We start from the raw sequence: 57,671 nt of genomic DNA, 5'->3' as shown, positions 1-57,671 counted from the left end.
CCGGCGCGCCGGCGGCGAACGACCAGGCCCTTGCTGACCAGGCCGGCGAGCGCTTTGCTGACCGTCATGCGTGAGCAGTCGAACGATTCCATCAGTTCGTGTTCGAACGGAATCCTGTCACCGGGTTTCAACGCGCCCGTCAGAATCTTGCGCTCGATCGATGCCCGAATTTGCTCGTGCAAGGGGTGGTTTGTTGCTTTGGCGCTTTGCAGGGGCGGGGGGCTGGACATCAGACAAGCCGCTCCATGGCGCGTGTGAACCGGGCCTCGATGCCTTCACGATCGATGTGCCGGCCGTCCTGCACCACGCGGACGCCGCGTCGCCAGACCTCGGATAACTTCGAACGCGCCTGGCCGAAGACCCAGTGGTCAAGAATGCGGTCTGGATCTGCAGCGCAGTCAATATCGCGGAAGTGGTCGAGCACAATGAAATCTGCAGACAATCCGGGCCGCAGTCCGCTCTGGACGCCGACTGCTTGATCCCCACCCCGGGATGCCCGCTCGAACAGCGCTCGGCCGGTCGAGTGAGAATGCGGAGAGGTAACGACGTTTCGCCGGCGGACGTTGAGACGCTGCGAATACTCGAGCATGCGCAACTCGTCCGCCGCCGAGATTGACACGTTGGAATCGGACCCGACCCCGAAGCGGCCACCTGAGTCGATGAAATCGCTGAGTTCAAAAATCCCGTCGCCAAGATTGGCTTCGGTGATGGGGCAAAGGCCGGCGACCGCCCCTGACGCCGCGATGGCGCGTCGCTCGGCGGGCGTCGTGTGCGTCGCGTGGATGAGGCACCAGCGCTCGTCGACGTTTGCATTCGCCAGCAACCATTCGACGGGCCGTGCGCCCGACCAGGCGATCGAGGCCTCCACTTCCTTCACCTGTTCAGCGACATGGATATGGACGGGGCCGCCGGGCAGGCGCCGGCACAACGCTGTGAGTTGCTCCGGAGTTGTCGCGCGCAGGCTGTGGGGCGCGAATCCGACCACGGCGTCCGGCAGGGTCCGGCAATGGTCGGCGGCGGATGCGGCGAGTGCACAAAATCCGTCCACCGTATTCGTAAAGCGGCGTTGGCCGTCCAGGGGCGCGGCGCCTCCAAAATCTGAATGGGCGTAGAACACTGGCAGCAAAGTGAGGCCGATCCCGGATGTCCGCGCAGCGGCAACGATGCGGGCAGACATTTCAGCCGGATCGGAAAACGGCGCACCGTCCGCACCATGATGAAGGTAGTGAAATTCCGCGACGCGGGTGAAGCCGCCCTCCAGCATTTCGCAGAACGCCATGGCGCTGATGGCCTCGATGTCGGCGGGATCGCCCGATCGGACGAACTTGTAGAGCAAGTCCCGCCAGGACCAGAAGCTGTCCTCGGTCGAACTCCGGAACTCGGTCAGTCCGGACATGCCGCGCTGGAAAGCATGCGAGTGCAGGTTTGCCATGCCGGGAAGCACGATCTTTTGGCGGTCCGCAGCCGTGAGCGTGGCAACGTCCGCTTCGACATCGGTGATGACGCCGCCCGCCATCGAAATGCGGACGTTGCGCGCCCAGCCTGACGGCAAGAGGGCCAGTCCGAAGCAGGCGTCACTCGACCGGACAGATTTCTGATTCGACTGCCCGATGCCCACTGGACGCTTCTCCGGTATCACTGTTATGTATATACATAAGTGGACTGCGAGACAATCGTGCCGGTCGTGAACAGACTTTGGAAAAACGCAAGGCTGGTCACGTTCGCGGGGCGGGACGCGGGCATCGGGATTATCGAGCACGGCGTTGTCGTCGCCCGCGGCGAGACGATCGTGTTCGCGGGCCCGGCGGCCGAAGCGCCCGAAATGCCGGATGCGGAGGAGATTGATTGCGCAGGGCGATTGGTCACGCCGGGTCTGATCGATTGCCACACGCATCTGGTCTACGCCGGCAGCCGCGCCGCGGAGTTCGAACGACGCCTCGCCGGCGCCACCTACGAGGACATCGCCCGCGCAGGCGGCGGGATATCATCGACCATGCAGGCGACACGGCATGCAGATGCAGCGCGGCTGAAAGCCGAATCGCGCACGCGCCTTCAGCGCCTGATCAACGAAGGGGTCACCACGGTCGAGATCAAATCCGGATATGGCCTCGACCTCGCCAACGAGCTGAAACAACTGCGTGTCGCGCGTGCGCTCGGGGCCGAATGTGGGGTGACAGTGCGAACCACGCTCCTGTCAGCACATGCGCTTCCTCCGGAATTCAACGGCAGGCCCGACGCCTATATTGACTTCGTCTGCGACCAGATCATTCCGCAAGTGGCAGCAGAAGGCCTGGCCGATTCTGTCGATGCGTTCTGCGAGACGATAGGGTTTTCGCGCGAACAGACAGAGCGTGTGTTCAAGGCAGCCCGGGCCCACCAACTGCCAGTCCGTTTGCATGCAGAGCAATTGTCAAACATGCAGGGCGCCGCGCTGGCGGCGCAGTATGGTGCTCAGTCAGCAGATCACCTTGAATATCTGGACGAGGCAGGGGCCAAGGCGATGGCGCGCGCAGGAACGGTGGCTGTCATGTTGCCGGGTGCCTATTACTTCCTGCGCGACATGCGGCCGCCGCCGATCGACCTGCTGCGCCGACTGGGAGTGCCGATGGCCGTGGCGACGGATTGCAATCCGGGTTCCTCACCCATGACCTCGATCCTGCTCGCCATGAACATGGCGGCGACCTTGTTCAGGATGACCGTGGAAGAATGCCTGTATGGCGTGACGGTCCATGCGGCAAAAGCCCTTGGGCTCGCGAAATCTGTTGGGCGGCTCGAGCCGGGACTACGCTGCGACCTTGCGATTTGGGACGCAGATGTGCCGGCTGAACTGGTCTACGGCATCGGAGTCAACCCGCTGCATGCGCGCGTATGGGGCGGGCAATGAGCGGCATAACACTGCGGCCAGGGTCCGTGACGCTAGCAGACTGGCGATCAATCTGGCGAGGCGCGCCAGTCACTCTGCATGCGGATTGCTTTGCAGGCGTGCAGCGCTCCGCCGATTCTGTTGCCAGGATCATTGCGCGCGGCGAGCCCGTCTACGGCGTCAACACGGGCTTCGGAAAGCTTGCGTCTGTCCGCATTCCCAATGAACAGCTGCAAGAACTGCAACGCAACATTGTTGTTTCGCACGCCGCGGGTGTGGGGCAGCCACTCCGCGCCGATGTTGTGCGTCTGATGATGGCGCTCAAGCTGGCAAGTTTGGGGCGCGGCGCTTCAGGTGTGCGTACCGAGACTCTGGCGCTGCTTTCGAGCATGCTGGAGCGGGACATCCTTCCGGTGGTGCCGGAAAAAGGATCTGTCGGCGCGTCGGGTGACCTCGCGCCGCTGGCGCATGTCGCGTGTGCCATGATCGGGGTGGGTGACGTGTTCGCCCGTGGCCAGCGAATGCCGGCGGCAACAGGCCTGCAATCGGCAGGGCTGGCGCCGCTCGCTTCCCTGGCTCCGAAAGAGGGGCTTGCACTTCTGAACGGAACCCAATTTTCTACGGCGTGTGCGCTGGCTGGCCTCTTCGAAGCCGAGCGCTTGCTGCAAGCGTCGTTGGTGATCGGCGTACTCTCGACGGAAGCGGCCCGTGGGTCCGATAGCCCGTTCGATGAACGTATCCATGTCTTGAGAGGTCATCCTTCGCAGACCGAGTGTGCCGCGGTGCTGCGTACACTGATGAACGGATCGGGCATTCGTGCTTCGCACAAGCAGAACGACGCCCGCGTTCAAGACCCATATTGCCTGCGCTGCCAACCGCAAGTCGCGGGGGCGGCGCTCGGTATTTTGAGGCAGGCGGCTGCAACGCTCGAGATCGAATCCAATGGTGTGTCGGACAATCCGCTGATATTTCCGGAAACGGACGAAGCCGTGTCCGGCGGAAACTTTCATGCGGAGCCTGTCGCCTTTGCGGCAGACATGATCGCGATGGCATTGTGCGAGCTCGGATCAATATCCGAGCGCCGGACAGCCATGCTCGTTGACCCGGCTCTTTCCGGACTGCCGGCGTTCCTCACGCCGAAACCCGGGTTGAATTCGGGTTTCATGATCCCGCAGGTGACGGCCGCGGCGCTCGTTTCGGAAAACAAGCAAATGGCCTTTCCGGCGAGCGTGGATTCGATCCCGACGTCAGCGAACCAGGAAGACCATGTCTCGATGGCGGCGCATGGCGCGCGGCGCACCTTGGCGATGGCCGCAAATGTCGATCATGTTCTCGCCATCGAATTGCTCGCCGCCTGTCAGGGGTGCGACTTCCATGCCCCGTTGCGATCGAGCGTGCGCATGGAGCGCGTTCGAACTCTTGTGCGTGACGCAATTCCGCCGCTCGATCACGATCGCTTCTTCCATCCGGACATCGAAGCTGCCGCCGAGCTCGTCCGCTCGGGAAGTGTGGCGCGTGCCTGTGACATGAGCTTGCCCGGTGTGGCGGTCACATGACACCCGGTTGGCTGACGATCCGGCAGGGGACGCGGCCGCTTGTCGTGACCTTTCCTCATACGGGATGGGAAATTCCGGCGGAAATCGAAGACGCCTTCACGTCCATTCCCCTGGCCCGAAAGGATACTGATTGGTGGGTAGATCAATTGTACGGCTTTGTGAACGACATGGGCGCGACGACCATCCGTACAGCCTTGTCGCGGTCGGTAATCGATGCAAATCGCGACCCTTCGGGGGCGTCCCTGTATCCGGGGCAGGCCACAACCGAACTCTGTCCCACGACCACGTTCGACGGCGAGCCGCTTTACAAGGTTGGACGACAACCCGACGCGAACGAGATCGAACGCCGGCGCCGAGAATACTTCCAGCCCTACCATGACGCTGTCCAGGCCGAGCTTGATCGTCTGAGGGCTGAGCATGGCCGTGTCGTGCTGTACGATGCGCATTCCATCAGATCCGAGGTGCCGCGATTGTTCGACGGCCTGTTGCCGGTTTTCAATATCGGATCGAACCGGGGCGAAACCTGCGCGCCATCGCTCGCCGCGCAGATCGAAGCCATTTGCGCGTCCTCCAGTTATCCCACGGTGAGGGACGGGCGCTTTCGTGGTGGCTGGACTGTGCGTCACTACGGACAGCCTCGTGCCTCAGTTCATGCCGTACAGATGGAGCTGGCCTGCAGGGGCTACATGGACGAACCGCATGACGGCAACTTCAATGAAGGCTGGCCGCCGCCCTGGAATCCGGTGCGGGCCGAACAATTGATAGGGGTGCTGCGCGACGTCTGCGGCGCATGCCTGCATTTTGCCGAGGAGATCTGAGGTCATGGTCACGACACACCTTTCGAATGAACGCGTCGTTCGAGCGCCGCATGGCGCCGAATTGACCGCGCAGAACTGGCAAAGCGAAGCCGCGCTCCGTATGCTGATGAACAATCTTGATCCGGATGTGGCTGAGCGGCCGGGCGACCTCGTCGTCTATGGGGGTATCGGACGGGCGGCGCGCAACTGGCCAGCATTCGACAAGATCGTGGAAACCCTGAGGCGCCTGCGGGAGGACGAAACGCTTCTCGTGCAATCCGGCAAGCCTGTGGGTGTCTTCCGTACCCACAAGGATGCGCCGCGCGTCCTGCTGGCGAACTCGAACCTTGTTCCGAAATGGGCAAACTGGGACCATTTCCATGAGCTCGATCGCAAAGGGCTGATGATGTACGGCCAGATGACGGCCGGCAGCTGGATCTATATCGGCGCGCAGGGCATTGTGCAGGGCACGTACGAGACTTTCGTCGAGATGGGCCGTCAGCATTTTGGCGGAGATCTGAAAGGACGGTGGCTTCTGACTGCCGGTCTGGGCGGCATGGGCGGCGCACAGCCATTGGCGGCCGTCATGGCAGGCGCCAGTTGCCTCGCCGTCGAGTGCCAGCCTTCGCGGATCGAAATGCGCATGCGTACGGGCTATCTCGATGCGTGGACAGACGATCTCGACAAGGCGCTCGACATGATCGACGAGGCTTGCGCGAGCGGAACGGCGAAGTCGGTCGGGCTGCTGGGCAATGCCTGTGAAGTCCTGCCGCAGATCCTGGCGCGCGGGCGCTTGCCGGACCTGTTGACCGACCAGACGTCGGCGCACGACCCGGTAAATGGCTACCTGCCCAAAGGCTGGACCATAGAGAAATGGGAAGAACTTCGCCGCACGGACCCAAAGCGTGTGGAAGGTGAAGCTCGAGCATCGATGGCCGAGCATGTCCGCGCGATGCTCGAGTTCCGCGCACGCGGCGTTGCGACGGTCGACTATGGGAACAACATCCGGCAGGTAGCTTTCGACGAGGGCGTGGCGAATGCGTTCGACTTCCCCGGTTTCGTGCCGGCTTACATCCGTCCACTGTTCTGTCGCGGCATTGGTCCTTTTCGGTGGGCTGCCTTGTCAGGCGATCCCGAGGACATCTACCGCACCGATGAAAAGGTGAAGGAGCTGATGCCGGATGACGCCCACCTCCACAACTGGCTCGACATGGCGCGCAAGCGCATCCACTTTCAGGGTCTTCCCGCCCGCATCTGCTGGGTTGGTCTGGGCGACCGCCACCGACTCGGCCTCGCTTTCAACGAGATGGTAGCCAGGGGTGAATTGAAAGCGCCGGTGGTGATCGGCCGTGACCACCTCGACAGCGGTTCTGTCGCTTCGCCCAATCGCGAAACCGAAGCGATGAAGGACGGATCGGATGCGGTGTCTGACTGGCCACTGCTTAACGCCTTGCTCAACACGGCGTCAGGCGCGACCTGGGTATCGTTGCACCATGGCGGCGGGGTCGGCATGGGATATTCGCAACACGCCGGCATGGTGATCTGCTGCGACGGAACCGAAGATGCCGCTCGCCGCATCGAGCGCGTGCTCTGGAATGATCCGGCCAGCGGCGTGATGCGGCATGCAGATGCTGGATACGACATCGCCATTGAAGCTGCCCGCGCGCATCGACTCGACTTGCCCAGTCTGGGCTAGTTTCTGAACGTCAGGCGAGCATGTGGGGATACAGCGGGCTCTGCGCGGGCACGAAAGTTTCCTTGATCGTGCGAGGTGATGTCCAACGCAGCAGGTTGAAGATGCTACCGGCCTTGTCGTTGGTGCCGCTGCGCCGGGCACCGCCGAAGGGCTGGCGGCCGACCACCGCACCTGTCGGCTTGTCGTTGATATAAAAGTTGCCGGCAGCATCTCGCAGCGCTTCTGCGGCGAGGTTGAGTGCTGCCTGGTCGCTGGCGAAAACGGCGCCAGTCAGGGCGTAGGGCGTCGATGAATCAATCAGTTTCAGCACCTCAGCAAAGCGATGGTCCGGGTACGCATAAATGCCAAGCACGGGGCCGAACAATTCTTCGGTCATCAGCGGCGACTTTGGATCATCACATGCGAACACGTGAGGCGGAACAAACCAACCTTCCGTCTTTGAAGGCGCGCCACCTGCAATCTTGCGATGGCCGGAGGTAGCCTCTGCTCGGGCAATGGCGCGGCCTAGCCCATCAAACGCGCGCTCGTCGATCACGGCGCCCATGAAATGCCCATAATCCGTCACATCGCCGATCTTGAGCCGCTCTATGGCGGCAACCATCCGTTCGCAGACTTCGGCGAATAGGCTTTCAGGAATATAGGCGCGGCTCGCCGCCGAACATTTCTGGCCCTGGTAGTCGAAGGCCCCGCGCACCAATGCCGTCACAAGCGCGCCAACATCGGCCGATGCGTGCGCAACGACAAAATCCTTTCCGCCGGTTTCGCCTACGAGTCGCGGATAGTTGCGATAGCTCGAGACGCTTGATCCGACGGAACGCCAGATCCTGTCGAATGCTGCAGACGAGCCTGTAAAGTGCACGCCTGCGAGATCGGTATGTTTGAGAACCACGTCGCCAATGACGGCCGGCTCGGCACTCGGCAGCATGTTGATGACGCCCGGCGGCATGCCGGCAGTCTCGAACAGGTCCATCAGGAAAGCCGCGCTGTATACGGATCGTTCCGACGGCTTCCACACAACCGTGTTTCCCATCAGAGCCGGCGCGAGGCTGAGGTTTCCGGCAATGGCAGTGAAGTTGAAGGGGGAAGCTGCAAACACAAAACCATCGAGCCCGCGCTGCTCCAGCCGATTGCGCTCCGCAAGCGTAGATACGGGCTGGATCTCGTCAATCTGCTCAGCGAAAGCCACATTGAACCGCAGGAAGTCGATCAGTTCGCAGGACGCATCGATCTCAGCCTGGAAAGCCGTCTTGCTTTGCTGCAGCATCGTCGCCGCGAGCAAACGGGCATTGAATGGACCGGCCAGCAATTCCGCCGCCCTGAGGAAAACAGCGCGCCGCGCTGATGCGGACATGCGCGACCAGTCCGTCCGGGCGGCCATCGCCGCCTTGATCGCCGACTCGGCCTCTACAGCGCCGGCGGACTCATAGCTGCCGAGCGAAAGTCTATGGGCATGCGGCTCGTGGAGCGCGACGCTGCGGCCGGTCTCAACGTCGCGTCCACCTATCCGCGGCAGGATCCGCCGCGGCATCGATCGCTGGCGATGGATTTCTTCGGTGAGCGATGCGCGCTCCGCCGAGCCGGGCGCAAAGTCACGTACAGGATGGTTGGGAGGAGGGGGCACGTGAACCTCATGCGGGAGCGGGACAGGTTCACCAATTTATCAATGCGCAGATCGGCGTGCCCTCGCGTGCGGGACTTTCGCTTTCGGCATCGGGCCAGACCGCGCTTTCAGTGGTCCATCCAGCGCGCCAGCGGATGATCCGACAGTCCGTGTCGGATCTCATTCGCAGACTGAACAGTTTCGTCCTGTCCCACCTTGAATCGCGGGACGAGTGTGTCGATCCGTGCACGGAAACCGATGATCCCCTTCGTCAACATGTGGAACCGGTCTCCCATCTCATCGACCGTCCAGGCGCCTGCGTCATTTCCCTCCATATGCTCGACGAGCCGCGTCACCGCGAAGTCGGTCAGGCTTTCGTCCAATTCCAGCAGTCCTGCAACTTTCAGCGACACGAAGTTCCAGGTTGGCGCCCAGCCTGGTTTCGAAATCCATCCCGGCGGGATGTAGGCATGCGGACCGAGGAACAGGAAATGCGCGCGCGGCGAGCCGGTGAGCGCCTCACATACCGGCGCTTTGCGAGGCAGGTGGCCGAGAAGAGAATCAGGTGCGCCGTCCGCGCCGACTTCCATCAACAGCGGCATCAACACGGCGTCGGCGGGCGACCGCGACGGTACGATCCACGCAAGCGGGTTCTCGCCGACAAAACGCACGATGTCGGCGGGTTCAACGCGTTCGAACGCGGAACTCATGCTTCAAGCTGCTTCGCGAGCCACGTCGCGGCATCGCCGATCGCGCGGTCGGCCAGCTTGGAGCTGCGCGCTGCTTCGAGAAAGCTGTGCGTGGCGCCCGGGTAAATCTTGCAGGAGACTTCGCTGCCGGCGCGCTGGAGCCGGTCGCGCAATTCAATGTTTTCATCCAGAAGGATGTCGCATTCGGCGACACAAAGATGCGCGGCCGGCAGACCGGCGAGATCGGCCAGCAGCGGCCGCGCATACGGATCATCGGTCGTCGCAGTGCCGAGATAGCCCCGCCAGAAATCCTGCATTTCGGCCGCACCCAGCATATAGGGATCGCCGTCATACCGGTGCCATGAGGCTCGCGGCTTGAGATCCAGCGCCGCATAGTTCAGCAGCAGGGCACAGGGCAGGGTTTGCCCGCGGTCCCGCCTGCGCAAGGTCGCGCACAAGGCGAGATTGGCACCTGCCGAGTCGCCGCCCAGCGCGACCTGTGCCGTGTTGAGCCCGTAAGCGCGCCCGTGCTCAGCCAACCAGTCAAGACAGGCGTCAACGTCGTCCAGCGGCGTGGGGAAGCGATGTTCCGGCGCCAGCGAATAGTCGAGACCGATCACGGCGCACCCGGCGCGCTCTGCGTATTCGCGCATCAACCGGTCGTGTGTGTCGATGCTGAAGATCATCCATCCGCCACCGTGCAGATAGATCAACGTGCCGCGCTGCGCCCCGGCGCTCGGTATGTGGATTCGCGCCCGGACGCTGCGGGGGCCGACATTGACCATATGGGTCGCGGTCATGTCGGGGCCGCCCCGCGCCCAGGGTGTACGCACCTGTTCGGCGATCTCGCGGCGCCGGGAAATCGATACCGGCTCCTTGCCGGCCAGCGCTGCGGAGTCTGCCGACGTGCGGTTCACGAAGGCCAGAACGTCAGGATCGATGTCGGTCTGCTTCGAGGCGGGAATTGCTGTCATGTGTCAACGCTTTGTGTTGGTCGTGGATTGGAAACGCGTCGAGCCCTACCGTTCAGGCGAGCGAGGCACGGGAAGCTTTCTTCGCGGCCATTCTCGGGCCGCGCTTCTTGAGCCACACCCAGATGCCGGTGATGCACTGCTGAGCCGTGGCGATGCCCAGGACCGCAACAACAAACACGCCGAACGGTCCGGCGGTCTCGCCGCTATGGATGGGATAGATCATGCGGATCATGACAAGGCCGGCGCTGTCTGTGTACGGATTGACCTCGTGCACAAAGGCGCCGTTTGCGCCGCTGAAGTAGTAGTAGATCGGACCGAGGGCCTTGTAGTTCAAAGTGCCATTGTCACTGAACGTGACGCCGTAAAGATCCCAGTTCGGGTAATACAGCATCGTCGCGGGTTGCCACGTCATGCCGGCCTGCGATGCCTGGTGCTGCGCGAGCGCGAGCGCATCGCCGTAGGAGAGTTGCGGCACGGCCCCTTCAGGAAAAGGCGCATCCAGATTGAACAAAGTCCGTTTCAGCGGCGAAACCCAGGTCGAGAACGGGTCCCAGAACTCGCTGAAAAAATTGATGGCAACGGAGGTGAATGCCAACGCGATGAGCAGCGGATACAACCAAAGGGCGCTTGCGCGGTGCAGGTCCAGCATCTGCCGCGCGAACGACCGCTTCGGGCTATAAGTCCAGACCGGTGCCCAGTTCTTCAGGAACGGACCCTTTCGGGGCAAGGTGAGGTAGAGGCCTACAAACGCGCTCACGAGCCAGCCGAGCGCCATGAAACCCATGAATATCCGCCCGGCATCTCCGGTCAGCAGGTTAAAGTGAAACTCCAGGAGGAGGGGCACGATCTGCCGGCCCGTGAAACCTGGTTCAGTGCTCCGCGCACCGACAACGTCGCCGGTTGCAGGGTCGAGAAACATTTCTCGCTCGGTGACCTCAGCTCCGCCGGGTTTGGGCGCAACAGAAACCGCAAGGTTATCGTCCGTGCCCGGATTCAGCGGAAAGCCGACGAGTTGGAGTTCGGGATGGGCTGCCTCGAAACGGGAAACCAGTTCGATCACGGGCAGGCGGTCTTCAGCGTCCCCCTGATATACTAGAAGGTCGCCGTTGACCCAGCGGTCGAGACTCGCCCGGAAGGTTAGCACCGTGCCGGTTATCGCCGCCAGGAACAGGAATGCAGCAGTTACGATCCCGAACCACCGGTGAATGAAGAGCCAGCTGTTTTTGGTTGCGGCTGCTGCCATGTTCAGATTCCGATGCCAAATTTGAGGTCACGATAGCCGCACTCGCCCGGCATCGCCAGAAGGCGGCGGGCCGAAGATTGCCTTCATCGGGTCAGGGGCCAGCGGCGCCTGCATGGGACTTCCCGAGTTTGGCCATTTAGGAACAGTTCGAGACCCGAAGCCGAAATACAGGACTGTGCAGGCCTGTTAACTTCTGCTTGAGTTCGCGATAGGCGAACAGGAAAGCAGCAGGGGTTCGAATCATGGCGCAGTTCAATCGCCAATCGGCACATTTCTTCAAGGCAACGCTGCTGGGGGCAGCGGCAGGTCTCACCTTCCTGGCGCCGTCCGCAGTGGCACAAGAGGCCGCCGATGATGCCGTCAGCGTACAGGAAACGGTCATCGTTATCGCGCCGGACTATGTTCCGCAGGACGGGGCAACCGCGAACAAGTCCAACATTCCGCTGATCGAGACTCCGCAGTCGGTGTCGGTCATCACGCGCGACCAGATTGACCTCCTCGCCTTCATCGATGCCCAGCAGGCGGTCCGCTACACGTCTGGCGCATTCGGCGAAAACTACGGTCCCGATCTCCGCTACGACTTCGTCACGGTCCGCGGCTTCACGCCGAAACAATATATCGACGGCCTCGCCGCGCCGGTTTCGACTTCGATCCAGAGTGTGGGCGTCGATCTCTACGCGTTTGAATCGTTCGATGTCCTGAAAGGGCCCGCTTCGGCGCTCTATGGAAGCTCGCCTCCCGGCGGTCTTTACAATCAGGTTTCGCGCCGTCCCGATCAGGAATTCGGCGGCGAGATCCAGGCGAAATACGGCACCGACGACTACAAGCAGATCGCTGGCACCGTCCACGGTCCGCTCAGCGACACGCTCAGCTATTCACTGACTGGCCTCTACCTCGACCGCGAAGCAGAGCGCGACCTGGTGTCGGCCGAGCGCACGCTGTTTGCGCCGGCTTTGACCTGGGACATCACGCCTGACACGAAGCTCACCGGCCTTGCATACTACCAGACGGACGAAGTGCTGGGCGATACCAATGGCTTCCTGCCGGTATTCGGAACGCTGCTGCCGAACCCGCTCGGCAGCATTGATCCGTCCACCAACCTTGGTGACCCGAACAACCGCTACGAACGCGACCAATGGTCGTTCGGCTACGAGCTCGTCCACGACTTCTCGGACACGGTCTCCTTCGTCTCCAACACCAAGTTCAATGACTATGAGGAAGACACGCCGACCGGAATCTATGGCGGCGGCGGTCTGGTCGATGCCGATTTCAATGGCGTGCCGGATGACTATCGCACGGTCCAGCAGTACAACTTCTCCTATCGCGAGGCCGTCGAAAGCCTGACGTCGGACAACCGGTTCGATTTCGATCTCGATGCCGGCGGCATGTCGCATCAGATCATCGCCGGGGTGGATTACCGCCGGGTGGAGAACAAGGCGGACTTCGGCTTCATCTTCGCCAACCAGATTGACCTGTTCAATCCCGTCTACGCCCCGCAGGCGATACTGGAGCCTGGTTACCCGTCGGCTTTCAATGACCAGACGCTGAAGCAGACCGGCCTCTACGTTCAGGACCATATCGGACTGGGCAAACTGTTCCTGACGCTCAGCGCGCGGCAGGACTGGGTGACGATCGAAAACAATGCGGCCAGCACCGAAACCGATCAGGAGAAGTTCACCTATCGTGTCGGCGGCAACTATGTGTTCGACAACGGATTTGCGCCTTACGTCAGCTACGCCACGTCGTTCGAACCGGTGCTTGGCACGGACTCGGTGACGCTGAAGGAGTTCGATCCGAGCGAAGGCGAGCAAGTCGAGGCCGGCATCAAGTATGACGCGCGTGGCCTGCCGGATGGCTATGAGCTGCTGCTCACCGCGGCCGCCTACCAGATCAAGCAGTCGAATCTCGTGTCCACGTCCCCGTCGATCACGCCGGTGTTCGGCACGCAGCTGGGCGAAGTCGAAGTGAACGGCATCGAGTTCGAAGCCGTCAGCCGTATCAACGACAGTCTCTCGATCAACGCCTCGTTCAGCGTCACGGACAGCGAAGTGACCAAGAGCCAGACGCCAGCTGAAGTCGGCGCTGAGCTCCCTGTCACGCCGGAGAACAAGGCATCCTTGTTCGTCGACTACACGGTGCGCGGCGGCTTGCTGTCCGGCTTCGGTTTCGGCGGCGGCGTGCGCTACACCAGCGAAAGCCAGGGTGCATTGCCGGGCCCGTTCAACCCGGTCGTCTATGCTGGCGAGGAATCGACCCTGTTCGATGCCATCATTCGCTACGACACCGAAAGCTGGCGCTTCGCGCTCAACGGTTCGAACATCTTTGACGAACAATACGTTGCGCGCTGCTCGGGCCCCGCGGGCTGTACCTACGGCGCCGGCCGCCAGATCATCGCGACGGTCACGCGCAAGTTCTGAGGAATGCACTGAATGAACTGGAAGACCGGCTCGAACGGACGGCATGCCGCAACGTTCAGGGCCGGTCTTCTGGTTTTGACCATCGCGCTCGTGCTGGCAGCTTGCCGCTCCTGGATACACGACGACGCGCCGCCGCCTGCCTGGCCGGAAGGCACTTCTGAGGGGATATCAGGCCGTCCATCGACGCCATACGCTGCGCCCGGCCAGACGCTGCCCTTTGAGGGAAGCCGCACCGTATCCTTTGACACCACTGAAGGCACCGAGCTTTCAATCGACGTAGCGCCAGACGGTTCACGGATCGTTTTCGACCTGCTGGGCGACATCTATGCCTTGCCGATCAACGGCGGCGATGCGCGCCGCCTCACCAGCGGCATTGCGCTGGACACCCAGCCGGTCTTCTCGCCGGACGGGCATTCCATCCTTTTCCTGAGCGATCGTTCAGGGGCAGAAAACCTCTGGCTGATGGACGCCGATGGTAGCCACCCCCGCCAGATCAGTCCGTATAATGATGATCCGACATTCGTATCGCCAGAATGGTCGCCGGACGGGCGTTCGATACTGGTGTCCCGCTACTGGCCAGGCCGGAACGTCTATGAATTGTGGCAGTTTGAACCTGTGCAGGGCAGCGTCGGCAACGTCGTCGAGATCGTGGACAATCAGGCTGAATCCGGCACGAGCGTATTGGGCGCCCGGTTTAGTCCCGATGGTACCTTCGCTGTCGCCGCAACCTTGCGCGAAGACACAGCTTCCTTCGATTCAATTTCGGCATGGGGCATCGACCGGATCGACCTCACAACCGGCGCCGCGACGACGCTGGTGCCCTCCCAGACCGAAGAAGGCCTGGGGGTTCCGAAGGTGCGCCCCGCCATATCACCCGATGGCACGCGCCTCGTGTTTGCCGAGCGCCGCGGCGGCGTGACCGTCTTGCGCTCGAGGGATCTGCGCTCCGGCGAGACAACGACGCTTGGTGCGACCGATCCGGATTCCGTCCTTGCCGCGCTGACGCACGATGCGATCCCCCGCTACGATTTCCTGCCCGACAGCAGCGCAATCGTGATCAATCGCGGGGGCGGCATCGAAAGGGTCTCGCTCGCGACAGGTGATGCGCAGAAGATTCCGTTCACTGCCCGGGTCGAGCAGAAGCTCGGCGCATTGGCGCGGCACGGCGCGGCCTTCGAGGACGGCCCCGTCAAGGCGAGATTGATCATGGCGCCGGACCTTTCGCCAGACAATTCAATGATCGCGTTTTCCGCGATCGGGCAGATCTACACCGCCGGCATTTCCGAAGGCGCGCCGCGCCTGCTTCGCACGGACGGCCTCAAGGGCTACCAGCCGGATTGGTCGCCGGACGGCAAGTCGCTCGCCTATGTCAGCTGGTCGTCGGAGCAGGGTGGTGCCGTCTGGGTGTCGCAGTCGGACGGCAACGCGCACGTGCGCGTGGCGGACGGAGATTTTTTCTACTCGCACCCGTCTTTCACGCCGGATGGCACGTCGCTCGTCGTCGTCCGCTCGCCGGCCGAGGCGCGGCGCACGACCTATATGGAATACGGCCAACTGCGCGACGCCGAGCTGGTTGTCATCTCTCTGGACGGCGCGCCCGCGCGCGTGATCGCCAGCGGTCGGATCGGCGGAAAGCCGCACTTCGGCGCCGGCGAGACGGACGTGCTGTTCAACACGGACAAGGGCGTTGAAGCGGTACCGTTTGCAGGCGGAGACCGCAGGCTCGTGACGCAGGCTAACGGTCCGAACTGGTATTTCGCGGATGGACCTGCAGCGGCCGATGATCTCCGCGTGTCGCCGGATGGCAAATGGGCCCTGGCGCAGATCGCGCATCAGCTTCACCTCTACGCGCCGGTCGCTTCAGGCGGCGATCCCTTCGACTTGTCCGAGCCTGCAGGACTTCACGTCCAGCTCACTGACGGGGGCGCCGACTATTTCGGATGGTCCGATGACGGGCAGTCGATTTTCTGGACAGCGGGTTCGCGCCTCTACACGCTTGCGATGTCGGACGTCGTGTTTTCAGATCGCCGCGGAGGACAAGCAACATCGGGCCGGGACGTGCCGGTCGAAGTGCCGCGCGACCAGCCTGCCGGACTTGTATTGGTCGCCGGCGGACGTGTACTGACGATGTCGGACCGCGCTGATCCCGGTGCTTGGCAGGATCTCGACCTATTGCTGGACGGGAACCGGATCGCCGCGCTGGCGCCTCGCGGGGCGCTGTCAGTGCCGGCAGGAACGCCGACACTCGACGCAAGCGGCAAATTCATTGTCCCGGGTCTCATTGATGCCCACTACCACGTGGCCGACATCCGCCGTGAAGTTCTCGACACGTCGGCCTGGGGACTGCGGACCGGTCTGGCATACGGTGTCACCACATTGTTCGATCCGTCTTCGCTGACCATCGACATGCTGACCTATCAGGATTTCGTGGAAGCCGGCGAAGTGACCGGCTCCCGGCTGTTCACAACCGGACCGGCGATCTTCGACTACAATGACTTCCGGTCGAAGGAACAGGTCCGGGCCGTACTCGCGCATTACCGCGACGACTACCGCCTGTCGAACATCAAGCAGTACCGGTCCGGCAACCGGCGCGTCCGGCAGTGGATCGTCGAGACTGCGAACGAGCTCGGCATGACGGTCACGACTGAAGGCGCCTTGTCCTTCAAACTGGACCTCACCCAAATTCTCGACGGCTACGGCGGGGTCGAGCACGCCATGCCGCCTCCATTCCTCCACGGCGATGTCACGCGTCTGTTCGCCGAAAGCGGAACGTCGTCCGTCCTTACGCTGATGATCACGCACGGCGGCTTGCCGGCGGACAAGGTATTCATCTCGAAGCGCCATCCATTGGGAGACGCGAAATACGCGCGCTTTGCGCCGCAATGGTACCGGGAAGGCAAGTTCAAGTCCGACCCGGCCCTGCCGGCATGCCAGTATCACTACCCGGTGTCGGCAGAGAGTGCGGCCAGGATGTTCCGCGAGGGCGGCCTCGTCGGCGTTGGTGCACATGGCGACATTCCCGGCTTTGGCACGCATTGGGAGATGCAGGCTTATGTTGAAGGCGGGTGGACCCCAGCGGAGACCCTCTGGGCCGCCACCATGGGCAGTGCCACCGTGATCGGCCGCGACCACCAGCTTGGCAGCCTTGAGCCCGGAAAACTTGCCGACCTGCTGATACTGAATTCCGATCCGGTCGAAGACATCCGCGCCACGCTCGATATCTTTCGCGTGGTGAAGAATGGCCGGATCTATGATGATGACGACCTGACCGAGTTAGTGCGAGCACGCTGACTGCGCCAATCTGCGTCCAGACGGATGAACGCAGATTTCGAGGTCAGACAACAGCCATGCGTACGATCATCGCAGCCATTGCGGCCTTCACCTGCCTTGCATCCGAAGCCAGCGCACGCGAGCACCGTTTCTTTGCGGACATCGCCGTGTCGTCCGCTCTCAATGATCGCGGAGAGCAGATTGCCGCCGGTGTTGCGGAGGCGACCTTTGGGCTTGAAGCGGAAATCGGAGAAGTGATGGTCTATGGCGCCGTGTACCGGCTCGCGCCGCTCGGTCCCCATCAATCGGCGTTCGACGACGAAGTGGACTACACAATGGGCGCCGTCTGGGCCGGCGAAGGTTACGAACTCGACATCGCCGCCAATTGGCTGACCTTTCCCGGCGCGGACACCAAGTCTGGCCTCGAACTGGCAGCCGCCGTGACGTTCGACCGGGCGCTGGAGCCTGCAATTTCCGGCTTCTACGACACCGAACACGAATGCTGGGGGCTCGAGCTGGTGGCCGGGCCTGAATGGGTGAACGACGACTGGACAATTTATGCTCTGGCGCGGGGCGGGTTCGTGAACAATCGCGGTGAGGACGCTGATCGCTCCTATGGCGGCGCTGAGGTCGGCTTCGCGAAAGCCGTCTCGCCAAATGCAAGTGTGGCCGTCTATGGGCGCGTGGACGTGGCTGATGAGGAAGCATTCGTGCGCCATCTTGCCGGCGGCGGCATCCAGGCATCGAAGTCCGCCGGTGGGGCAATGGGCGTCGTCTTGTCCGTCGCCTACTAGGTCTTCCGCGCCTGCCTGCGGCTTGGCCCGGCAGGGCGTGACTGCGTGATTTCTGGCCACATTTGCCGCTTTTATTGGCCATTCAGGCGAAATCAGGTCATCTTGTTGCTCAATCGGGCCAGTCCGGACTACACTATCTTGTAGCCGGAAAACTGCGTGGCATCCTTTCGAGGTCTGGCCCGATTTCCACGAGGACGACATGAAGGGCACCCACGAACTCGACCTGAACCTGCGCCCGGTTGTCGGGCTCGCCGACGAATATCCGGCTGGCTTCGTCGACAGTGCGCACTCTCACGAACGCATCCAGCTGCTCTATGCGTCCAGCGGTGTGATGTCTGTCGTCACGGACAAGACCACGTTTGTCATTCCGCCGCAGCGCGCTGTGTGGATCCCCAGCCAGGTGCGCCATGAAGTGTCGTGCCGCGGACCGGTTTCACTGCGAACGCTGTATATTGATCCGAGGTATGAGCGCGAAGATCCTGATTGCCACATCGTCGAGGTCGGCACGCTTCTGAAGGCTCTGATCCTGGAAGTGACGCACTTTGATCCCTGCTACGATATCGATGGACGCGAAGGACAGATCGTCAGTTTGCTGATCAGCGAGCTGCTCGCCTCTCCGAAGGTTCCGTACGCTGCCCCCATGCCGACCGATCCCCGCCTCGTCCGGGTCTGCCGTGAAATCATTGATCATCCCTCCGACCGCCGGGACATTGACGACTGGGCCGATCTGGCGGGCATGAGCCGTCGCAGCTTCACCCGGGCGTTCAAGCGCGAAACGGGCATGGGCGTCGCCCTGTGGCGTCAGCAGGTCCGGCTGCTCGAAGCGCTCTCGCTTTTGTCGACCGGTACCAGCGTCACCGCGGTCGCGATGGATGTCGGCTATGACAGCGCCAGCGCATTCTGCGCGATGTTCCAGCGCGCATTTGGAATTTCACCGAGCCGTTTTTCGTTCTGAACAGCCGCTGCGGTAGTCGCAAACGGGCAGCCTGACCTCAGGCCGTCACGCCCTTTGGCGCGAGCCGGTCACGCAGTTCGCGCTTCAGGAATTTTCCGCTGGCGTTGCGCGGCAGGGCTTCGTCGAGGAACCAGATGTAACGCGGAATCTTGTGCTTCGCCATGATCCCCGCACAATGCGCGCGCAGTTCGTCTTCGGTCAGCGTATCGCCCGGCTTCAGCACGACTGCGACACCCACCTCTTCGCCAAGCCGGTCGTCAGGCACACCGAACACGCAGCACTCCGCCACCGCGTTCTGGCGGTAGATCACCCCTTCCACTTCCGCGCAGTAGACGTTCTCGCCGCCGCGCAGCACCATGTCCTTCTTGCGGTCCACGATGAAGATGAAGCCGTTCTCGTCGATGCGCGCGATGTCGCCGGTGTGCAGCCAGCCATCGGTGATCGAGGCGGCGGTCGCTTCCGGGCGGTTGATGTAGCCCTTGATCACCGGTGCGCCGCGAACCCATAGCTCGCCAACTTCACCTTGCGCGACCGTATCGCCATTATCGTCAACGCACTTGGCTTCGAATGTCGGCATCCAGGGGCCGGCGCTGTCCGGCTTGTCGACAAAGAAGTCGCCGGAAATCGACGTGATGATGCCGCAGGTCTCCGTCATGCCGTATCCGGTGCCCGGCCGCGCCGTCGCGACTTTAGATTCAATCTTCGCCACCAGATCGGGCGGAACCTGCGCGCCGCCGCCGGCGAGGGCCAGAAGGCTGGATGTGTCGGTCGTCGCGAAATCCGGATGGTTGATCAGTTCGCGGGCCATCACCGGCACGCCGCTCATGCCGGTCACCCGCTCGCGCGCGATCAGGCGTAGGGCTTCGCCGGCTTCCCAGCGGTACATCAGCACCAGCGCGCCGCCGGCCGCCGTCGCAGCATAGGCGCCGCAATTGTTGGCGGTCACATGGAACAGCGGCGTCGTGATCAGTGTCACCGGCACCGGCGGCGTCGCCGGCGGCGCGACCCCGGTCGCCCGCTCCACGGCGAGCGCCGACGAGGCAGCCGCAAACATCATGTTGAACAGGTTCGACACGCAGCCGCGATGCGTCAGCTGGGCACCCTTGGGAAAGCCGGTCGTGCCCGAGGTGTAGAAGATGCAGGCATCCGAGTCCGGATCGACCGTCACGTCCGGCATCGCGCCGCCGCCGGACACGACATCTGCCCACGGCGTCACATCGCTCGCCGGCTGGCCGAGGCGCACGCCGACCAGCTTGAACTTGCCCGCAAGGTCCGGACGTTCACGCAACCGCTCCAGTCGCTCGGAATCCAAGAACAGCACCTTCGGCGCCGAATCTTCCAGCGCGTAGGCCATTTCTTCCGGCGTCCACCACGCGTTCATGCCGACGACGGCGATGCCGGTCGACACGCAGGCCCAATAGATCAGCATCCATTCCGGATAGTTGCGCATCGCGATCGCGACCCGGTCGCCGGCCTTCACGCCTTGCGCCGCGAGCCAAGCCGCCACCGCGTTCACCTGCGCGTGGGCGCCGGCATAGGTCAGGCGCTCGCCCTCGTACACCAGGTAGGTCCGCTCGGCGAACTGCATCGTCGACAGCCAGACTTCGCGCACGCTCGGCGGCGCATTCTTGAATGTCAGCAGGCTGTTGCCGAGCACGTCAGCCTTCACGACTTCGAAGGCCCCGCCGGGACCTGTGAGTTCGGCGCGTGCCTGTTTGAGCTCGGCGTAATGCATGTGTCTCCCCTGATCATTTTGCGGTGTTTTGGCCGATCATGCACATAACCTTGCGCAGGGGAACAGTTTGCCCGAGGGCAAGCACTGCAAGTTGGCCGGCTTTCGGGCTTTTCAGGTAGGGGATTCCGGGCCGCGCCACAGGTGGTCCGCGGTGATATCCGCCAGCCGGGCGCAGCCCGTCAGCGCCATGGTGATTTCCAGCTCCTCCCGGAGGGTCCTCAACAGGTGCGCCACGCCGAGCGCGCCCGCCACCGCCAGCGCGTGAATGTACGGCCGGCCGACCATCACGGCCGTCGCGCCAAGGGCGATGGCCTTGAACGCGTCGGCGCCGCGCCGGATGCCGCTGTCGAGCAGGATGGGAACCGCCCCGTTCAGCCTCGCCGCCACCGCCGGCAGCGCGTGCAGGGCGGCCGGCGCCGTATCGAGCACCCGGCCGCCATGGTTCGACACCACGACGCCCGCGGCGCCCGTTTCTACCGCCCGCGCGGCGTCGTCCGGGTGCAGGATGCCTTTCACGAAGACGGGAAGCCTGGTCTGGCGAACGAGCCAGTCGACATCTTTCCAGGTCGGGGCCGTGTGCATCGCCTGGTCAAACACCCGGCTCACGCCAGCGCCTTCGCCCGCCGCCGGGATCGGTTGCACCTCCGGCATGTTTTCGGCCTCCAGGTGCGCCGGCAGTGCGAACCCCGCGCGTTGTTCGCGGTTGCGCAGTCCGGCGAGCGGCGCATCGACCGTGACGATCAGGGCGCGGCAACCGGATGCCTCGGCGAGGCGCACTACACCGGCTGTCGCTTCGCGTGAGGCCTGCATGTAGATCTGGAACCAGACCGGCGCACCACCGGGGACCACCAACGCTTCGATTGCGGTGGTCGCTACAGCAGAGACAGCGAACACCGTATCCATCGCCTGCGCGGCCCGCGCGACCTCCAGTTCGCCGCCGGGATGGAAAAGCTTCTGCCAGCCGACGGGCGCCAGCAGGAACGGGTGTGCGAGCTGCTCGCCCGCGAGCGATAGGCGCGTGTGCCCGCCTTTCACGTCCACAAGCTGCCGGGGCGCGAGTTTCAGGGCGCTGAACGCCGCCGTGTTTTCACGCAGCGTGATCTCGTCGCCCGCCCCGCCTTCGAGATAAGCCAGAGTGGCCGGCGGGAGATGGTCCTGCGCGCGTCGTGCATAGTCGCCGGCGCTCACGAGGTCGCGGGGAATGGAGGTCAGGGGCGGCAGCGGGCCTGTCATGCTTCAGGCATCTGCCCACTGTCGCAGCAGGTTGTGATAATGCCCCGTCAATGCAACCACTTCCGGCGCATCTTCCAGCCGTGCGCGAAGTGACTGGATCGCCGTGTCCAGCTGGAACAGCATGTTTCGCTGCGCATCATCCCGCACCATGCTTTGCACCCACAGGAAGGAGGCGAGGCGCGTGCCCTGCGTGACCGGCTCGACGCGGTGAAGGCTGGTGGAGGGGTAGAGGACAGCGTCGCCTGCCGCCAGCTTCACCTCGTGCTCGCCGTAAGTGTCGTCGACGATCAATTCGCCGCCGGTGTAATCGGACGGCTCATTCAGGAACACGGTGACCGAAACATCTGTTCGCACCATTGCGCCGGTTTCCGGATCTGCGTGTAGTGCGCTGTCGACATGGGCGCCGTACTTTCCGCCGCCTTCATAGCGGTTGAAGCGCGGCGCAAGGATCGTGCGGGGCAGGGCAGCCGACACGAACAGCGGATTGCGAAGCAGCGCTGTCTTGATCGTTTGGCTCATCGCGGCCGCCTCCGGCGCATCCGCCGGCAATTGCAGGTTCTGCTTGACGCGCTTGGCCTGGTTGCCCGCCGTAGAGGACCCGTCCTGCCAGCGGGCGTTGCCGAGCCTGCAGCGCAAATCCGCCAGCTCCTGCGCATTCAATACGGAGGGAATGTGCAGGAGCATGGCGGTGTTTTCCGTTCAGAAGCGCACGTTGAGCGACAAGTAGCCCGACAGCGGGCGTCCGGGCGTAAGGCGCGCGCCCGAATTGTTCAGCGTCGCGATATAGGTCTCGTCCAGCAGGTTGTACACGTTCAGCTGGAGCGACACGCGCTCGGTGAGATCGTAGCGCGCCATCGCGTCAACCACCCAGTTCTCGGGAATGACGGGCACGTTCTGCGTGGACAGGTCTGCTCCCGGCACAACAACGCGCTTCTGCTCGCCAGTGTACCGGGCGCCGCCGCCGACGGTGACGGAAGGCGTGATCGTGTACGAGGTCCAGAACGTTGCTGCGAGTTCCGGCGACCAGCGCGCGCTTGAGCCTTGCGTATTGTTGCCCGTGGTGCCTTCCGTGATTTCCGTATCGGTCGTGGTCAGCCCGGCTGACACTTGCCAGTCGGGCGTGATCTGTCCGATCGCCGAAACCTCGATGCCGGAAACGGTTCGCTCGCCCAGCTGCTCGTAAGTCAGGGTGCCGGGGTCGAGGATCGCGAGTTCATCCTTGTTGGTCGTCTCGTAGTAGGCGGCGGCGAGGGCAAGGCGGTTGTCGAATACGTCCCATTTCGTGCCGACTTCGAAATTGTCGGTCTCTTGCGGATCGAACGCCGGATTGTTGATGTTCGACTCGGTCGCAGACAGCTGGAAGTTGGCGCCGCCGGGCGGCGTCGATGCGGTTGCGAAGCTGACATAGACGCTTCCGTTGCTGGCCGGCTTGTAAAGCGCTGCAAGCTTCCAGCTGACGAGATTGCCGTCCGAAGAGAGGGAATTCGGCACCAATGTGCCGACCGGCAGCGCCGGATGGCTGGTCGCCGTCGACAGGACGATGGAGTCGATGTCGGTGCTGTAATTCTCGGCACGAAGCCCGGCGGTCAGGAACCACTTTTCGTCGAACTTGATCGTGTCGAAGAAGAAGGCCGCCAGCGTTGTCGTGTTGCCGTCCGATACGGCGCCCGTCGGGGCCGGAATGGGCAGGTCGATATTTGAAACCGGTTCGTAAAGCGGCGCAGGCGGAATGGTCAGGCCGGTGGTGCTGAAGGAGGCGCTTTCCTGCGACTCGTAGAGCGCCTCGAGGCCAGCCGAGAAATCATGCGTGAGTACGCCGGTATCGAAGCTGCCCGTGAGGATGGTCTGGTTCGCGAGGATTTCGTTGACCTGGTCTACCCGTTGGCGTGAACGCGAGACCGTCCATGTGTCCGGATCGGCAGACGGTGCTGCAAGGGTGTTGATACCCGTCAGTACACGGTCCATTTCGGTGCGCCCCCAGCGCGCCGTGTTGGTGAGCTCCAGGCCCCGGCCGAAGTCGTGCAGGATCTTGGCGGTGATCATGTTGGCTTCGATGTCTTCAAAATCTTGGTTGCTGCCATAGTAGTTTTCCGGATCGACGGTTTCTCCGTTCCGCAGCAGGGGATCGGCATTGTAGAAGCCTTCAAGTCCGATCGACGGAATGCCGCCGTCCGGCACGTTCTCCTGCACCACATGCTGGCCGAACAACTGGAACTGCGTGGGCGTTCCGATGCCAAACGCGATCGACGGCGCGAGTCCGTAGCCGGTGTTGGTAACCTCATCCCGGCCCGTCACCGGGATGTCCTGCACCATCAGGTTCAGGCGTCCGGCAATTCCATTGCCGAGGTTTTCGTTGGCATCTGCGGTGAAGCGGGTCCCACCTTCTGACGTCACGCCGGCGGTCAGAGACGCAAAGGAGTCCCCCTTGGGCGTCTTTGAGATCTGGTTGATGTAACCGGACGAGGCGGCCCGGCCAATGTCGGAACCTGCCGGTCCTTTCGCCACTTCCACCTGCTCGAGATTGAAGCTGTCGCGCGTCACGGCGCCGAGGTCGCGGATGCCGTCCTGGAAGATCGAAGACTGCGACGAGAATCCGCGCATCGTGAACGCATCGCCAGACGACGTGTTGCCATTCTCGCCGAGTTGCAGGGTAATGCCCGGCGTATTGCGCAGCGCATCGACGAGCGTCAGCGCGCCCTGGTCGGCGATCAGCTGATTGCTGATCACCGTCAGCGTCTGAGGCGTATCGACCAGCGCCTGCGTCAGCTTCGCAGAGGAGGATTCGTCCACCTTGTACTTCGTCTCGTGTCCGTCGACGTAGATCGTCTCTTCGCGCCGCTCGGCATCGCCGCGGCCCTCATCGTCTGCATGCGCCATCACCGGGAACGTGCTCGTGATCGCCGCGGCGAGGAGAAGGCGGGATGCGGCGGTATGTTTGCGATTGCGTATCATTGTCGGTTTCCTGAGTCTGGGAGGGACGTCCGCGCGGCGCGGTAAAAGATGGTCGAGTGAACGGTGGACGAAATGCGGTGAGGGAAGAGGGCGGTCGAACCGGCTAGGCCAGCTCGCCGGGAACGCACGTTTAGGGGTTGGTTTTGTTTACGAAATTTCCCCGCATCTGATTGGCAAGCGATCCGGCGCTCACCGGACCCGAGACCTGCGCCTATCGAGTTTGAGAATCATTTGCAACAAGATTCTTGCGACTGGTTCTCAAAAAGAAGGCGCTGATCGCCAGTCGTGGAGCAAGCGGAGCTGTCTGCGGGGAGTTCAAAATCCGTTTGGACTGTCCACACGACTTTTGGAGTACTTGTGGAGCACGAAACCGGGCGCCTGCGCATTCGCGCATGCCTTTCGAAAGCTTGCGCCGAGCCGCTTTGAACCGTTGACATTTCTGCGAATGAGTTGCAATTGCGATCCATGACGGGCGCTTCGCGGTGCTCACTTCAGCCGGAAAAGCCCACCTTGGATCCCCGATCAGACACCCTCGAGCGCGACATCGCACAAGTCGATCCGCCGCGCCCCGGACCGCGCCTGAAGTGGCCGGGAATGCTCTTCTGGAAGCGCCAGGCCCGCACATGGCACTGGATGTCCGGGGCAATCTGCCTCGTCGGCATGCTGCTCTTTGCGGCCACCGGAATCACACTGAACCATGCGCAGGACATCCCCGCGCGCCCCCGCGTCGTCGAGCACCAACTCGTCCTCTCGGCCGCCGCCCTTGAGGCCATTTCACCGGAAGCCTTGCCCGGAAACGACAGCGAGGCGCCGCCCGTCCTGCAACGCGAACTGCGCCGCGAGCTTGGCGTAGACCTCTCCCGCGCCGAAGCCGAACTCACCGACGTCGACGTTTACTTCAACTTGCCCCGCCCGGGCGGCGACGCGTGGCTGAGCATTGATCGGTACACGGGCGAAGTGCTGTACGAAGTCACTTCACGCGGCGGGATTGCTTACGTCAACGACCTGCACAAGGGGCGCAATACCGGCGCGGCCTGGTCATGGTTCATCGATGTGTTCGCGGTTGCGTGCATCGTCTTTTGCGCGACGGGACTGTGGTTGCTGCAGATGCATGCCGGGCGGCGGGGCTCAACCTGGTTTCTCGTCGGCGGAGGGCTTGCGGTGCCTGTCCTGCTTCTTGTCCTGTTTGTTCACTTGTGAGGTATTCTGTATGCGTGCAATCCTGACGGTCGCCGGTTTGTCGTTGTTGGCGGCGCCGGCTCTGGCTGAAGACGTGCAGATCGAACTGACGATTCCGCGGCTCGACGTCGCGGAATATCACAGGCCCTACGTCGCCGTCTGGATCGCGGCACCGGACCAGACTGTAGTTGCCAACCTCGCCGTCTGGTACCAGCAGGCGCGCAGCAATGGCGGCGAAAAAGGCGAGACGTGGTTGAAGGAATTGCGCCAATGGTGGCGCCGGTCGGGCCGCGAACTCGACATGCCGGTCGACGGGGTTTCAGGCCCCACGAAGGCGCCGGGCGTTCAGGAAATTTCATTGCCGACTGATGCCGGCCCGCTGAGCAAGCTGAAGCCGGGTGACTACATCCTCGTGGCTGAGGCGGTTCGCGAAGTCGGCGGACGCGAAATGGTCAGCGTGCCTTTCAGCTGGCCGCTGAAGGCCGCCGTCACCGGCGCGGGCTCGGAAGAGCTCGGCAAGGTAAGCCTTCGCATCTCGAACTAGAAATCCACAGCGCTTCCTGCGCTTCACAAAGGAGCAAGATATGAAAACCGGTATGATCAGAATCTGCGCGGCCGTTGCCGCTGCAATGACTCTGGCGGGGAGCGCAAGTGCCCATAGGGCCTGGATGCTGCCGTCAACCTTCACCCTGTCAGGCGAGGAACAATGGGTCTCTGTGGAAGGTGCTGTCTCGAACAATCTCTTCTTCGCAAACCACAATGCGCTGCGGCTGGAGTCCGTCACGGTCACGGCGCCGGATGGATCCGGCGTCGCGATCGAGAACGCCGCCAGCGGCAAGCTGCGGTCGATGTTCGATGTGAAGCTGGACCGTCAGGGGACGTACAAGATCTCTTCAGCCAGCTCGGGCTATTCGGCAAGTTGGAAGGAAGGCGAGGAAACCAAGCGCTGGCGCGGAACCGCCGAAGAGCTGGAATCCAGCGGCGCGGCCTCGAAGCCGGGCGCTGAAATCTCGCGCAACTCGCGCCGCAATGAAACCTTTGTTACGCTGGGCACGCTGACCGGGTCGGTCTTCGCATCTGATGGGGCTGGACTTGAACTCAAGCCGGTGACCCACCCCAACGATATCTTCACCGGCGAGGACGTCTCGTTCCAGTTCCTCGTCGACGGCAAGCCTGCGGCGGGTGTTGCCGCGCAGATCGTCCGCGGCGGCGACCGCTACCGCGACAACGAGGACGCCGTCACCGTAACCAGCGACGCATCGGGCATGATCACGTTTGCGCTGGATGAGGCGGGCGCCTACTGGCTTGAGGCCGACCATGAAGGCCAGGGACTCTTCAGGGGAAAGCCGATCACGGAGCGGATGACGTATGTCATGACGTTTGAAGCACTCCCGAATTGAGCAACGTCCAGCTCCTCATACCGGACGATTTCGAGCGCGGCGATGTTGTGCCGCCGCCCGAGACGTTCGTTCCCGGATCGATGTCGGGGGAGACGATGGGCACGGTCTGGTCCGCGCGCTGGTTTGCGCCGCCGGATGTCGGGCGGGAGTTGGTTGCGACCGCTTTCGACGAAGTTTTCACGTCCACGATCCGTGACTTCAGTTCCTGGGAGCCGGATTCGGCGGTGTCGCGGTTCAATCGCCTTCGGGCTGGAGAGTCGCTCGAAATGAGCGAGGATTTTGCTCGCCTGCTGGACCTTGCCCTGGAAATTGCGCGGGCAAGTCACGGCGCATTCGACCCGTGCCTGGGCGGGGATGTCGTTGCGCGGGGATTTGGCCCGGTGGATTTCCAGCCAGTCGGGCAGGGCGAGCGCCCCGGGCCGGAGATATGGAACGCGTTGATCGACGCGACGGCGCGGCTTCGACAGCCGGGAGGGGTCGTTCTCGACTTCTCGGGCATCGCAAAGGGGCATGCGGTCGACCGATTGGCGCAGGCGCTGCGCCACGCCGGCGTGAACCATTTCCTGGTCGAGATCGGCGGCGAATGCATTGCGCGCGCCGTGAAGCCAGGCTCGATGCCGTGGTGGGTCGAGCTGGAAAATCCTGTGCCTGCTGGAGCGGCTTGGCGGGTCGCTGCCTGCGGTCACGCCATAGCGACTTCCGGGGATTACCGTCAGATGCGTGTCGTTGACGGCAAGGCGGCCTCGCACATCGTTCCCGTCAAGGCGCGCCGCACCGAATTCGGAGATCTGGCCAGCGTCACCATTGTGCACGAAAACTGCGCCGCTGCCGACGCCTGGGCCACGGCACTTTTTGCGTCGGGCGACGCCGGACTTGAAATCGCCAATGCGCGCGGACTGGCCGCGTTGTTCCAGTACCGGGACGCGCCGCCCCGGATGTCTGATCGTCTGGGCCGCTGGCTCGACTGAAGCGCGGCGAAACTCCCGCGATACGGCGCTCGCCTCTGCGACGCCTGGCTTGGACAGTGCGATTGACAATCCCATCAGAATGCATAAATCTAACGTTCTTAGATTTATATGAATGCGCGAGCATGGGGCGAGGAGTCAGGCATGAATCTCATCGATACACGGGACAACGACATTGTCGGTAGCGAAACTTCGCCCACCACGGGTCTCAAGCGCGTCCAGACGATCAATGACCTGAGCGCGAGCCAGATTGCCGCGATCCGGAAGATCCCTTCGCATGACAAGGCGGCGCCGAAGGCGATCGATGAATCGCGCCTTGCGTCGATCTTTCTCGATCAGGAGCATTTTGACCGCGAGCAGAAGAACATCTTCCGGCGGTTCGGTGTGCCGGTGACGTTGTCGAGCCTTATTGCGAAGCCCGGTAGCGCCATCGCACACGAAGGCTACGGCGTTCCGCTGCTCGTCACGCGCGACCGGGACGGCAAGGTGCGGGCGTTCCTGAACGCCTGCATGCACAAGGGCTCGAAGCTGATCGAGGACTGCGAGCCCCACAAGACGAACAAATTGACTTGTCCCTACCATGCATGGACCTTTGCGCTGGATGGCCGCCTGGTCGCGGTGCCGCGCGAAGAGACGCTCAAGAATTTTGACAAGTCCAAGCGCGGACTCGCTGAGCTCGCCTGCCATGAAGCCGGCGGCATCATCTGGGTGATGCTCGACCAGAACGCAAAGCCAGATTTTTCCGGCGCTGACGACGAACTTGTGAGCGATCTGGAGGCTTTCGACATCCCCAGAATGCACGTCTACGGACGAAAGACGTTTGACCTGAAGGCGAACTGGAAACTGGTTCAGGAGCCGTTCCTGGAAGGCTATCACGTGCAGCGCCTGCATGCGCGTACAGTGGGGCCGCTGTTCGCAGACGTGCCCAACGTGACCCACGCGCTGGGCCTGAACATTCGCCAGATTTCCGGCAAGATGGATTTCACCCCGGAATGCCTCGATCTCGCCGGCGAGAATATCCACAAGTCGGTGACGCATGCTTACCTCGTGTTCCCCAACACGGTGATCGTCACCAGCCCTTATTATATCAGCGTGATGTTCATCATGCCGAGCGCGCCGGACCGCACCATCGTTGACTATGTGATGCTGACGCGCGGCGGAACGGACAACGAGAAGGCCGCCGAGGTCTACAAGCGGTCTTACGACATGATCCTGAATGTGTTCGGAAACGAGGATTTCCGGGCCGCCGAGATTTCCCAGTCGGGCCTTGCCACGGGTGCGCTTAAGGAAGTCGTTTATTGCGGACTCGAAGAGACAATCCCGATGTATTACGAGATTCTCGAACGATACCTTTGATCCGCGCGCCGGACCTGGACTGACATCATTCGAAATTACGATGGACGCAGCCACATGAAGCTGCGCCGCTAGGGGAGGCGAGCATGCAGACAATCAGCAGCGCGATCAATTGGTGGGCGGAGGATACACCCGACCAGCTGGCACTTGCATTCGGATCCGACCGGATCAATTACCGCGAACTTCGCGACTGGTCAGAGCGCATCGCACAAATGCTGATCGACCGCGGCGTGGAACGCGGAGACCGGGTCGGCATTTGTGCCGCAAACTCAATTGAATACTGCGCGCTGATCCACGGCGTGTTGCGAGCCGGCGCGATCGTGTCGCCGCTCAACATGCGCTACACGCGCCACGAACTCGCCGAACTGGTCGAAGACACTTCGCCGCGCCTGATGTTTGCGGACGCGGACCGCGCTGGCCTTGTGCGCGACCTGGGTATTCCACTACTCGCGCTAGAGCAGGTGCGCGACCTCGCCAAGGGGCCGCGGGTCAAGGTGGATCGTCTGCCGCTGCCGGACGACCCGGTCGTAATCATCGCGACCAGCGGATCGACGGCCAAACCAGAGGGCGTCGTCTTCTCGAACCGGACGATGACGAGCTATGTGTCCGGATGGGCGTTCGAAACGCCCGAGATCACGCGCGGCGCGCGGGTGATCGTGCCGGCGCCTCTGAACACGTCTGCCGGCTTTGTCCAGCTCATCCACTATTCGACGCTTGGCTGCGGCCTGTTCTTCGAATCGGCGTTCGATCCTGCGGTGTTTCTCGACATTCTCGTGCGGGAAAAGATCAACGGCTTTGGTGCCGTTCCGCTTTTCTTCGAGCGCATTGCCGATAGCCCGAAATTTGAAGAGGCGGACCTGTCGGCCATCCGCGTCGCGACGACTGGCGGATCCTCCGTGAGCCGGGCCTTGCAGGACCGCTGGGCCCGGAAGGGAATTATCCTTCGCCAGATCTACGGACAGACCGAATGTGGCGGCAACGCAACCATCATGCCTGCAAAGCTTGCCGCGAAGTTTCCGGAGAAGTGTGGGCGCGGCGGAATCTTCACGGAGCTCGCCATCGCGGGAAGCGACGGCAAGTTCCTGCCGCCCGGCGAGGTCGGCGAAATCCTGATGCGGGGGCCGGGCACAATGATCGGCTATTGGAACAATCCCGAAGCCACGGCTCAGACCCTGAAAGATGGCTGGCTGCACTCAGGCGATCTCGGGGTGCTGGATGAAAACGGCCTGCTGACATTCGTGGACCGGATGAAAGATCTGATCATCTCCGGCGGGCTCAACATCTCGGCCGCCGAAGTCGAGCGCGCGGTACTGGCTTTCGACGGAGTCGAGGAGGTCATGGTGATTGCGGCGAAAGACAAGAAGTTTGGCGAGACGCCGATGGCGGTGGTCTATGCGCGTCGCCCCATCGACGTGCCGGCGCTGATTGCGCACTGCAACGAGCGGCTCGCAGACTACAAGGTGCCGCGCTACGTCGTGGTCGAAAACGAGCCGATGCCGCGCACGGCGACCGGAAAGCTGTCGAAGCCGACGATGCGCGAAAGATACAAGGACGCGGCTGAAACGCTCCCGCGCGTCCGTTAGGTCGCTGCCGGTTCGGTCATTCGTGCGGCAGTCGCACGGATGACGTCGGCTGCCCGCCAGGCCAATGCCATGGTGGGCCCGTTCGTATTGCCGGATGGAATGGCCGGCATGATCGATGTGTCGATGATGCGCAAACCGTCCACGCCGCGCACGCGCAGGGCAGGGTCGACTACGGACGTCGCCGGGTCCTTGCCCATCCGGCAACTGCCGACCGCATGGTACCCGCAGGTGCCGAACTTGTCGTAGGCTTCAAGAATCTTCTCGTCCGTGTCGTAAGCCGGGCCCGGCATCGTTTCAGCTTCGATGTATTGGGCGAGCGGGGCCTGTTTCACATACGCGCGGGCGACCCGCACCGCGCCGATCATCGCGCGCCGGTCTTCTTCGGTATCGCGGTAGTTTGTCTGGAGTTGCGGCGGGGCATCGGGATCGACTGAACGGATGTGGACATGCCCGCGTGACGAGGGACGCAGCGGGTAGGCCGTAATGTGCATGCCCGGAAAGCGTTCGACATCCTGGCGGTGCTTGTCGAAGTCAAAGCTGAACGGCGCGAACAGGAATTGCGCGTCGGGCCGGTTCAGTCCGGGCTGCGTCTTGAACCAGGCGACCTGTTCATAGGCGGCTGCCGAGAGCGGGCCTTTGCGCGTGAGGTAGTATTGCAGGCCGGACTGAAGGACGCGCCAGCCGAAGTATTTCTTGTTGTGCGAAATATCCGCGTTGAGCTTCCACTGGATGATGATGGCGCGGTGCTCGATCAGGTTTTCACCGACATTGCTGTTGGCGACCAGCACGGGGATACCCAGCTGCGCCAGGCGATCGGCGTCGCCAATTCCGGAACGCTCGAGAATGCCGGGCGAGGCCATAGCGCCGCCGCATAGAATGACTTCCCGCGTTGCCCTGATCGCCTTCGACTGGCCGCCTTGGACAGCGTGGACGCCGACCGCGCGCTTGCCGTCGAACATCACCTTGTCGACCGTCGTGTCGGTGAGGATGGTCAGGTTTGCGCGGCTGCGGACCGGATCGATGAATGCGGTCGACGCGCTGACCCTGCGGCCCTTGTACACCGTGCGCGGCGCGTAGCCGATGCCTTCGATATCGTTGGGCGCATTGGTGTCGGGCTTTTCCTCCCAACCCATTGATTTGCCGGCCTCGAGAATGGCTTCGGTGAGCGTGTCCTTCGTGTCCGGCACGGTTATCTTCAACGGGCCTGCGCCGCCTCGGGTTTCAGCGGCGCCGAGTTCGTGCGCTTCCAGCGCGGCATACGCCTTGCCGATGTGTAACCAGTTCCAGTCGTCGCTAGAAGATTCCGCGATGGCGTCGAAGTCGGCGGGTTGGCCGCGCACGTACATCATGCCGTTGATCGAGCTGGAGCCTCCGAGCACGCGGCCCCGTACCCACACTTCGGGCGTGTTCGCGTTGGTCTCTTCTGGCTCGCTCGCGTACGCCCAGATGTGGCTGGGGTCGGCCATGACCTTGGCCAGGCCTTTGGGCATATGAATGAACGGGTGGGCGTCACGCGGACCCGCTTCAAGGAGCGCCACGCGCACTTTGGGATCCTCGGACAGACGATACGCCAGAACGCAGCCTGCAGCGCCGGCGCCAACGATGACGTAGTCAAACTCGGCCATGGAAATCTCCCGCAAGGACGCCGGGATGCTCCCGGACTCATTAAATCTATTTGGCATAGATTTAGATCGGGGCGCAATCGCAACTATCGTCTGGCGTTCGCCATCCATGTATCCGGGCAGCGCATTTTTTCTGTCGGCCCCCATTGATCTCGTGCTGGATTCGACGAATAACTAACGACAATAGATTTATAGCGCCGCTCAGCGGCCGGGAGGAACTTGTGGCAGACGACATGCAAAGTCTTCCGGTGCCGGAACATGTTCCGGCCGACCGGGTCTTCGACTTCGACATTTATGGCGATCCCCGGCTGACGGAGGACTTGCACGCATCCTACGCGACGCTGCATGGCGATGCGCCGGACATCTTCTACACGCCGCGCAATGGCGGACACTGGATATTCACACGCTTCGACGACATCTTCCGGGTGGTCCAGGACTACGAGCACTTCTCCGTGCGGGAAATGCAGATCCCGCGCGTCGAGAATCCGCCGGTGTTCATCCCGCTGAGTCTCGATCCGCCCCGCAGCACACCCTACCGGCACGCTTTGATGCCCTATTTCACGCAGCGGGCCGTCGACGAACTCGAACCCAAAGTGCGGGAGTTCGCGATCGAGATTGTCGAAAGCGTGAAGGCAAAAGGCGCCTGCGAGTTTGTCGACGAAGTCTCGTCGCAGTTTCCGGTTTCGGTCTTCATGGAACTGATGGGTATGCCGCTTGAGCGGCTGCGCGATTTCCGTGCGATTGCCGACGAGTATTTCAATGCGAGGACCAACGAGGAATTGGGCGCGATGTCGGTCAAGATCGTCGGCCTGATGACCGAGCTGGTCGAGATGCGCCGTACCGCGCCGCAGGACGACCTGATCTCGAAGATGGTCGACTTCCAGGTCGAAGGCCGCCAGATCACGCTCGGCGAACTCCAGTCCATGCTCTTCGTCATGTTCCTCGGCGGCATGGATACGGTCACCAACGTGGCCAGCTATGCCTACCGCTACCTCGCCTCTGACAAAAAACTGCAAGCCCGTCTCGCGTCCGATCCGGCGATCATTCCGAATTTCGTAGAAGAAGCCATTCGCAGCTTTGGCGTGGTGAACACGCCGCGCATCGTGACGAAAGACTGCGAGCGGTTTGGCATCCGGTTCCGCGAGGGCGACATGGTGCTGTGCATCCTGCCGCTTGGCAGCCGCGACGAGCGCCGTTTCGACAAGCCGAACGACTTCGACGTCGACCGCAAGGCGTTGACGCACCTCACGTTCTCGTCCGGCCCTCATCTCTGTCTGGGGCACAATCTTGCGCGGCTCGAACTGCGCGTCCTGACAGAAGAATGGATCAAGCGCGTGCCGGCGTTCTCGTTGAAGCCGGGCTCACATCACAAGAGCCGCGCGGGCACCGTGATGGCGCTTGAGTCGCTTCCGCTGATCTGGGATCGCTGAGCATGCCATCGGCAACTGCGACTGCGCTCGCCGTCGGGGCGGAGGCCGAGTATTGGGATGGCCTGATGGCTGGCGAGCTGCGCCTGCAACGGTGCGCGCGCTGCGCGGCCTGGCATTGGCCGGCTGTTTTCCGGTGCAAGGATTGCGGCAGCTGGGACCATGTCTGGGAGCCCGTCGACCTGGCAGGCAGCGTTTACAGCTGGACTCGCAGCTGGCATCCGTTCGGCGGTCTGGAAGCCCTCGACAAGCCTTTCGTGATAGCCGTGGTGCAGCTGAAAGGCGGCGGCGGTGCACGCCTCGTCGGCATCATGGACGATCCGGGTGAAGTGCGCATCGGACAGTCCGTAACCGGACGAACGACGACGACAATCCATGCCGGCGAGCCGGTGCCCGCCATTCGGTGGTCCGCATGAAGGGTGTCGCTGCGATTGCGGGGGTAGGCCTGCGCCAATTCAAGCGCGGCACTTCGCCATTGCCTGAGCGCGGCGTGCTGACGCGCGCGATCATCGACGCCTGTGACGATGCCGGGTTCGATCCGGCCGATATCGATGGCTTTGCGACTTACGGCGATGACCATAACGAACCGGTCCGCTTGATGCAGGATCTCGGCACGAAAGAGCTGCGCTGGTCGAGCCAGGTGTTCGGCGGCGGCGGCGGCGGCATCGCGGCGGCGTTCGGCCAGGCTGTTGGCGCAATAGCCACCGGGCAGGCGAGCGCAGTCATTGTGTTCCGGGCGCTGGTGCAGGGCAACAGCGGACGGCTCTCCGCCGCTGTCATGGCCCACCATCTGAACGCGCATATGGTTGGGGCAGGGCTCGTCGCGCCCGCACAGGTGTGCGCCATCCGTGCGCAGCGCATGTTCGAACATTTTGGCGTCCCGAAGTCAGCCGTCGAGAATTTCGTCCGGGCGGCTGCCTTCCACGGCGAGCGCAATCCGGAGGCGGTCGCGTTCGGGCAACCCTTCGATCCGGAAGCGTACCATGGGTCGCGTTGGATCAGCGAGCCGTTCCGGTTGTTTGACTGTTCGCGCGAGAATGACGGCGCCGGTGCCTTGCTGGTCGTCTCGGCGGAGCGCGCGCGCGATCTGAAGCGCATGCCCATCCACATTGCCGGTGTGGCGCAAGGTGCCGCCGCCGGTTGGGGCGACCTGCTCGAAAACGATGACGACGACCAGTATGCCACTGCCGGGTTCAAGTCCGTCGCGCGGCGGCTCTGGGAACAGACCGGACTTTCGCCGGCGGATATCGACGTGGCGCAGGTTTACGAGAATTTCAGTGCGCAAGGCGTCGCCTCGCTGATTGATCATGGCTTCTGTACTTACGAGTCCGTGGGCGAGTTCTGCACGTTTGAAAACCTGACGGCACCTCGCGGAAAGCTGCCGATCAACACGTCTGGCGGCAACCTCGCGCAGGGCTTCATCCACGGTATCGGGATGCCCATCGAAGCCGTGCGTGTGCTGCGCGGCGACTCGGCCAACCCTGTTCCGGGCGCCAAGGTGTGCCTTCTGGCGGGTGGCCCTGGTGCGCCGATCGTCAGTTCGGCGATCTTTTCGTCGCAATTGGTATGAGCGCGCGGCCGGGACGGCTTGAGTCGGACTACAAAGCGGGCGTAGGTTCGACCCCGGAACAGAACAAGGATCGCCGGCAAGCCTGCCGGGCCAAAGGGAGATGCGCATGGTAGACTTCATGTCCAACTACACGATGACGATCGACGGCAAGGCGGTCACCACGCCGGAGACGCTCGATGTGATCAATCCGGCAACCGGCAAGCCGTTCGCGACTTGCCCGCGCGCCAGCGCGGCGGATCTCGAAGCGGCTGTAAAGTCTTCGACCAAAGCGTTCAGCAAGTGGCGCGCGACCCCGATCGACGAGCGCCGCGCAGCGCTGCGCAAGGCGGGCGACCTGATCATGGCGAATGCCGATGCCATCGCCAGCCTGTTCACCAAAGAGCAGGGCCGTCCGGCCCACCTCGCGAAGGACGAGATTCTCGGCGCAGGTTACTGGTTCCATTCCACGGCCGAACTCGACCTGCCGGTCGACGTGACCGAAGATACGGCAGATCGCCGCGTAGAGGTTCACCATGTCCCGCTCGGGGTCATCTGCGGCATTGTTCCCTGGAATTTCCCGGTGCTGCTGGCCGCATGGAAGATTGCGCCGGCGCTGCTTACCGGCAACACGATCGTCATCAAGCCTTCGCCGTTCACACCGCTCTGTACCCTGAAGATTGCCGAGCTGCTGCGCGGCGTGTTTCCCGACGGCGTTCTCAATGTCATTACGGGCGGCGACGAGCTTGGTCCGATGATGACGGCGCATAAGGGCTTCGCGAAGATCTCGTTCACCGGCTCCACGGCGACCGGCAAGCGCGTAATGGAATCGGCGGCGCGGGATCTGAAACGGATCACGCTGGAACTTGGCGGGAACGATGCCGCCATCGTGCTCGGCGATGTGGACCCGGCGAAAGTCGCGGCGCCGCTGTTTGCCGGTGCGTTCAGCAACACGTCCCAGATCTGCGTGGCGACCAAGCGTCTCTATGTGCACGATGACATCTACGACGATGTCCGTGACCGGCTGGTCGCGATGGCGAAAGCCGCCGAAGTGGGCGACGGAAGCGAGCAGGGCATCCAGTATGGCCCGATCCAGAACAAGGCGCAGTTTGATCGCGTGAGGGATTTGCTCAAGAGCGCGGTCGATGCGGGCCTGACGCTTCACCAGGCCGACCCGATCGAGAGCGACGGCTATTTCGTGCCATTCACGATCGTTGACAATCCGCCGGAAGATTCGCGTGTCGTGCAGGAAGAAGCCTTCGGGCCGATCCTGCCGATGATGCGGTTCAAGGATCTCGATGAGGTGATCGGGCGGGCGAACGATACTGAGTACGGCCTGGCCGGTGCAGTCTGGTCCGGTGACATCGACAAGGCGCGCGAAGTCGCGTCGCGTCTCGACACGGGCACGGTCTGGATCAACCAGAACCTCCAGATGACGCCCCGCACGCCGCTCGCGGGTGCCAAGCAATCCGGTTTCGGCGCAGAGAACGGTCTCTACGGCCTGAAGGAATTCACGCAGCTGAAAGCTGTCTACATCCCGAAATCAGCTGCCAGCGTGAGCTGACCGCTACTTCGCTTTCGCGGAAGCCGACGTTGAGCCGGCTTCCGCGCGCTCGCGCACGCCGATCAGGAATGTCTGCAGGGTTTCGACGAACAGTGCTTCGTCGTCGAACGGATTGGCCCGCACGGCCTTGGCCAGCGCAACGAACTCATTGCGATCGAAGTCAGGCAGCGGCGCAATGGCGCGCGAACGGGCCGCCGAGGCAAACAGGGCAGATCCAAACGTCAGCTTTTCGCATCCTTCGAGGATCATCAGCTGCATGTCTTCCGGATAGGGACAGATCGCTGTCCAGAAGTCGTATGCCTTCAGGAATATGTGCTTCGGGAAGAATTCCAGCAGCAGCGGCGCGGCGTTGGGATGCAGCAGAATCGTTCGCCGGGTTGCAAGGCACAGGGCAACCAGCGTCTCCTGCCAGCGCGACGGGTCAACAAAGGGTGCCTTGACGTCACGCAGGATGCAGAGGGCGACTTCTGAGAGCAGCTCGTTCTTGTGCTTGAAGTGGTAGTAGAGCGACGGCGCTTTGACGCCGAGCTGGCGTGCAACGAGTTCAAGGCTCAGTGCGTTCAGCCCCTGGGTATCGATCACATCCAGCGCAGCGCGCGCGGCGCGCTCCCGGGAAATGAGGGGTTTGTCGGGACGTCCCAATGAATCCTGCCAGTACTTCTGTGCGAAATTTTCCAAGTGTTGCCCGAACGACATACGTGCCGCCGGGCCGCTATTGCAAGCCAATCCACGGTGCCGAGGCGCTTTCGGCGCCCCGCCCTTGAGCCGGCAACAAGGCTGGAACTGTAGCAGATACTGAGAAATAAACTATGAACGTTAGGCGAGAATAGTCGCCAAATAATTATGCGCTGCGCCGCACCTTATGCGCCTCATCCACTAACAACCACGCCACGTTGCCAGTTGACGACACTCCGCAAAGTCCCTTAGTAAATTCAAAACTAATGCTATTAGGCAGCAAAAGGCTGCCAGCTTCTTGGGAGGAAGTCATGAAGACCGAAACTGCTCGCCTCAGCGTGTTCGCGGGTCCGTCCGCGACGCAGGACCGCACAAGATTGCGTTCGATGCTCATGGGGGCCACCGGCTTGGCCCTGGCATCGACGTCGGGCGTCGCCTTCGCTCAAGAAGGTGATGCGGCGCCGGCCGCCGCCGAAGTCAGTGCGCCCGTAGATGACGCTGCCACGACCGCAGCCGAAGAAGAGCGCATGCGCCGGCTCGGCATCGTTACCGCGACGGCGCGGCGCAAGGAGGAGAGCCTGCAGGACGCACCGGTGGCGATCACCGCGCTGACCGGCGACGCACTCGACGAATACGCGATCAATGATTTCATGGACCTGTCGACCCAGGTGCCGACCATGGTGGCTGGCCGCGCGGCGTCGGGCTCTTCCGCCAGCATCTTCCTTCGCGGCGTCGGTTCCACGGCGCTGAGCGCCGGTTTCGACCAATCGGTCTCGTTCAACATCGACGGCCTGCCGATGAGTCGTGGCCGCGAGATTTCGATGCCGCAATACGACATCGAGCGCGTCGAAGTACTGAAAGGCCCTCAAGCGCTTTTCTACGGCAAGAACACTACCGGCGGCCTGATCTCGGTCGTGTCGAAAGATCCGACGGATGAATTCGAAGCCAGCGGCAAGGTCGGCTACGGCTTTGAAGCCAAGGAAAAGTACGGAGAGGGCGTGATTTCGGGCCCGCTGACGGACACGCTGCGCGGCCGGTTGGCGTTCCGCGTTTCTGATTCCGAAGGGGCTTTCGAAAACAGCGCTGCGGCAACGTACCTCGATCCGCTCGGCATGGAGCGCCATCGCATTTCGGATATGCGCGGCGGCGGAAAGACCGAGAGCGGACGATTGACGCTTGTCTACGAGCCGAACGACATCTTCAACCTCGAATTCAAGCTGGGCGCTTCGCAACAGGAAGACGGCGGCCCGACGGACGTTCTCGAGCGCCTGTGCGGCGGCGGCCGCACCACCCCGGCCAGCGCCAACGGTGTGCCGCCGAGCCCGAATGCCGATTGCAGCATCAACGGCGTTTCGGACTCCTCGAGCATTCCGCGCGAAGTGGCGGCGGCCAACTACCGCTATGCCCGCAACGGCGACATGTATGCCGATTTCAGCTCGATCTACTCGGTCATCACCGGAAAGCTGGACCTCGACGGCCTTGAGGTGGAATCGATCACTTCCTACTACAACTTCCTCCAGAAGGACCTGAACAATGTGGCGGGCGAACACTACCCCGCCAACTTCAGCCAGAAAGCGGACTACGACCAGATCTCGCAGGAGCTTCGCTTCTCGACCCGGAGCGATGGGCCGTTCAACTCGACCTTCGGTCTGTTCTATTCAGACTCCGAATTCGTCTTCAACACCGATGCCTATATCTTCATCGTGCCTCTGGATCCGGCCAGCGGCACATTCGTGACCTTCAAGCGCGACAACGGATTTGAAGGCACCGCACTGTCGGCCTTCTATGAAGGCACCTATGCGTTCACCGACCAGTGGGAGGTTTCCGCGGGTGCTCGCTGGAGCCGCGAAGAGCGCGACTCCTATCAGGAATCCCTGCCGGCTTCGTCGTTCTTCGCCGGTTTCTTCCCGGGCGGCATCCGCTTCGACGACAAGTTCTCGGACGAGAATATCTCGCCGCAAGTTTCGGTCAGCTACAAGCCATCGGGGAACCTGTCCTACTATGCGGCGTACAAGGAAGGTTTCAAAACCGGCGGCTTCAACATCTCGCAATCCCTGACCCCGGCTTCCACTCTGGCTGCCGGTCAGTTCGACAGTGAAACGGCCAAGGGGTTCGAGGCCGGCGTGCGGTCCATCCTGTTCGGTGAAACGCTCAGCCTGAATGCGACGGTGTTCAACTACCTCTATGAAGACCTTCAGGTGCAGGTGTTCGACCCGTCCAGCGTGAGCCTGATCGCCGACAACGCCGGCGAATTGATGACGCAGGGCATCGAGGTTGACTTCAGCTGGGTGCCGGATGCGATTGAAGGACTCACTGTTCGCGGCGCGTTTGCCTTCAACAATGTCGAGTTCGATAACTTCATCGGACAATGCTATGGCGGGCAGACGATCGCGCAAGGCTGTGACCAGGTGCCGGTGGCCGGCGTGTTCCAGAGCCAGGACTATAGTGGCCGCACCCCGCCGAAGGCGCCCGAAACGGCCGGCCGGATTGGTGCCATGTACGAGTTCCCCGTGGGAGCGTTTGAAGCGTCTCTGTCGGGCGATGTCAGCTACATGGGCGAATACTACTTCACGGACACGCTTCGTCCGGACGCCATTCAGGACGCTTATACGAAGCTGGATATGGCGGCGCGTCTGACCTCGCCGGACGACCGGTGGACGCTTTCTCTGATCGGACGCAACCTCACCGAAGAGTTTGTCGTCACGAGCGCCAACGACATTCCGTTCACCGGTGGCACCGGCACTGGCACGACGGTCGGCAACGTCGCCGACATGTCAGCCTTCGTCGAGAACCCGCGCGAAGTTTACGTGGAACTGGCCGTCCGGTTCTGATTTTCCTCCCGTGCTTTGGCCGGGCTGCACTTTGCTGCAGCCCGGCTTTTTTTGTGCGCTTTCCGGAAGGGCAGGGCTGGATTGCTGCGGCGGCGGCATGACAGGATGACGTAGCAGAACAGGGGAGGTCTTCGATGGCCAGGCAATATTCAACGGTCAGGCTCGAAACCGAGGGCGAAGTCCTTCACGTTGTGATGAACCGCCCTGAACGTCTCAATGCGCTGAATACCGTGCTCGTCTCCGAGTTGCGCGAAATTTTCCAGTGCCTCTATTTCGACCGGACTGTCCGCGTCGTCGTGATGCGCGGCGAAGGGCGTGCTTTCTGCGCCGGTCTCGACCTCAAGGAATCTGGCGGGCCGCGGGCAAGCATTGAGCAGTCGCTCGACAAGCAGCGCTCCATTGCAGAAATCTACGTGGCGATGCGCCGGTGCCCGCAGCCGATCATCAGTTGCGTGCAGGGCGCTGCGAGCGGCGGCGGATTTGCCTTCGCGCTGGCATCGGACATTCGCATCCTGTCTGAAGATGCGCGGATGAACGCCGCTTTCATCCGTATCGGCCTGAGCGCATGCGACATGGGCGTCTCATACTTCCTGCCACGGATCATCGGACAGTCATTGGCCAGCGAGTTCATGCTGACGGGCCGGTTCATCGATGCGGCGCGGGCATATCAGATCGGGCTGGCGAACCGCGTCGTGCCGGCGGGCTCGATGCTCACCGAAGCATCGGCTTTTGCACAGGACATGCTGTACGCAACTCCGCTCGGGCTGCGGCTGACCAAGGACTGCCTCAATCATTCGATCGACGCGAGCGGTCTTGAAGCCGTCATGGCCATCGAAGACCGCAATCAGATGCTGACTGCCAACGATCCGAATTTCCGCGAAGGCATCGCCGCTTTCATGGAAAAGCGGGCGCCCAAATATTCCTGATCGCCGGCAAGGACCGCGCTCAATCGCTGCGCGCAAAGGTTGCCGAAAACGTCGTTAACGCGAAACAAACCCTATTCTGCGACCAACAAGGATATCGTGGCGCCCTCGGGCGTGCAGTTCGGATTCGTTATCATGTCAGCGCCTGTCAGGCAGCCGTCCGCCGAAGTCCCGAAATATGCGGGGCAGCGCAGTTTTCGAGAAGTCTGCCAGGCGGCAGTCCGGGTTTTCAACCTCATGGACAAGTACCATACCGCGCCCTACCCAAACGCCTATGCGGTGCTGTTTGCCTATGCGACGGGTTCGGATGACGCGCTGGTGGCGGAGATCAACGATCTCCTCCAGTTGAAAGACCAGCTGAGTCCCTACGACATCGAGTCGCTTTTTCAGGAATACCTGGCCGACAACGCTCAGGCTTATGTTGCGCAGGATATCGGCCAGGCAATCGGCACTGAAATCGGGAGCGTTCTTGAGATCATCGAGAAGGGCCTTCGCCAAAGCGACGATTTCACCACGTCGCTCGATACTTTCGCCGAGCGGGTGCCGCAGGCAACGACAGAGGGCGGACTTGCCGAAGTCGTCAACGGCTTGCTCGAAGAGAACCGCCGGATGGCTTCGCTGACCCGCGAGTTGAACAGCGGACTTGCAAAATCGCAGAGCATGATCACGGTCCTGAACCAGCAGCTTGAAGAGGCGCAGGCACAGGCTGCGCGGGATCCGCTGACAGGTGCCCACAACCGGCGCGCCTTCGAAAAACGGCTGGAAGCGTCAGCGGCTCATGCGGTGAAATCGCGCGAAGGCTTTTGCGTGGTTCTGGCCGAAATTGATGACTTTGCGTCCCTAGTTTCCGCCGAAGGCGCGCCGCTTGGCGATATTGTCTTGCAGGGCTTCACTCGCCACGTGACCGCAGGCGTCTCGGACAACGACATGATCGCGCGCTACGGCGAGCAGGCCTTTGCCCTGATCCTGACTGAGCGCGACCTGATGTCGGCCTACAATCTGCTGATCAAGGTCAAACACGGGTTCAAGCTCACCAGCTTCGTTGTCCCCGAAACGCGCGCAAAAGTGACTGGCGTGACAGCGTCCTTTGGCCTCGCGAGGCTTGATCCGGGAATGAGCGCCGGCGATGTGATCAAGCAGGCGGACGTTCTGTTGCGGAGCGCACAGCAGTCGGGCCGCAACCAGGTCAAGGCACGCGGGATCGCCTGATTTCATCCGCACACGCCTGCCGTGTTGAACAGCATGGGTGTGGCCAAAAAGTCAGCCTGCGCACTGGTTGCATTCGGGAAGGAACGATCAGTTCCGACACTCGTTCATTTGTCATGAAAGCGACAGACAACCCTCCCTTCCTGACGGCGCAGCGGCGTACGATCGGGTCAAAGCTCCAGCAGGTCATGAACCTGCCGGACGCCAATGACGTGGAGAATGAGTTCATGGAGTTGCTCAAGGCCGCGGATAGCGCGAACCGGAACGCCCCGCGCTCCGGAGAAGGCGCCAACGGTTAGTCTCGAGCGACGCGCTCGAAGTTTTGATTTTCAGCGTTCAAACACTTTAACGCACTTGAACAGATAACAGATTGATTGCGCCTTCAAGCGGCTCGCTCAGAGCAGCCGCTTGAAGGCGCGTTCTCATTGTTCAGCCTATTTGCGCCGCAATGCGCCGAGCAGCCAGCCGGCGGCGAAGGAGGCGCCTATTGCGCGCATTGGCTTGTCACGCACAGTAGACTTCATCGCGTGATTGGCGTCCTCAAAGCGCGAGCCAGCGCTTTTCGCCAAGCGCTTGCCTTTGCGAAGCGCGCTTCGGCGGCCGTCATGTGCAACGACCTTGATGTCATCAAGCACAACTTTCGCATCCGCTTTGAGCACTGCAACGTCTTTGCGCAGCGCCTCAACGCCAGGGGCTTTGGCCGTCTTCTTGGCGGGTGTGGATTTCACGGCTTTCTTTGTCATGAAGGTGGCCTTTCGGGCAGGTTATAGTTGTGAATGAAACGTGCCTCGTTCCGCGCAGTTCCGGTGACAGCGCGCTGGTTTCTTCCAAAACGGAGTTCGCCCGGCCTTGTAAAAGGCCGGGCGAACAGGGTCGCTGCTGGGTGGGGGGTCAGGCGACCGCTGGGACTGTGGCAGGGTGGAAGAAGAGCGCCTGTCCGATGGCGGCCTTGACGGCCGATTCCTGGAAAGGTTTGGGAATGAGGAAGATCGGTTCCGGGCGCTCGCCGGTGAGCAGGCGCTCCGGGAACGCCGTGATGAAGATCACCGGCACGTCGAACATCTCCAGCAATTCCATGGCGGCATCGATCCCGGACGAACCGTCCGCGAGCTGAATGTCGCAAAGGATGATGCCCGGCGGGTTTTTCTTTGCCAGGTCGATCGCTTCCTTGTGGGTCGACGCGATGCCAGTCACATAATGCCCCAGTTCTTCGAGCAGCCCCTGAAGATCTGCTGCGATGATCGGCTCGTCTTCGATCACGAGAGCGCGCGTGGTCATCTGCGCCTCGATTTCGTCGTGTGCCGTCCGCTCCAGCATGCGGAACTCAAGCTCCGATACGCCGAGGATCGTGGCGGCTTCTGCCGGGGTGAAGCCTTCCAGCGAGGTCAGCAGGAATGCCTGGCGGTGGAGGGGCGCGAGTGCCTGAAGACGCTCATCCGCCTTCGAAGTCGAATGGTCGGCATTGCCGAACTTGGCGCTACCTTTTCCCCACATCGCGTGGAAGAACCGGTAGAGTGACAGGCGCGGATTGGATGTGTCTTCAATCAGGGACGGGTCTTCAGCCAGCGCCTCAAGCGACGTGCGGATGTAGGCATCGCCGCTCTTCTGGTTGCCAGTGAGTGCCCGCGCATACCGTCGCAGGAACGGAAGTTGAGGTCCGAACACCTGGAGCAAACTCATGAAATTCCTCTCGCGTTTTCAGTTTCCGTGGTCAAAACGCACGATTTCAGCGTTGGTTCCAGCCGTTGAGAAAAAATCGTATCGGTGAGGGAACCATAACCCGGCAAGGGCGTTTGGAACACGAAGTCAATGCGGGGAATCTCCAGTGAAAGATGCGAAATCTGCGCCTTTGCCAGCCGAAAAGAGCCATCTTGCGCCTGATGCTCAGAAGCGGCGCCGCGGCGAAAAGATCGGTGAAAACCTGCGCAAGCTGTATGACGATGTCACGCAGGAGCCGGTTCCGGACTCCTTTTTCCAGCTTCTGGAATCGGCCGACACGCGCAAATCGAACCCCTCCAATCCGCCGCAGGGTGAGGAGAGCGGTTCATGAGCGAAGCTGCGGGCAAAACCGGCGACGCCGAGTTCAAGCGGGCTCTGACCGAGCTGATCCCGCATTTGCGTGCGTTTGCGCGCAGCTTGTGCGGCGACCCGACGTTCGCGGATGACCTGGCGCAGGACGCCATGCTGAAAGCGTGGAATGCGCGTGGCAGTTTCGAAGCGGGTACGAACCTCAAAGCCTGGTCGTTCACGATCCTGCGCAACATCTTCTATTCCGAAAAGCGGCGTTCCTGGCGCCGCCAACCGCTTGATCCGGAAGTTGCAGAAGCGACGTTGACGTCGGATTCGAACCCCGCCGCCGGGCTTGAGCTCCTCGCGCTCAAGAATGCGCTCTGGCAACTGCCCGACGATCAGCGCGAGGCCGTGATGCTGGTCGGCGCCGGCGGCATGTCCTACGATGAGGCCGCAGAGATTTGCGGCTGCGCGGTGGGCACTGTGAAGAGCAGGGTGTCGCGTGCGCGGGCGGCGCTTGCCGCGATGCTTGAGACAAATTCTGTGGGTTATAGCGATGACAAAGCCATGAAAGCGGCAGATGCCTTCGATGCGATCCTGGATGAAGCGAATAGGATCGCGGGTGCAGCCGCAAGCTGACGGTGAGCCGGTACCCGGAGGAGTTGCGCGAGGGTCGCTCAGGTCTCGCCTTCTGATACTGCTCACGGCTGCCTTGGCGCCGATCATGCTGCTCTCGGGCGTCAGTGCGATACTTGATGCCCAGCGCAGCCTTGATGACCGGCGCGAACGGTTGCTCGTGGTCGCCGAACAATCAGTCGATGCACTCGAAAAGTCCCTGGAGCAGGCAGAAGTCCTGCTCGTTCTGTTCAAGGACGAAATCGCCAAGGGTAAATGCGCGCAGGTGATGTCTGCGCTCGATGCGGCGGTGCCTGCACTTGTGAACGTTTCGAACTTCGACCGTCAGGGAGTTTCGAGTTGCAGCGCCGCCGGCGCGACCGGCCACCGCATTTTCAATGACCTCTGGCTGGCCGAGTTGCAGTTCGAGTCGCCAGTAGTTCGCACACAGTCCTACCTCGATCCTGCAACAAAGGAGTGGATCTTCGGAATCTTCGTGCGCCTCGATGAAGCCGACGGCGCGTTCGCGGGGGCTGCGGCGTTCGGTCTTCGCGCCGACATGCTGGTCGACCTCGCGCAGAACCTCGACCTGCCAGACGACGTCGACGTCGCGCTGGCTGATAAGGACGGAAACGTGCAGTCGAGCCGCAATTTCGAGAACATCGACCCGGCCTGGATCAATGAAACGCTGGAAACCGGCAAGCCGCGCATGTTCACGGCGCGATCAGCCGATGGCAAAGCCCTCGATGTCGTGGTCCAGCCTGCGGGCAGCAATGGCATGTTCGCGGTCACCTCAGGCCGGTCGCCTGGCTTGTGGAACGAGTTGACCCTCTCGCCGATCGCTTCGCTGGCCTTGCCGGTGCTGGCATATGTTGCGGCGTTGCTGGCGGTCTGGATCGCAGTCGACCAGCTGGTCTTGCACTGGATTGGCCGGCTGCAGAGGGCAGCGCGCGTCTACGGCGCGGGGCGCTACCGTTTTCAGGCGGGTGATTCTTTTGCCAAGGCACCCACCGAGTTCGGCGAGCTCGCGCGGTCGATGGACGAAATGGCTCAGAATATCTCAGAGCGCGACAGCGAGCTGCGGGACGCAATCGCGTTGCGCGATGCAGCGGTGAAGGAGATCCACCACCGCGTGAAGAATAACCTCCAGATCGTGACGAGTTTCCTGAGCCTGCAAAGCCGGCAGATCAGCGATCCTGCGGCCCGCCAGGCCTTGTCGAAGGCACAGAACCGTATCAGTGCGCTGGCAATCGTCCACCAGACGCTTTACCAGAACGAGCGTCTGGAATCCGTCAGCCTGAAGCCTTTCCTCACATCGCTCGTCGACCATCTGAGGGAAGCGTTGGGTACGGAGGAGTTCGGAATCGAGCTGACACAGTCATACATCGATTGCGAGCGAAGCTCCGACGACGCCATTCCGGTTGCCCTTTTCCTCGTCGAAGCGGTTACCAATGCGGTGAAATTCGCCTTCGAGTCCGGCGGCCGCATTTCGATTTCGCTCACCGATCTCGGCGAGGAGCTGTTGCTGCTCATAGAGGACAACGGTCGCGGATTTGAACCCGGGGATTCTTCGTCGCGCGGGTTGGGCGGCCGGCTGATGGAAGCCTTCGCGCGGCAAATTTCGGCCAAGCTGGAAGTCGACAGCGCGCCGGGGCAGGGTTGTCGCGTTCGGCTTGTCATTCCGTTCGACTGCTGAACAAAAAATGCTCCGGATGCCTGTGACATCCGGAGCAGATTGTAAGTCAGTTGGCGCGCTCTATTCGGGCTGGCTCGGCGGCTCCGTGTCTTCTTCCATGCGCTCGCCAGCGTCATCCACAGCCTGGTCAATCTCTTCACCGGCTTCCTTGAGGGCGTCGCCTGCATCGTCGACCGTTTCATCGATCTGGTCGCCCAGAGTCGGTTCGTTTCCGAGCGCTTTGTCGATCTCTTCACCGGCTTCTTCGACCGGACCGTCCGGCGCGTCGCAAGCTGCGGCGAATGTCAGTGCGGCAAAGCTGGCCGCCAGCAGGAGTTTTCGCATGGCAATTCCCTTTCACAGAAATGTCTTTTCACCAACGCGTCATGCGTCGCCTGGTTCCGCTTGATTTAGCCTATATGACAAAGTCGGCTGTGCGACGAATACGTCGCCGCTGAGCGCGAAAGCGGTGACTGAGACCTTGTCCGGCGAAAACGACAACATGTTGAAGCCCGGCGGCGCCCGGCGAAGCCGTGTCGACAGGGTACCTGCCGAAACCGCAAGATATTTGCCGCCAGGCTCAACCACTTCCTCGACGTGCGGAGTGTGCACGTGTCCTGTGAGGACGACGCTGACCGGACTGGCGGCCACGCGTTGACTGGCGATATCGCCGCGCCGCGTCTCCGTGCGCAGCAGCGCGCCTTGCATCGATCTAAAAGGATGGTGGCACGCAAGCAAGTGTGGGTGATGTGCGCTGCCGCTCGCTTCGATGGCGGCTTCAAGGTCCGACAGCCTGACGGATCCTTCCGCCCAGTTCTTCCGCGCTTGCCAGCCGCGCGCTGTGTTCAACGGATCAATCCGTCCACTGCCAATTTTCAGGGAGCGGGTCAGGTCACCGAAATAATCCCGGTAACGCGCAAAGGGTGCGGTCGCCCGCGCGTGCACATTCAGAAGGGGCGTATCGTGATTGCCAGGCACGACAAGGCTCGGCAGGCCAATCTCGTCGACCCATTCCCGCGCCGCAGCGAATTCCACACGTTTGCCGCGCTGGCTCACGTCGCCGCTGACGATGAGCGCGTCAGGGCGGGCATTCAGGATCGCGTCTTGCGCAGCCGCCAACACATCCATCCGTGCGGCACCGAAGTGCAGGTCGGCGACATGGGCCAGCTTCATCCGCTCGCCCTGGCGCGCAGCACACGGGCCGCATTAGGTACGACATGCGCCGTCACAGCGCCGGAAAGTTCCGTCAGTTCGCCGTCAAATGTCGCAGGAATGGCCCGTCCCTTGAGTTCCGTGATGGACACTTTGCGTCCGACGTTGGTTTCGACAGCTTCCGCCTCGCGCCAGCCCTTTATCCAGCTCTCGAGGCCGATGGCCATCAGGTCCAGCACTGAGTCGGGGTTGATGACGGCAATCTCGAACCGTGGCCAACGGTTCCCGGCAACGACAAGGGCGCCCGCCGCCGCTTCGATCGGTTCGGCGTCAGTGCTGTCTTCCACCTTGAACGTAAGGCGCGTCTTCAGGTCCAGTGCTTCGGCGGATGCTAGCGCTTGGGCGGCCTCCACGACCGCGCCTCGGCGGACTGCCTCGCGAGCGTCGGTGAGCTTGGTCAGACGCCCTAGCATGGCGGCCACGTAAAAGCGGTGCTCTCCGATCACGCCCGCAGAAAAAGCTTCAGGCTCCGGGTTGGCCAGCACGTCTTCGAGGATTGATTCCCAGTCGAGATTGCCGCGGTGCAAGCGCTTGTGAACGAGGTTCATCGAGCCGCCCGGCAAGGCCAGCACGGGCGGTCCGAACTGGCCCGCTGCATTCAGCACGCAGGCCGTGGTGCCGTCGCCACCCCAGACGATCACCATGTCGGGCTTTTCAGCCAGGGCGGACGGCGTGATCTCGCAGATGTCCGCTCCGCTTGCTGCTTCAAGCCGCAGGGTATGACCTGCGTCTTCGATGATTTTCGCAATTGCAGTGTCTGCATTTGCCGGCACTGATCCGGACATCGCATTGATCAGCACAGTGATGTTCACGAAAACCCCGTGAGATTAAGTATGATGGAAAGCGCGCCGCCTCAGGCTGGCTGGGACGGCGCGCACAATGACATCGAAGAGGATCGATCAGTCCTTGATGTCGCTCTCAACTTCCTGAGCAGCATCAGTAACGGCTTCGCCGCCCGCTTCGATGTCCTTGCCGGCGCCCGCCACGGTATTGCAGGCGGTGACCATCAGAAGGGTGAGGGCAAAAGCCGAAGCTTTGAGCGCGGTCGATTGCATAGAGAGTTTCATCAGGGTGTCCTTTCCAGTTTACATCCCGGTTAGCAACGCCCGGCCAAGCTGGCGGTTCCATGCCTTGTTAACCGGAACCGCGCCGGGGCCGAGGCGTTGATCCGGCGTCGATGATGTTCGTCGATTGGTTTCTACAAGGAGAAAACACCATGCTTGGTTGGGCACTTACATTTCTCGTGCTGGCGCTGATCGCCGGTGTGTTCGGTTTCGCAGGAATCGCAGGCGCTGCAGCTGGCATCGCGCAGATCCTGTTCTTCGTCTTCCTGGCGCTCGTCGTGATCAGCTTCCTCGCCCGCGCACTGCAGGGCAGGGACGTAACCTGACGTTCCAGAAGCAACATGCTTCACCCCAAACAAGCCCGTGCCTTCCGGCGCGGGCTTTTCATTTGGGGGCAAATTTAAGCCCCTAAACAACTTACAAAATTTCTCGAAACTGCTGGAACTGAATGCGGGGTTGAGGGTTGTATCTGGCGAGCGATCGCGCAGACGCTCCTGATCCGGGCCGAAACCCCAAAAGGATCCAGCTCCAGGAGGTTTCCCCCCTCCCGCACCCCGCCTGGAGTTTGAAACCCTCCCGCTCCCCCCAGCGGTGAGGGTTTCTTGGCGTTTGGGGGCGAGACAACAATTGAACGGGATGCAACTGCTGTGCTGTGATCACGCTACCCATTGTTGTCGACTGCTTTGAGCGGCCAAAGGTGTGGCAGTGGGCTCTGAGCCGGCAGCAATGCACCGGAGGTGGGTTACCTGCTCCAAATGAAAAGGGCTGTAGCGCAAGGCTACAGCCCTTGTTACTTCGCAGCGGCACGAACGGCCGCAGCAATTAGTCTTCGTAGACGCGGCTCGTCTTCAGCGTTGCCGGATCGATGTCGAGGCGGAGGCCGCCATCGCCTTGTTCAACCACGAGGCTGCTGAACGGCACAACATAGCCGGCGCCTTCCATCGAAGCGGTCAGTCCGTCGGTCACGACGGCGTGCTTGATGGTCCCGTTCATGTCGGCGATCAGGTTCACCACGCGGGCTTCTTCGTCAGTCGAGGCCAGCGCAACCTGCGTGCCCGTGATCTCGGTTGCGAGGCTGTAGTCGTCAGCCTTCGCCTGGTCCCACTCGGCGACCGTTTCCAAAGCGGCTTCGTCCATCGAGACGATCACACGCGCGTCGCCGTCTTCATCGATAGCGAAATCGGCATCCTGGAAACCGATACGGCCGTGGTCGGTGCCGAGACCGGCGATGCCGCCGTTCGCGAAGATGATGGAATCGATCTTGCCATCATCGCCGATGAGCACGTCGGAAACCGTCGCGATCTTTTTGCCAGTGGGGTCAGCGATGTCGAGACCAACAAGGTCGTCCACTTCAAACTCGGTTGCCGCCAAAGTGTACGCGTTCGCGACATCAGCGTCGCGATCGACCTTGCCGTCATTGTAGTAGTCGGTGTCGGCCGGCTCATTGGATGCGAGTACATCCGCAGCTTCTTCCTGAGAGGAAGCCGTTTCGGTCGAAGTAATTTCCGAGCCGTCGCTGCACGCAGCGACGCCAAGGCCGAGAAGCGCAATGGCGCTGGTCGTCAGTAGGCGTTTCATGTGAGTCTCCTTTCACGAGGGTGTTGGAGGCCTAACGGTGAACCGCGGCGCGCGTTCCCTGATGGTGAACAGTCGGCAATCATGCGGGGCGCCAGATTTTTCGCGCTCAACCAGCATTTATTCCAGTCTTCTCAGCGCCGTGCACGGTCCAGGCCGATTGCACACCCGGCATTTCTGGACGTTTTTTCATGTTTTCACCCCAACCGGCTTTGTCACCTCATGATTGCCCACGCGGCATGGCTTGACCTGTCCCGGCGGCACTTCAACAGTTGCCCCAGCGAACACGAGTAATTGGGAGGCACACCGTGAATCTGGATTTTTCAGACGAACAAAAGCAACTGCGCGAACAGGTCAGGCGGTTCCTGAGCGAAAAATGCCCGCCAGCCGCCGTCCGGGCAATCCTTGAAGGGCCGGACAGCTACGACAAGGCGCTCTACAAAGGGCTCGCCGAGCTCGGCGTCCTCGGCGCGGCGATCCCGGAAGAGTACGGCGGCGCCGGCCTGTCGCACCTCGAACTCTGCGTTGTCGCCGAAGAACTTGGGCGCGCGCTGGCGCCGGTTCCGGTGTCCACCTCTATTTATCTCGCCGCTGAGTTCCTCATGTTGGCCGGGTCGGCGAAGCAAAAGGAAACCTGGCTGCCGAAGCTCGCCGCCGGTGAGGCGATCGGTACACTGGCCATGAGCGAAGGTCAGGGCCGCACCACCGCCGAAAAGATTGCGGCGCAGGTGAAGGGCGGCAAACTGTCTGGCGAAAAATCCCCGGTCGCCGATGGTGACGTCGCCGACTTTGCTATAGTCGCCGCGAAGGACGAGAAGGGCGCCGTGTCGCTGTACCTCGTCGATCTGTCAGCTTCCGGCGTGAAGCGCGCCAAGTTGGAGTCGATCGACCCGACCCGCAGCCAGGCCAAGCTGACCTTCAATGGCGCCCCGGCCGAATTGCTTGGCCAGCAGGGCAGCGGCCTGCATATTGCATCACAGGTCATGGACCGCGCTGCGGTCCTGATGGCCTTCGAACAACTGGGCGGCGCTGATCGCGCACTTGAAATCGCGCGGGACTACGCGCTCGAGCGCATGGCCTTCGGTCGCCAGATCGGATCTTTCCAGGGCATCAAGCACATGCTGGCAGACATGTACGTGTCTGCCACGCTGGCGCGCTCGAACTGCTACTATGGGGCGTGGGCCTTGTCGTCGGGCGCGGCAGAACTGCCTGTCGCCGCCGCCACGGCGCGTGTTTCGGCCACAACGGCTTTCCAGCACTGCGCCAAGAACAACATTCAGGTGCACGGCGGCATGGGGTTTACCTGGGCGTTTGACTGTCACCTTTTCTATCGCCGCTCCAACGCGCTGGCCCTGGCGCTCGGGTCGTTGTCGACCTGGGAGAGCAACCTGATTGAACGCATGAGTGCAGGCAACGCCGAGACAGCGGCCTGACGGGAGGACGAGACCATGGATTTCGAAGACACAAAAGAAGAAGCCGCGTTCCGCACCAAGGTGCGCAAGTGGATCGACGCGAACGCGCCGAAGCACCTCGAAAATGAACTGAAGTCTGCCAGCTTCGGGTCGAACGGCGTGGTGAGCGAAGACCCGATCAAAGCCGGAAAGGCCTGGCAAAAGAAGAAGGCGGAGGCCGGCTGGGCCTGCCTTCACTGGCCGAAGGAGTATGGCGGCGCGGCCCGTACCCCAATCGAGCGCGTGATCTGGAGCCAGGAAGAAGGTCCGTATGCGGCCTTGACCGGCGTTTTCACGATTGGCCACGGCATGTGCGGCCCGACCGTCATGGCCTGGGCCAGCGAAGAGCACAAACGCGAACTGCTGCCCCCGCTTGCCAGCGGTGAGCATGTCTGGTGCCAGCTCTTCTCCGAGCCCGCCAGCGGGTCCGATCTTGCGGGTCTGCGTACGCGCGCGGTCAAGGCCGATGATGGTTCGGGCGACTGGATCATAAACGGCCAGAAGATCTGGACGAGCGGCGCGCAGTATTCTGACTGGGGCCTCCTCATCACCCGCACCGATCCCGACGTGCCGAAGCACAAGGGCCTGACGATGTTCTTCCTGCGGATGGACTCGCCGGGCGTGGAAGTCCGCCCCATCAAGCAGGCGAACGGCCAGTCGAGCTTCAACGAAGTCTACTTCACGGATGTCCGCATCCCCGACAGCCAGCGCCTCGGTGAAGTCGGGCAGGGTTGGGAAGTGTCGCTGACGACGCTGATGAACGAGCGCCTGTCGATCGGATCCGGCATGTCCACCGGCTTCCCGGAACTCTTCCGCTTCTGCATGGAAGCCGAAATCGACGGCAAGCCCGCAGTCGAGGACTCCGGAGTGCGTTCGAAACTTGCGCAATTTGCCGTCCGGCAGAGCGGTCTTAAATACACCGGCATGCGCGCGATTTCTGCGCTTTCGAAAGGTGAAACGCCAGGTCCTGAAAACTCCATCGGCAAGCTCGTCGCCGGCGCCACGATGCAGGACCTTTCGATCTTCGCGCTCGATCTCCAGGGCGAAGCAGGCGTGCTCTGGAGCGAAGACAGCCCTCAGCAAGGTCGCTTCCAGGCGATGCTGATGCGTTCGCCCGCTACCCGTATCGAGGGCGGCTCGGACGAGATCCTGCGGAACATCATCGGTGAACGAGTGCTCGGCCTGCCGGGCGACATCCGCGTCGACAAGGACGTCGCCTTCCGCGACATCCCGACCAGCGGCCGCAAGAAGAAGTAGGCGTCAGGCGGAGGCCGGGAATACCGGCCAACGCTCGCTGATCCGCCCGTCGTCATATACGGCGATGTCGCCGAATTGCAGGAACACCGCTTCGCTCTGATGCGGGCGCAGGAAAACGAACTCGTCGGGCGCAATCGCAAGATTGTGCCCGCCGGTCAGCATTTCCTGGTTCGATGAGCGTCCGAATGTCTTGTTGTACGACAGGCCCGGCGGATCGACCGGATCGGCCATCCAGTTGCCGCCATAGATGAACACCGTGCGCGCGGTATTCGGATCCCATGCGCGTTGGCCGTCCGCCGCAAATTCGAGCCCCGGCAAGCGCGTCTGCGCGATCGACTTGATAACCGGCGTCGCTATGAAGCTCGCCGGCTGGTGCGGTTCCAGCAGCGGCGTGTCGAAATGTGTCGGTTTCACCAGGCACGATCCTGCGGAGATCTCGTTGGCGATCTCCGTGGACTGATAATAGCGATAGGTCGGGCTGCCCGCCGCGTTCCGCGTGATGCCGGCAATCGCATCGCTGCCGAACACTTCAGCCGCCAGCGCCAGCGCCTCAGAATACCTGCGCCAGGCTCCAGTCTTTGCCCGTTCACGCCAACCCAGTGCTTCGGGCAGGGCCGCCAGGTGTGGCTCGTACCCCATGAACCCGGCGAAATTGACGGCGGCCGCGTCGCGCAGCAGTTCCAGCATCGCCTTCAGCGTCTCGCCCGCTTCGAGGCCTCCCCGGTGCAGGCCGACATCCAGCTCGATATTGAGCCGAAGGGTCTGGCCCGTGCCGACCGCAAGTTCCTGGTACTGGCGGAGGCGCTCGGGCGTATCGACAAGCCATTGCACATTTGCTGCAGCCGGCGCATCGCCGGCGGACAGGCTGCCGAAATAGTTGCGGGCGGCCGCTATCGGCATCGGCTTTCCAAGCAACTGATCGGCGTCCGGCATCGCTTTCGTCAGCGCACTGAGCATGGGTTGGTTGAACGTCATCAGCCGGTCCGAGCCGGAACGTGCCCGGATATGCGATATGAGGCTCAAGGAAGGCAGAGATTTTGCCACGATGCGATAAGCCATCCCGTCGGGCAGGTGGCTCACCAGCGTGTCGATATTCGCGTCCAGCCGCGCCTTGTCGATCACCAGTGTCGGGGAAGCAATTCCGGCCTCGGTCAATGCTGCCTGCAACTGCGTGAAGTAGGGATCACGTGGCCCGCTTTCGTCGCCCGGTTTGCTCATCAATAGTGCCGCTCCTGCAAGACCAACGCCGCCAATCATCAGATGCCGCCGCGACAGCTTACGCATCGACTGTCTCTCCGAACAGCTTGGCAAGGTGCACGTTCAGGAACTTGCCCGTCGGGTCCAGATCTGAGCGCAGCGCAAGAAAGCGTTCGAATTCCGGATAGAGTTCGGTCAGCCGGTTGCGCCCCAGCGTATGCAATTTTCCCCAGTGCGGGCGCGCATTTGCTTCCTGATACATCGGTTCGAAGTCGGTGAAGAAATAGTCGTAGCGTTCGTTCGCTGCCGCATGGATTGCAATCGAGGCACGCGGCCCGCCATTGAACGGACTGAGCCAGGCTGTGTCTGGCGCGATGTGGCGATACTCCATCGGGAAGAATATCTCGCCGCGCTTGTCGAGAGTGTGCATGACGCGCTCGACCATCTCGGGGCCCCGCGCGCGCGGGAAATGATATTCCATCTCGATGAAGCGCGTTGGCCGCGTCGTCGAGAGCAGCAGACGCGATTCGTTCACCCGGTCCTCGACAACGCCGCGCGGAAATTCGGAGCGGGCAATGTAGCGCCGGAGCCACGGTGCCCAGCCAAGTTCGTTGCGCAGTGTCAGCAGACCCTGCAGGAACTCGTCATCGTCCGTGCCCGTATCAACCGTCACCGGCTCATCCGTCAGGTCATGCACGATGCTGGCAACCAGTCCGGTGTGCGGAAAATAATAAAATTCGAAATTGCGATGAGCGGCCGCGGTGGCCTCCAGCGACTGCAGGAAGACCTTTGAATCCAACACCGTCACCGTCCGCTTGAGCCGGTAAGCTGGCACACTTTTCACCGTGAAAGCTGTCATCACGCCCAGCGCGCCCAGCGAGACCTTGCCTGCTTCGAACAGGTCCGGATCAGATGCCCGCGTCACATCCCGGACGCTTCCGTCGGCAGTCACGATCTGGAACGCCGTGATATTGTCGTGCAGCGCCGGCAGGTCATTGCCGGTGCCATGCGTGCCCGTCGCAAACGCGCCGGCCAGCGTCTGGCTGTCAATGTCCGGCTGGTTGGCAAGTGCCCGCCCACGCTCCGCCAGCGCTTCGCTGACCGCAAAGAGCGGCGTGCCCGCGCCGAAGCGACTTTCGCCTGTCGCCTCATCATGGCTGAGAAGGCCCGAGAATCCGTTCAGCATCACCAGCGTATCTTCAGTCGTGGCGAGGCCCGTGAAGGAATGACCGCTGCCCACCGGGCGCACGCGGCCTTTCGCGCGGGTGACGGTCTGCGCGAGCGCCTCGACCGAATCGGGAAACGCAATCTCTTTCGGCGTGGATCGCTCGATCCCGGACCAGTTCATCCAGCTCGCCTCGCCCGGCGGCGCCACGGGCGCGCTCTCCGAATAGTCCGCGCGTACGAACGAACGGCGATCCCAGCCGAATTTCTGCATGGCTACGCCGCCCGCAACCACGCTCGTGCCAGCTGCTCCGATCAGCATGTGGCGCCGTGTAATCTTCATCGGCTGTCCTCCCGTCCTGAGGTATGGCGCGCTACGCGCCGGCCTGCAACTTGGGTTTCGGCATCAGGACGATGGCAAACAGCACAACGACGAACCAGACCGAGATCACGAAGAAGCAGTCGCGAAATGCCAGCACGGTCGATTCGGCGGCGACCCGCTGTCCGATCGCCTGGAACGAATCCATGAACGCCGTCAGCGGCGGCATCCCGCTCGCCTCCAGCGCCTGTGCATTGCGGGCATGCTGGTAGAGGAATTCCGCGTTGGCTTCGTTCATTTCGGCCGCAAGATGCTCGCCGTGGAACAGCATCCGCCTTTGCAGCAGCACCGCGAGAAGGTTCACGCCGAAGGCGCCGCCAACCTGCATCATGAATGACACGCCGCCGGTCGCCGACGCCAGCAGTCGCACTGGCACGGCGCGCACCGCGGTCGTGTTTGCTGGCGGGTTGCAGAAACTGATGCCGACCCGGCTGAGCATGATCCAGCTCACAAGCACCCAATAAGGGGTCAGCGCCGTGACGCCCGCCAACAAGTGTGCCGACAGCGCAAAGCTGAGGATCCCGAACGCGAGCAGCCATCGCGGATCCACCCGGTCGGTCAGCCGCCCGGCGATCGGAAATCCGACCACCATGGCAAGCCCGGCGGGGATCATCATCACGCCCGCCGCCGTCGGCGAATAGTGCTGTACCAGCTGCACAAAAAGCGGAATCAGGTAGGTCGACCCATAGATCGCCGTGCCCGTCGCCACAATGATCACGCCCGCCGACCAGAACTGGCGGTAAAGGAAAATCGCAGGATTGAGCGCCGGAAAAGGATGGCGCCGCTCCCAGAGGATAAAAACCACGCCGGCGAGCAGTGACAGGAAAATCCGCAGGATTGTCTTGTCTGAATCCCAGCCGTCGCGGTTGCCGTTGGCAAACGCCGAGAGCAGTCCCACGACCGCCACCGCGAGCAGGCACAGTCCTTGCCAGTCAAGCGGCGGTTTCGCTTCGCCTCGCTTGCGGTCGCCAGATGGCATCAGGAACGGTGCCATCATGAGCGCCAGTATGGCCAGCGGCAGGGT

50 protein-coding genes (2 of these 50 cut by a window edge) are annotated in these 57,671 nt (G+C 62.2%); 28 read left to right on the top strand and 22 right to left on the bottom strand.

What is annotated here, in order from left to right:
• On the bottom strand, window positions 1-230 hold the 5' end (the start) of the coding sequence (gene hutC / locus IPK75_17585; protein MBK8200164.1) for a histidine utilization repressor. Its footprint begins 511 nt before the window's first position; only the first 230 of its 741 coding nucleotides appear in the window; the start codon lies at window positions 228-230; the stop codon falls past the left edge of the window.
• Window positions 230-1,612 carry a formimidoylglutamate deiminase gene (locus tag IPK75_17580; GenBank protein MBK8200163.1) on the bottom strand — a complete coding sequence of 461 codons (1,383 nt, stop codon included), beginning with the start codon at window positions 1,610-1,612 and terminating at the stop codon, window positions 230-232. Before IPK75_17580 ends, hutC begins: the two co-directional genes overlap by 1 nt.
• A 60-nt stretch (window positions 1,613-1,672) precedes the next feature.
• On the opposite strand from IPK75_17580, the gene IPK75_17575 reads away from it, so the two are divergent.
• Genes IPK75_17575 through IPK75_17560 form a run of 4 tightly spaced genes read left to right on the top strand, consistent with a single transcriptional unit; the run spans window position 1,673 to window position 6,912 of the window.
• Entirely contained in the window at window positions 1,673-2,884 is a 1,212-nt protein-coding gene (locus IPK75_17575) for an imidazolonepropionase (protein MBK8200162.1), read from the top strand.
• Window positions 2,881-4,419, top strand: coding sequence for a histidine ammonia-lyase (gene hutH, locus IPK75_17570; protein ID MBK8200161.1), 1,539 nt, complete (start codon window positions 2,881-2,883; stop codon window positions 4,417-4,419). Before IPK75_17575 ends, hutH begins: the two co-directional genes overlap by 4 nt.
• The gene (hutG, locus tag IPK75_17565; GenBank protein ID MBK8200160.1) at window positions 4,416-5,237 is read left to right on the top strand and encodes an N-formylglutamate deformylase; all 822 of its coding nucleotides are present in this window, start codon (window positions 4,416-4,418) and stop codon (window positions 5,235-5,237) included. The genes hutH and hutG overlap by 4 nt, the downstream gene beginning before the upstream one ends.
• Window positions 5,238-5,241: 4 nt before the next feature.
• Window positions 5,242-6,912, top strand: coding sequence for a urocanate hydratase (locus tag IPK75_17560; GenBank protein ID MBK8200159.1), 1,671 nt, complete (start codon window positions 5,242-5,244; stop codon window positions 6,910-6,912).
• A gap of 10 nt (window positions 6,913-6,922) precedes the next feature.
• Here IPK75_17560 and pruA read toward each other — a convergent pair whose 3' ends face one another.
• The 4 genes from pruA to IPK75_17540 form a co-directional block, all read right to left on the bottom strand.
• Window positions 6,923-8,533, bottom strand: a complete 1,611-nt coding sequence (gene pruA / locus IPK75_17555; protein MBK8200158.1) for an L-glutamate gamma-semialdehyde dehydrogenase — start codon at window positions 8,531-8,533, stop codon at window positions 6,923-6,925.
• A gap of 107 nt (window positions 8,534-8,640) precedes the next feature.
• Window positions 8,641-9,222 (bottom strand): FMN-binding negative transcriptional regulator, encoded by a 582-nt coding sequence (locus tag IPK75_17550; GenBank protein MBK8200157.1) that lies wholly within the window; start codon window positions 9,220-9,222, stop codon window positions 8,641-8,643.
• The gene (locus IPK75_17545) at window positions 9,219-10,175 is read right to left on the bottom strand and encodes an alpha/beta hydrolase (GenBank protein MBK8200156.1); all 957 of its coding nucleotides are present in this window, start codon (window positions 10,173-10,175) and stop codon (window positions 9,219-9,221) included. Before IPK75_17545 ends, IPK75_17550 begins: the two co-directional genes overlap by 4 nt.
• 52 nt (window positions 10,176-10,227) lie before the next feature.
• Window positions 10,228-11,418, bottom strand: a complete 1,191-nt coding sequence (locus IPK75_17540) for a PepSY domain-containing protein (GenBank protein ID MBK8200155.1) — start codon at window positions 11,416-11,418, stop codon at window positions 10,228-10,230.
• A gap of 242 nt (window positions 11,419-11,660) precedes the next feature.
• On the opposite strand from IPK75_17540, the gene IPK75_17535 reads away from it, so the two are divergent.
• The 4 genes from IPK75_17535 (at window position 11,661) to IPK75_17520 (ending at window position 18,854) form a co-directional block, all read left to right on the top strand.
• Complete coding sequence (locus IPK75_17535) at window positions 11,661-13,835, top strand: TonB-dependent siderophore receptor (protein MBK8200154.1); 2,175 nt, start codon at window positions 11,661-11,663, stop codon at window positions 13,833-13,835.
• 12 nt (window positions 13,836-13,847) lie between these two features.
• A complete protein-coding gene (locus IPK75_17530) occupies window positions 13,848-17,126 on the top strand; it encodes a PD40 domain-containing protein (protein ID MBK8200153.1) in 3,279 nt (1,092 codons plus the stop codon).
• Window positions 17,127-17,182: 56 nt separating this feature from the next.
• A complete protein-coding gene (locus tag IPK75_17525; GenBank protein MBK8200152.1) occupies window positions 17,183-17,899 on the top strand; it encodes a hypothetical protein in 717 nt (238 codons plus the stop codon).
• A gap of 199 nt (window positions 17,900-18,098) precedes the next feature.
• Complete coding sequence (locus IPK75_17520; GenBank protein MBK8200151.1) at window positions 18,099-18,854, top strand: helix-turn-helix transcriptional regulator; 756 nt, start codon at window positions 18,099-18,101, stop codon at window positions 18,852-18,854.
• 37 nt (window positions 18,855-18,891) lie between these two features.
• Here the strand turns inward: IPK75_17520 and IPK75_17515 are convergent, their stop codons facing one another.
• The 4 genes from IPK75_17515 to IPK75_17500 all read right to left on the bottom strand — a co-directional run bounded on the left by IPK75_17515 (window position 18,892) and on the right by IPK75_17500 (window position 24,774).
• Complete coding sequence (locus IPK75_17515; protein ID MBK8200150.1) at window positions 18,892-20,589, bottom strand: acyl--CoA ligase; 1,698 nt, start codon at window positions 20,587-20,589, stop codon at window positions 18,892-18,894.
• 111 nt (window positions 20,590-20,700) lie between these two features.
• The gene (locus IPK75_17510) at window positions 20,701-21,822 is read right to left on the bottom strand and encodes an alpha-hydroxy-acid oxidizing protein (protein ID MBK8200149.1); all 1,122 of its coding nucleotides are present in this window, start codon (window positions 21,820-21,822) and stop codon (window positions 20,701-20,703) included.
• A gap of 3 nt (window positions 21,823-21,825) precedes the next feature.
• The gene (locus IPK75_17505) at window positions 21,826-22,506 is read right to left on the bottom strand and encodes a Fe2+-dependent dioxygenase (protein MBK8200148.1); all 681 of its coding nucleotides are present in this window, start codon (window positions 22,504-22,506) and stop codon (window positions 21,826-21,828) included.
• A gap of 15 nt (window positions 22,507-22,521) precedes the next feature.
• Entirely contained in the window at window positions 22,522-24,774 is a 2,253-nt protein-coding gene (locus IPK75_17500; GenBank protein ID MBK8200147.1) for a catecholate siderophore receptor Fiu, read from the bottom strand.
• Window positions 24,775-25,368: 594 nt separating this feature from the next.
• Between IPK75_17500 and IPK75_17495 the strand changes: the two genes are divergently transcribed.
• The 6 genes from IPK75_17495 to IPK75_17470 all read left to right on the top strand — a co-directional run bounded on the left by IPK75_17495 (window position 25,369) and on the right by IPK75_17470 (window position 31,254).
• Window positions 25,369-25,974, top strand: a complete 606-nt coding sequence (locus tag IPK75_17495; protein MBK8200146.1) for a PepSY-associated TM helix domain-containing protein — start codon at window positions 25,369-25,371, stop codon at window positions 25,972-25,974.
• Window positions 25,975-25,984: 10 nt separating this feature from the next.
• Entirely contained in the window at window positions 25,985-26,497 is a 513-nt protein-coding gene (locus IPK75_17490; protein ID MBK8200145.1) for a DUF2271 domain-containing protein, read from the top strand.
• Window positions 26,498-26,537: 40 nt separating this feature from the next.
• A complete protein-coding gene (locus tag IPK75_17485) occupies window positions 26,538-27,353 on the top strand; it encodes a DUF4198 domain-containing protein (protein MBK8200144.1) in 816 nt (271 codons plus the stop codon).
• Window positions 27,350-28,321, top strand: a complete 972-nt coding sequence (locus IPK75_17480; protein ID MBK8200143.1) for an FAD:protein FMN transferase — start codon at window positions 27,350-27,352, stop codon at window positions 28,319-28,321. Before IPK75_17485 ends, IPK75_17480 begins: the two co-directional genes overlap by 4 nt.
• 141 nt (window positions 28,322-28,462) lie before the next feature.
• Complete coding sequence (locus IPK75_17475) at window positions 28,463-29,674, top strand: aromatic ring-hydroxylating dioxygenase subunit alpha (GenBank protein MBK8200142.1); 1,212 nt, start codon at window positions 28,463-28,465, stop codon at window positions 29,672-29,674.
• 83 nt (window positions 29,675-29,757) lie between these two features.
• Complete coding sequence (locus IPK75_17470) at window positions 29,758-31,254, top strand: AMP-binding protein (protein ID MBK8200141.1); 1,497 nt, start codon at window positions 29,758-29,760, stop codon at window positions 31,252-31,254.
• Here the strand turns inward: IPK75_17470 and IPK75_17465 are convergent.
• On the bottom strand, window positions 31,251-32,879 hold the full coding sequence (locus IPK75_17465) for an FAD-dependent oxidoreductase (protein ID MBK8200140.1): 1,629 nt from the start codon (window positions 32,877-32,879) through the stop codon (window positions 31,251-31,253). The genes IPK75_17470 and IPK75_17465 overlap by 4 nt on opposite strands.
• 230 nt (window positions 32,880-33,109) lie before the next feature.
• Here IPK75_17465 and IPK75_17460 point away from each other — a divergent pair, with 230 nt between their 5' ends.
• The 4 genes from IPK75_17460 (at window position 33,110) to IPK75_17445 (ending at window position 37,413) form a co-directional block, all read left to right on the top strand.
• Window positions 33,110-34,306: a cytochrome P450 gene (locus IPK75_17460; protein ID MBK8200139.1), complete on the top strand. Its 1,197-nt coding sequence runs from the start codon at window positions 33,110-33,112 to the stop codon at window positions 34,304-34,306.
• Between the two features lie 2 nt (window positions 34,307-34,308).
• Window positions 34,309-34,719 (top strand): OB-fold domain-containing protein, encoded by a 411-nt coding sequence (locus tag IPK75_17455; GenBank protein MBK8200138.1) that lies wholly within the window; start codon window positions 34,309-34,311, stop codon window positions 34,717-34,719.
• A complete protein-coding gene (locus IPK75_17450; protein MBK8200137.1) occupies window positions 34,716-35,873 on the top strand; it encodes a transporter in 1,158 nt (385 codons plus the stop codon). Before IPK75_17455 ends, IPK75_17450 begins: the two co-directional genes overlap by 4 nt.
• A 106-nt stretch (window positions 35,874-35,979) precedes the next feature.
• Window positions 35,980-37,413, top strand: coding sequence for an aldehyde dehydrogenase family protein (locus IPK75_17445; GenBank protein ID MBK8200136.1), 1,434 nt, complete (start codon window positions 35,980-35,982; stop codon window positions 37,411-37,413).
• A gap of 3 nt (window positions 37,414-37,416) precedes the next feature.
• Here IPK75_17445 and IPK75_17440 read toward each other — a convergent pair whose 3' ends face one another.
• Window positions 37,417-38,055 carry a TetR/AcrR family transcriptional regulator gene (locus IPK75_17440; GenBank protein MBK8200135.1) on the bottom strand — a complete coding sequence of 213 codons (639 nt, stop codon included), beginning with the start codon at window positions 38,053-38,055 and terminating at the stop codon, window positions 37,417-37,419.
• A 419-nt stretch (window positions 38,056-38,474) separates the two neighbouring features.
• Between IPK75_17440 and IPK75_17435 the strand changes: the two genes are divergently transcribed.
• The 4 genes from IPK75_17435 to IPK75_17420 all read left to right on the top strand — a co-directional run bounded on the left by IPK75_17435 (window position 38,475) and on the right by IPK75_17420 (window position 43,347).
• A complete protein-coding gene (locus tag IPK75_17435) occupies window positions 38,475-40,919 on the top strand; it encodes a TonB-dependent receptor (protein ID MBK8200134.1) in 2,445 nt (814 codons plus the stop codon).
• A 134-nt stretch (window positions 40,920-41,053) separates the two neighbouring features.
• On the top strand, window positions 41,054-41,845 hold the full coding sequence (locus tag IPK75_17430; GenBank protein MBK8200133.1) for an enoyl-CoA hydratase/isomerase family protein: 792 nt from the start codon (window positions 41,054-41,056) through the stop codon (window positions 41,843-41,845).
• 39 nt (window positions 41,846-41,884) lie between these two features.
• Window positions 41,885-43,051: a GGDEF domain-containing protein gene (locus tag IPK75_17425; protein ID MBK8200132.1), complete on the top strand. Its 1,167-nt coding sequence runs from the start codon at window positions 41,885-41,887 to the stop codon at window positions 43,049-43,051.
• A 113-nt stretch (window positions 43,052-43,164) separates the two neighbouring features.
• Window positions 43,165-43,347: a hypothetical protein gene (locus IPK75_17420; GenBank protein MBK8200131.1), complete on the top strand. Its 183-nt coding sequence runs from the start codon at window positions 43,165-43,167 to the stop codon at window positions 43,345-43,347.
• A 135-nt stretch (window positions 43,348-43,482) separates the two neighbouring features.
• On the opposite strand, the gene IPK75_17415 is transcribed toward IPK75_17420, so the two are convergent.
• Complete coding sequence (locus IPK75_17415; GenBank protein MBK8200130.1) at window positions 43,483-43,791, bottom strand: hypothetical protein; 309 nt, start codon at window positions 43,789-43,791, stop codon at window positions 43,483-43,485.
• A gap of 148 nt (window positions 43,792-43,939) precedes the next feature.
• Window positions 43,940-44,728 (bottom strand): response regulator, encoded by a 789-nt coding sequence (locus IPK75_17410; protein MBK8200129.1) that lies wholly within the window; start codon window positions 44,726-44,728, stop codon window positions 43,940-43,942.
• 145 nt (window positions 44,729-44,873) lie between these two features.
• On the opposite strand from IPK75_17410, the gene IPK75_17405 reads away from it, so the two are divergent.
• From IPK75_17405 to IPK75_17395, 3 genes are all read left to right on the top strand, one after another.
• Window positions 44,874-45,098, top strand: coding sequence for a hypothetical protein (locus IPK75_17405; GenBank protein ID MBK8200128.1), 225 nt, complete (start codon window positions 44,874-44,876; stop codon window positions 45,096-45,098).
• The gene (locus IPK75_17400; protein ID MBK8200127.1) at window positions 45,095-45,697 is read left to right on the top strand and encodes a sigma-70 family RNA polymerase sigma factor; all 603 of its coding nucleotides are present in this window, start codon (window positions 45,095-45,097) and stop codon (window positions 45,695-45,697) included. The genes IPK75_17405 and IPK75_17400 overlap by 4 nt, the downstream gene beginning before the upstream one ends.
• Window positions 45,698-45,770: 73 nt before the next feature.
• Complete coding sequence (locus IPK75_17395) at window positions 45,771-47,369, top strand: sensor histidine kinase (GenBank protein ID MBK8200126.1); 1,599 nt, start codon at window positions 45,771-45,773, stop codon at window positions 47,367-47,369.
• A 60-nt stretch (window positions 47,370-47,429) separates the two neighbouring features.
• Here IPK75_17395 and IPK75_17390 read toward each other — a convergent pair whose 3' ends face one another.
• The 4 genes from IPK75_17390 to IPK75_17375 form a co-directional block, all read right to left on the bottom strand.
• A complete protein-coding gene (locus IPK75_17390; protein MBK8200125.1) occupies window positions 47,430-47,693 on the bottom strand; it encodes a hypothetical protein in 264 nt (87 codons plus the stop codon).
• Window positions 47,694-47,732: 39 nt separating this feature from the next.
• Window positions 47,733-48,521, bottom strand: a complete 789-nt coding sequence (locus IPK75_17385) for a metallophosphoesterase (protein MBK8200124.1) — start codon at window positions 48,519-48,521, stop codon at window positions 47,733-47,735.
• Window positions 48,518-49,372 carry an NAD(+)/NADH kinase gene (locus IPK75_17380; protein ID MBK8200123.1) on the bottom strand — a complete coding sequence of 285 codons (855 nt, stop codon included), beginning with the start codon at window positions 49,370-49,372 and terminating at the stop codon, window positions 48,518-48,520. The genes IPK75_17385 and IPK75_17380 overlap by 4 nt, the downstream gene beginning before the upstream one ends.
• A gap of 87 nt (window positions 49,373-49,459) precedes the next feature.
• The gene (locus IPK75_17375; GenBank protein ID MBK8200122.1) at window positions 49,460-49,615 is read right to left on the bottom strand and encodes an entericidin A/B family lipoprotein; all 156 of its coding nucleotides are present in this window, start codon (window positions 49,613-49,615) and stop codon (window positions 49,460-49,462) included.
• 161 nt (window positions 49,616-49,776) lie between these two features.
• Between IPK75_17375 and IPK75_17370 the strand changes: the two genes are divergently transcribed.
• A complete protein-coding gene (locus tag IPK75_17370) occupies window positions 49,777-49,950 on the top strand; it encodes a DUF1328 domain-containing protein (protein ID MBK8200121.1) in 174 nt (57 codons plus the stop codon).
• Between the two features lie 496 nt (window positions 49,951-50,446).
• Here the strand turns inward: IPK75_17370 and IPK75_17365 are convergent, their stop codons facing one another.
• Window positions 50,447-51,202 (bottom strand): PRC-barrel domain-containing protein, encoded by a 756-nt coding sequence (locus IPK75_17365; protein MBK8200120.1) that lies wholly within the window; start codon window positions 51,200-51,202, stop codon window positions 50,447-50,449.
• A 305-nt stretch (window positions 51,203-51,507) separates the two neighbouring features.
• Between IPK75_17365 and IPK75_17360 the strand changes: the two genes are divergently transcribed.
• Window positions 51,508-52,632, top strand: a complete 1,125-nt coding sequence (locus IPK75_17360; GenBank protein ID MBK8200119.1) for an acyl-CoA/acyl-ACP dehydrogenase — start codon at window positions 51,508-51,510, stop codon at window positions 52,630-52,632.
• 15 nt (window positions 52,633-52,647) lie between these two features.
• Complete coding sequence (locus IPK75_17355) at window positions 52,648-53,907, top strand: acyl-CoA dehydrogenase (GenBank protein ID MBK8200118.1); 1,260 nt, start codon at window positions 52,648-52,650, stop codon at window positions 53,905-53,907.
• 3 nt (window positions 53,908-53,910) lie between these two features.
• On the opposite strand, the gene IPK75_17350 is transcribed toward IPK75_17355, so the two are convergent.
• The 3 genes in view from IPK75_17350 to IPK75_17340 are tightly spaced (at most 58 nt apart) and all read right to left on the bottom strand, a layout consistent with a single transcriptional unit that may run on beyond the window.
• Window positions 53,911-55,125, bottom strand: coding sequence for an alanine racemase (locus IPK75_17350; GenBank protein MBK8200117.1), 1,215 nt, complete (start codon window positions 55,123-55,125; stop codon window positions 53,911-53,913).
• A gap of 58 nt (window positions 55,126-55,183) precedes the next feature.
• Window positions 55,184-56,611, bottom strand: coding sequence for an FAD-binding protein (locus IPK75_17345; GenBank protein ID MBK8200116.1), 1,428 nt, complete (start codon window positions 56,609-56,611; stop codon window positions 55,184-55,186).
• 31 nt (window positions 56,612-56,642) lie between these two features.
• A protein-coding gene (locus IPK75_17340) for a DHA2 family efflux MFS transporter permease subunit (GenBank protein ID MBK8200115.1) crosses the window boundary here: on the bottom strand, window positions 56,643-57,671 show its 3' portion. The gene runs 465 nt beyond the window's last position; only the last 1,029 of its 1,494 coding nucleotides appear in the window; its start codon lies off the right edge, out of view — the gene reads right to left on this strand; it ends in the stop codon at window positions 56,643-56,645.

Source organism: Acidobacteriota bacterium (assembly GCA_016712445.1).
GTDB lineage: Bacteria > Pseudomonadota > Alphaproteobacteria > Caulobacterales > Hyphomonadaceae > Hyphomonas.
Note: the sequence above shows the minus strand (reverse complement) of the source record. Positions and strands in the feature narration are given on the sequence as shown.

Coding starts and splice junctions, on each gene's coding strand:
- hutH (MBK8200161.1), top strand. CDS start 2,881: ATGAGCGGCATAACACTGCGGCCAGGGTCCGTGACGCTAGCAGACTGG.
- hutG (MBK8200160.1), top strand. CDS start 4,416: ATGACACCCGGTTGGCTGACGATCCGGCAGGGGACGCGGCCGCTTGTC.
- IPK75_17560 (MBK8200159.1), top strand. CDS start 5,242: ATGGTCACGACACACCTTTCGAATGAACGCGTCGTTCGAGCGCCGCAT.
- IPK75_17550 (MBK8200157.1), bottom strand. CDS start 9,222: ATGAGTTCCGCGTTCGAACGCGTTGAACCCGCCGACATCGTGCGTTTT.
- IPK75_17545 (MBK8200156.1), bottom strand. CDS start 10,175: ATGACAGCAATTCCCGCCTCGAAGCAGACCGACATCGATCCTGACGTT.
- IPK75_17540 (MBK8200155.1), bottom strand. CDS start 11,418: ATGGCAGCAGCCGCAACCAAAAACAGCTGGCTCTTCATTCACCGGTGG.
- IPK75_17535 (MBK8200154.1), top strand. CDS start 11,661: ATGGCGCAGTTCAATCGCCAATCGGCACATTTCTTCAAGGCAACGCTG.
- IPK75_17530 (MBK8200153.1), top strand. CDS start 13,848: ATGAACTGGAAGACCGGCTCGAACGGACGGCATGCCGCAACGTTCAGG.
- IPK75_17525 (MBK8200152.1), top strand. CDS start 17,183: ATGCGTACGATCATCGCAGCCATTGCGGCCTTCACCTGCCTTGCATCC.
- IPK75_17520 (MBK8200151.1), top strand. CDS start 18,099: ATGAAGGGCACCCACGAACTCGACCTGAACCTGCGCCCGGTTGTCGGG.
- IPK75_17515 (MBK8200150.1), bottom strand. CDS start 20,589: ATGCATTACGCCGAGCTCAAACAGGCACGCGCCGAACTCACAGGTCCC.
- IPK75_17510 (MBK8200149.1), bottom strand. CDS start 21,822: ATGACAGGCCCGCTGCCGCCCCTGACCTCCATTCCCCGCGACCTCGTG.
- IPK75_17505 (MBK8200148.1), bottom strand. CDS start 22,506: ATGCTCCTGCACATTCCCTCCGTATTGAATGCGCAGGAGCTGGCGGAT.
- IPK75_17500 (MBK8200147.1), bottom strand. CDS start 24,774: ATGATACGCAATCGCAAACATACCGCCGCATCCCGCCTTCTCCTCGCC.
- IPK75_17495 (MBK8200146.1), top strand. CDS start 25,369: ATGCTCTTCTGGAAGCGCCAGGCCCGCACATGGCACTGGATGTCCGGG.
- IPK75_17490 (MBK8200145.1), top strand. CDS start 25,985: ATGCGTGCAATCCTGACGGTCGCCGGTTTGTCGTTGTTGGCGGCGCCG.
- IPK75_17485 (MBK8200144.1), top strand. CDS start 26,538: ATGAAAACCGGTATGATCAGAATCTGCGCGGCCGTTGCCGCTGCAATG.
- IPK75_17475 (MBK8200142.1), top strand. CDS start 28,463: ATGAATCTCATCGATACACGGGACAACGACATTGTCGGTAGCGAAACT.
- IPK75_17470 (MBK8200141.1), top strand. CDS start 29,758: ATGCAGACAATCAGCAGCGCGATCAATTGGTGGGCGGAGGATACACCC.
- IPK75_17465 (MBK8200140.1), bottom strand. CDS start 32,879: ATGGCCGAGTTTGACTACGTCATCGTTGGCGCCGGCGCTGCAGGCTGC.
- IPK75_17460 (MBK8200139.1), top strand. CDS start 33,110: ATGCAAAGTCTTCCGGTGCCGGAACATGTTCCGGCCGACCGGGTCTTC.
- IPK75_17455 (MBK8200138.1), top strand. CDS start 34,309: ATGCCATCGGCAACTGCGACTGCGCTCGCCGTCGGGGCGGAGGCCGAG.
- IPK75_17450 (MBK8200137.1), top strand. CDS start 34,716: ATGAAGGGTGTCGCTGCGATTGCGGGGGTAGGCCTGCGCCAATTCAAG.
- IPK75_17445 (MBK8200136.1), top strand. CDS start 35,980: ATGGTAGACTTCATGTCCAACTACACGATGACGATCGACGGCAAGGCG.
- IPK75_17435 (MBK8200134.1), top strand. CDS start 38,475: ATGCTCATGGGGGCCACCGGCTTGGCCCTGGCATCGACGTCGGGCGTC.
- IPK75_17430 (MBK8200133.1), top strand. CDS start 41,054: ATGGCCAGGCAATATTCAACGGTCAGGCTCGAAACCGAGGGCGAAGTC.
- IPK75_17420 (MBK8200131.1), top strand. CDS start 43,165: ATGAAAGCGACAGACAACCCTCCCTTCCTGACGGCGCAGCGGCGTACG.
- IPK75_17415 (MBK8200130.1), bottom strand. CDS start 43,791: ATGACAAAGAAAGCCGTGAAATCCACACCCGCCAAGAAGACGGCCAAA.
- IPK75_17410 (MBK8200129.1), bottom strand. CDS start 44,728: ATGAGTTTGCTCCAGGTGTTCGGACCTCAACTTCCGTTCCTGCGACGG.
- IPK75_17400 (MBK8200127.1), top strand. CDS start 45,095: ATGAGCGAAGCTGCGGGCAAAACCGGCGACGCCGAGTTCAAGCGGGCT.
- IPK75_17390 (MBK8200125.1), bottom strand. CDS start 47,693: ATGCGAAAACTCCTGCTGGCGGCCAGCTTTGCCGCACTGACATTCGCC.
- IPK75_17385 (MBK8200124.1), bottom strand. CDS start 48,521: ATGAAGCTGGCCCATGTCGCCGACCTGCACTTCGGTGCCGCACGGATG.
- IPK75_17375 (MBK8200122.1), bottom strand. CDS start 49,615: ATGCAATCGACCGCGCTCAAAGCTTCGGCTTTTGCCCTCACCCTTCTG.
- IPK75_17370 (MBK8200121.1), top strand. CDS start 49,777: ATGCTTGGTTGGGCACTTACATTTCTCGTGCTGGCGCTGATCGCCGGT.
- IPK75_17365 (MBK8200120.1), bottom strand. CDS start 51,202: ATGAAACGCCTACTGACGACCAGCGCCATTGCGCTTCTCGGCCTTGGC.
- IPK75_17355 (MBK8200118.1), top strand. CDS start 52,648: ATGGATTTCGAAGACACAAAAGAAGAAGCCGCGTTCCGCACCAAGGTG.
- IPK75_17350 (MBK8200117.1), bottom strand. CDS start 55,125: ATGAGCAAACCGGGCGACGAAAGCGGGCCACGTGATCCCTACTTCACG.
- IPK75_17345 (MBK8200116.1), bottom strand. CDS start 56,611: ATGAAGATTACACGGCGCCACATGCTGATCGGAGCAGCTGGCACGAGC.